Below are 54,393 nucleotides of genomic sequence, written 5' to 3' on the forward strand. Positions count from 1 at the left end.
CGGCAGGCTCTTGGAGAGCTTGCCGAGGTCGGGGACGCGGCTGCGCCGCCCGCCGGGGAGATGCTTCGTGATCTGTCCGATGGGCGCCCGGCCCATCAGGCTTCCGCGTGCCATGGTTCCTCTACCTCACTTGGGGGTCGTGACGATCTCGCCGCCGCGGATCTCGCCTCGCCAGCCCTCGACCTCGTCGGGGCGGGTGAGCGCCTGTGTCATCACGTGGCGGCGGAAGTGCTTCAGTTCGAGGCGGGCCCGGCGGCCCTGGGCGCGCCAGAGGTTGCCGGTCCGCTCGAAGAGTCCCGCGGGGTGGTATTCCAGGACGAGCAGGACGCGGGTCAGGCCGGGCGTCAGCTCGTGGAAGCTGACGGCCCCGTCCACGTGGCCCTTCGGTCCCTTCGAGCGCCACACGATGTGCTCGTCGGGGACCTGCTCGACGATCGTCGACTCCCACGTCCGGCTGGACCAGAAGATCTTCGCCTTCCAGTTCAGCTTCGCGTCGGACGCCTGGTCGACGCTCACGACCTTCTTCATGAAGGACGGGTAGTCCTGGAACCGCGTCCACTGGTCGTAGACGAGGCGGCGCGGCGCACCCACGTCGATCTGTTCGACGATGTTGGTCGGTCTCCCCCTTCGTCCACGCCCGAAGATGCGGGCGAGGGTCTCTTTCAGCGCCGTCCAGCCGAAGCTCAGCAGCGCGCGGAACGGGGACTTGCCGTCCCGCAGCGCGGTGATCCCGGCCAGCGCGGCCCTGCCGAGCGGGCCCGCCTGCTCGGCCTTCGCGACGAGACTCCGCGTCTCGCGCTCCAGCCGCCGCTCGGCACGGTGCAGGACGCGGCGGCCGAGGCGCCGGGCCGAGAGGGCCGCGACGACCCCGCCGGCGCCCGCGGCCGTGCCGAGCGCCGTGCCGGCGGCGGCGCCGGTCCGGAATTTCATGTCCTGTCCACCTCGTCGTCCACTCGGATACGGCGCCGCTTTACCCGGTCAAGACGGGGCAAAACAGACCGCAGGCCAGCGGCGAGGCCGCGGAGCGGGTCGCGGGGGCCGCGGGACGGACGTGGCCGCATCAGGACGGAAACGCGCGGCGCCCACCGGACCACCCCAGCCTGCGAACCGGACCAGAACGGCACCCCCGTACCGCCTGGTAACGGTTGCGAGTCTTGATTAATAAGGCTCTTGAACTGGTACGGACCAGTGTTTATCTTCGACCCCACCACGCGCGATTGTGCTCGGTGATCTGTGACACCGAGCATTATTTTGCACGCGCGAAAGCCGGGAGAGGCGGGGACAGATGAAACGGCACCTCATGGGAGTCGTCGCCGCGGGCCTGACCGTGGCCCTGGGCGTCAGCGGATGCGGCAAGGGAAGCTCATCGAGCGGAGGCTCCGACGGCAAGACCATCAAGTTCGTCGCCGCGATCTACGACGACAACACCAAGCCCTACTGGGACGCCCTGATCAAGGACTTCGAGGCGAAGAACTCGGGCTACAAGGTCAACCTGGAGATGGTCGACTGGACTCAGATGGACGCCAAGGTCAAGACCTACGTCCAGACCAAGCAGGTCCCCGACGTCCTGAACTACAACGCGTTCTCCGACTTCGCCAGGGACGGGCTCATCTACAAGGCGTCCGAAGTCGTGTCGCCCGCCACGCTCAGCGACTTCACCCCGACGTTCGTCGAGCAGGCCCAGTACAACGGCGCCCAGTACGGCCTGCCGTTCATCTCCAGCGCCCGCCTCCTCTTCTACAACAAGGACCTGTTCGAGAAGGCCGGCATCACCGACCCGCCCGCGTCCTGGGCCGAGGTGAAGACCGACGCCGAGAAGATCAAGAAGACCGGCGCGATCGGCTACGGGCTGCCGCTCGGCCCCGAGGAGTCGCAGGCCGAGTTCTACTCCTGGGCGATGAACAACGGCGGCGGCTGGGTCGACGCGTCCGGGAAGTGGGCCATCAACCAGCAGGCCAACATCGACACGCTCTCCTTCCTCCGCGACCTCAACACGTCCAAGCTGACGCAGCCGAACCCGGAGAGCACCGACCGCAAGACGGTGTTCAACCAGTTCGCGCAGGGCAAGGTCGGCATGGCGATCGGCGGCCCGTTCACCAAGGCCGGATTCATCGACCCGGTGAACAAGGACCTGAACTTCGGCGTCGCTCCGCTGCCGAGCAAGAGCGGGTCCGAGCACAACACGCTCGGCGTCATGGACGTCCTCGCCGCGTTCAAGAAGGACGGCGGCAAGAACAAGGAGGCCATCAAGAAGTTCCTCGACTTCTTCTACCAGAAGGACAACACGTCCAAGTTCCTCACCACCGAGGGCTTCCTCCCGGTGACGAAGTCGGCGGGTGACGCGCTCAGCGCCGACCCGTACATGAAGCAGTTCGTGGACGCGCTCCCGACGTGCAAGTTCGCTCCCACGTCCAACCCGGCGTGGTCGGCGGTCGCCGGCGCGGTGAAGCAGGACCTCGGCACCGCCGTCGCCAACGAGGACCCGAAGAAGGTCCTGGACAAGATCCAGGAAACCGCCGAGAAGGCCGGCTGAGTGCAGGACCTCAAGGCCAAGGAGCGGGGGGCCGACACCTCCCCGGCCCCCCGCTCCTCCCTCACCGAGCGGATCGGGCGCGCGCTGACGCCGCTGCTGTGGCTCGGCCCGTCCATCGCGCTGATCGCGTTCGTGGTGCTGTGGCCCGTCGTCGAGATGATCCGCACGTCGCTGCAGGACATCACCTCGACGGGCGTCGCGGTCGGCTACCGCGGCGGCGGCAACTACACCGACCTGTTCGCCGAGGACGACCTGGTCCCCGTCGTGCTCCGGACGCTCTTCTGGGTCGGCGGCATCGTCATCGTCACGATGACGCTGTCGCTGGCCCTCGGCCAGCTGCTGAACGCCCGCTTCCCGGGCCGCCGCGTCGTCCGCTGGGCCGTCATCGTCCCGTGGGCGGCGTCGGTGCTGATGACGGCGCTGATCTGGAAGTGGATGCTGGACAACTACTCCGGGCTCGTCAACCGCGTCCTGCTCGACCTGCACGTCATCGACAAGCCGGTGAACTGGCTGGGCGACCCCACCCACGCGATGCTCTGGATGATGTGGGTCGCGGTGTTCGTATCGCTGCCGTTCACCTCGTTCGTCATCCTCGCGGGCCTCCAGACGATCCCGGCCGACATCTACGAGGCCGCGCGCGTGGACGGCGCCGGCGCGTTCCGCACCTACTTCGGCATCACCCTGCCGCTGCTGCGCCCGGCCATTCTCATCGCCTCGATCATCAACGTCATCAACGTTTTCAACAGCTTTCCGATCATCTGGGCGATGACGTTCGGCGGGCCCGGCCACAAGACCGACACGACCACGACGTTCATGTACAAGCTCGCCTTCTGGGACCAGCACGTCGGCGAGTCCGGCGCCATGGCGGTCGTCAACTTCGCCCTGATCCTGGTGATGGTCCTGCTGTACCTGCGGGCCGCCCGCTGGCGTGAGGAGATCCGATGACGCGCCGTATCGTCCTCGCGGGAATCGGCTGGCTGGTGGCGCTGGCCTTCCTGGTGCCGTACCTGCAGATGTTCTTCACCGCGCTGAAACCCGAGCGCGAACTGACGGAATCGCCCGGCACCTACCTGCCGTCCCATTGGACGTGGTCGAACTTCGTCGACGTATGGTCGGCCGCCCCCGTCTGGACATACCTGCGGGTCTCTCTCACGGTCGCGGCCGTCGCCACCCTGGTCACCCTGGCCTGCGCGCTACCGGCGGCGTACTACACGGCGCGGAACCGCTTCAGGGGCCGCGGAGCATTCCTGCTCCTCGTCCTGATCACGCAGATGTTCGCCCCGACCGCCCTGGTCATCGGCATCTACCGGGAAATGGTCGCGCTGAACCTGACCGACACCCTGATGTCGCTGATCCTGGTGAACGCGGCGTTCAACCTGCCGTTCTGCGTCTGGATCCTGCACGGCTACTTCTCCAGCATCCCGAAGGAACTCGAAGAGGCCGCCTTCCTGGACGGCGCCGGCCGCGTCGGCGCCCTCACCCGCGTCACCCTGCCCATTTCCATGCCCGGCGTCGTCACCGCTGTCGTCTACACGTTCATCGCGGCGTGGAACGAGTACATCGTGGCTTTGACGGTCACCGCGTCCCCGGACCGCCGCCCGCTGACGGTCGGCATCCCGTCCTTCGTGACGCAGTACCAGGCGCACTGGCAGTACCTTTTCGCGGCGTCGCTGATCGCGATCGTCCCGGTCGTCATCCTGTTCATCTTCGTCGAGCGCTACCTGATCGGCGGCCTGACGGCGGGCTCGGTCAAATGACCCTGATCGGCCTCGACGTGGGCGGCACCTCGATGAAGGCCGCGCTGACGCGGGACTCCGACACACTCCTCACCGAGTCATGGCCCACCGACAGGGAAGACCCGGTGGGCGGCATTCTCGACTTCGCCGCCCACCTCTCCTCCCGCGCCGCGGCGTTAGGCTCCCCCGCCGAGGCGGCGGGCATAGCCGTACCGGGCATCGTGGACGAGTCGACGGGAACGGCCGTCCATTCGGCGAACCTGGGCTGGCGGGACGTCCCCATGCTCCACTTGGCCCGCGAACGCCTCGGAATCCCCGTCGCCATCGGCCACGACGTCCGCACGGGCGGCCTGGCGGAAGCTGTCCTGGGCGCCGGCCGCGACGCGGGCGACTTCGTCTTCATGGCCATAGGCACCGGAATAGCCGCCGCCCTGATCCTGAACGGCGCCCCCTACGCCGGAACGGTCGGCTGGAGCGGGGAGATAGGCCACGTGGTCGTCCGCCCGAACGGCGAGGACTGCGCCTGCGGCAACAGGGGCTGTTTGGAGACCTACGCCTCGGCCGCCGCGATCTCCCGCCGCCACGGCGCATCCGTCCCCGCCGAGGAAGTGATAACCCGAGCCGAGCAGAACGACGAAAAGGCCGCGAAGGTCTGGGCCGAAGCGCTGGACTGCCTCGCGGACGGCCTGGCCGCCGCGACGCTCCTCCTCGACCCGTCCCTTCTCATCATCGGTGGGGGCCTGGCAAAAGCAGGGGAATCACTCCTAACTCCCTTGACCACCCGCCTGGTAGACCGCCTAACTTTCCGCGACGCACCCCGCCTGACCCTCTCCGAACTGGACGACCAGGCGGCCGTGAAAGGCGCGACAATTCTCGCCGCCCGCCTCCTTGAGGCTCACCCACCGAAGAAGTAACGCACCCGCTGACCCGCGTCCGGAACGACCGCGACCAGGACGTCCATCAGCTCGTCAGCGGACGGGGCCGAGATGACCACGCGTCCCCCGGCCCGCCAGGAAGGGCCGTCCCGCGTGATCGACCACTCCGGAAAGATCTGCCGTAGGAACAGCAGCAGGACTCCGTCGCTCACGCGGGCACCGGCTCGATCTCGGCCCAGACGACCTTGCCGCCCTCACTCAGCGGCCGAGTCCCCCACCGCCGGACGAGGGACTCCATGAGCAGCAGCCCACGCCCGCTCTCGGCGGCGTAATTGACGGGTCGCACGATGGGCGCCGCGTCCGACCGGTCCCACGCCTCGACCACCGCGAGCCCGTCGTCCCGCCGATAGGCGCGCACGACCACCAGGTCGCCTTCCCGCGACCCGTGCATGACCGCGTTGGTCGCCAGCTCACTGACCACCGTCCGCGCGACGCAGTCCTCAAGCCCCCAACTCCCGAAGACCATCCCGACGAACTCCCGAGCCTCCCTCACGGCCCCCGCATCCGCCTTGATCACAACCGTCGCCGGCTCACCCACCATGATCACCTCACAGACTGTCGACTCCTGGTGACACAGTGCGTTCTCTGACCTACGGTTGTCCTCAGTCCATGCAACTCCTGAAAAACTATTGATCTTGAAGGCTGGGGCACCATGACAAATCAACCTCCCGACCCGCGGTCGAGCATGTGGGCTTGGATAGCCCATCAGCTGCGGTTTCAGCGCATTGAGCGAGGCCTCAGCGGGGACGCCGTGGCCAAGATTCTCAGCTGTTCCCGCTCCACGATTTCCAGACTCGAGAGCGGCGAGGCCCGATTGACGGACAAGCAGGCCGCAAAGCTCGACAAAGCATGGCGGACTGGCGGATTCTTCACCTACGCATTGTGGTATGCCCGGCTCGCTCCGGACCCGCAGTGGCTGGCGAGCTACACTGCGTTCGAATGCCGCGCGTCCCTCATCCATATGTTCAGCGGCCAAGTCATCCCCGTGCTTCTTCAAACTCCCGACTACGCCCGCGCTCTACTGCTGGCCGGACGCAACGCGGACGTCGAAGGTGACCTTGCGAAGCGTCTCGCTCGCCAGAAGCTCCTTACCAGGCCAAACCCTCCGGAGCTGTGGATTCTCTTGACGGAGAACGTCTTGACGTGGCCGGTAGGCGGAGGAGAAACCATGCGCCGCCAACTCGACCACCTGCGCGAGTTGGCTGCCCGATCCGACGTCATCCTGCGCATCGTGCCGCGTAGATCCGGCGAGTCCGAGGCGCTGGACGGCTCCTTCAAGGTCATCACTGTGGGGGAAGGCGAGGTCGGCTACATCGAAGCCCCTACCGGCGGCCGCCTCGTCCTGGACACGGACGGCGCACGTGACCTGCGGATGCGTTTCGACCGTATCGGGGCAAAGGCCGCGCCCGTAGACTCCACTGCGGAGATGATCGAGCGAGCGATGGAGGCTTTGCAGTGAGGACCCCCCTGTGGCGCAAGTCCAGTCATTCCGCTGAGGGCACGTCCGGCCAGTGCGTGGAGGTTGCGGCCCTCTCGGGTTCGGTAAGGCTCCGCGACAGCAAGAACCCAGATGCCGGGCACCTCATTCTCACACCCCACGCCTTCCGAACACTCTTGATCAACCTCAAGCGCTAACCCGCACACCCGCTATAGACGACTTCCACAATTTCCCACGGAAGGCGGTCGTTCGGTGGATATGATCACGTGGCGGAAGGCTCGGAAGAGCAGCGACCAAGGTGACGCGTGCGTGGAAGTGGCACGCTTCCCCGAAGCCGTGGCCGTCCGCGACTCCAAAAACCCTGACGGCCCCAAACTCCTCCTCACCCCCCACACCTTCCAAACCATCCTCAACAACCTCAAGCACTAGCCACCGCCACGCTCCGGGGCCCTTGTTCGCGCGAACGGCTTGCAAGGTGTGACAGACAGTTTCGCGCGCATGAGTGCTCCGCCCCGCAGGGGCGGCTGGGGGCCGCGAGGTCCCCGCTTCGGGCACGTCCAATCGTCTAACGCTGCGGGTTCGCGTCCGGCAGCGGGGGTGTTCACCGGCCTTGCTCAGAACCTGGCCCGCGCCAGATCAGCGACTGCGAACGCCAGCCGACAAGCCGCCGCTGGCCGCCAGGAGCCCCCTTGACGGCACCGAGTCGCCGTAGCCAACGCAGATACCACTCACGGAAGTCGGGGCCGGGAGTGAGAGCACCACCATCGAACTGCAACTCCTCACGCCACACCTGCCCGCTGGCCGACCCCGTCACGACCAGACGTTCGAAGGCCCCGCAGCCGATCTCGGCGATGATCATCGACCCGGTCAGCAGATCGCTGTAGTCCATGTGCGGGTCGTCCATCTCGTCGTCCAGGGAATTGGTGGTGACGCGTTGGGTGTACGGAAACGGTGTGGCCAGATACCCGGGCCCATAGGGCGGCCCGGGGTCCACCCACTGGACGGACCGGTGAAGCGGCCATAGACCGTGGTGCGGACCGGCCCCGCCGTCACCGACCTCAAGGACGAAGCTGCGATACGACTCAGGCAAGCGCACCCCCAACCCCCGTTCGAGAGCGAGAACGGCCTCCAACCGCACCGGCGGCCGCAACCCATAGCCCTCGCGCGGTAGCGGGCCGCTTTCCGCCAGCGAAGCGAGCCCGTTGAGGATTTCGTCGCGATTCCACAACTTCCCCATGCCGCGTCCATCCCATTCGTGCCGAAACTCGCGCCACTGACCGCCAAGCCCAAGCGAACCACGGCCGCCGATTCCATGTCACGGGTGTTCACTCGCCTGGCCTCGACGCTCAGTACTTTGAGACACGCCCTAACTCCGTGCGTCGCCGAGGTCATCGGTCAGGCGGAGACGTCCGGAGGCAACAACGGCACTGGTGCACCCCGCCCGTCCTCGACGCGACTGTGCGCTGCGTAGAGCTTGACCGCGTGGCAGGCCCTCCCACCATGGACCGCATCGAGTGGGAGAGCCTCGCGAGGCCGCCGTGAAGCCGCACGTCCAGGCGGTCACCCCCGCTCTGGTGTGCGGCCTCCAAGCCGACGGGTGGCGACTGCTGGGCTTCGAGCGTGTGGGCGGGCGCCGCGTGGACCACACGCCCGGCTCCCAGGACCTGCCCGCCGCGCTCGATGCCCTCGTGGCGGTGGACGGCCTGAAGGTTCCCCTCGACGTGGACGTGCGGTGGTTCGAGGGCCCGTGGTCCGATTACGTCGCGGTCCCCGAGCGGCTACCTCGGATCGCTGGGACGGCGCTGCTGCACTCCGACCTGAGCGCCAGGAACGTCCTGATGACCGCGCGGGCGCACGGCTGGTCGACCGAGGCATGGCGTCCCGCGGGGCGCCGCTGGTGAACCCGGCCGACCTGGTGGTCAACCTCATCGCGTGCGGCCACACCCCTAAGGACGCCGAGGCCGTCGTGTGCGGTTCTGGACGCCCACCCACCCATGGGCGCGGGCGGTCGTCCGGTGGGCGATGTACCGACGCGACCGACACTGAGCACATCAAGGAACGCCCCTCGTCCACCTACAGGCGGACGAGGGGCGTCCGTGTGCCGACTGGGCGTTTCGTCGGGCGCCACGGTGTGCCTTTGTCGGTCAGGGGACGGCGTCTGTTGCGCTGGGTTTCGAGGCCGTCTGGGATGGGGCGGCGGCCAGGAGCAGGACGGCGAGGACGAGGGGTGCGGCCGTCTGGTAGCCGATCCACAGTTCGCCTCCGGCGTCGCCGCTCCCCCAGACGGACGCGAGGGCGGCGAGCGTCGCCAGCGTCCAGCCGGCGTCGTAGCCGATCATGAGGCGGAGGTAGGTGCGCGCCGGACGGCTGCGCAGGTACTTGATCTCGAGTCCGCCGCAGATCAGCAGGGCCGCGCCCGAGGCTGCCATGAGCCAGGTCGGCACGCCGAACTGGCGGCCGAGCGGGGCTGCGCCGAGGAGGAAGACGCAGGCCAGGAGCACCTTGACGGCGCTGTCGGCGATGATCCCGATTCGCTGGCGTGCGTCCGGCGGCGTCGTGGTCTGGGCCATGGGAGGTTCCTCCTAGCTCGTTTCCGTAACCAGATTACTGTAATAATGAGACTATGCGAATGACGAGAGCCGAGGCCAAGGAGCGCAACCGCCGGGCCTTGCTGGATGCCGCGTTCGAGATCGTCGCCCGGGACGGGTACCGGGCCAAGCTCGACGAGATCGCCGAGCGGGCCGGACTGACCACCGGCGCCGTCTACTCCCTGTTCGGCAGCAAGAACGGCCTGGTGCTCGCCCTCGTCACCGACTACCTGCGGCCGCACTACGAGGAGATCGAGCAGGCCGTCCCGGCCGAACTGGACCTGCTCGACGCGGTCGAGGTCTTCGCCCGGTTCTACCGTCGCAGCTTCGACTCGCCGGACGCGCTGTCCGTCCTGTCACTCCAGATCACCCTGCTGGACATGGCCCTCCACGACCGTGAGCTGGGGGCGCAGCTCGCCGCGTCCATCCGGGGCCAGGAGGAGCAGCTGATCGCGGTGTTCACCGGGCGGACGCATGGCGGAGGCGCCGTGACGGCCGACCAGGCGGAGCGCCTGGTCACGGCACTGCGAGCACTGTTCGTCGGCCTCAACCAGGGCGTCCTCCTCGGCCTCGCCCCCGGCGCGGACGAGCAGTTCTTCGTCGATGCCGCCCGGTCGCTCGTCTCCGGCACCTCCCTTCTCGGACGGAGTTCGGACGCTCCGTAGCCGCCCACGCCCCAGAAAACGCCATGCGTGCTGCGGACGGGGCGTCATGGTTGAGACATGCGGACCACCAGCCATGACGGAGTGCGCATCACCTTCGAAGTCGTCGGGCGCGGACGCCCGCTGGTCCTGCTGCACGGCTTCTACGGCGACCGCACCACCTGGCACCAGAGCGGCCACGTCGCGGCCCTGGCCGACGACCATCGACTCGTGCTGATCGACGCACACGGCCATGGTGAAAGCGACGCACCCCACGACACCGACCACCTGGCCGCGCGCCGCACCTCACGGCTTACGGCCCTGATAGCAGGCGGTGCCCACGCGGGGGCGGTCGCCGCCGATCCCGACGAGGTGGCGCAGGAGGCCGAACTCTTCCGCACCCAGGGCACCGCGCCGTTCATCGCCTGGCTGGAACGATCAGGGCCGCTGCCGCCGTGGTTCCGCACCACCATGCAGGCCGCCGACCCCGGCGACCGCGAGCCCCGACTCCCCTCGCTCCGACTCCGACGCGTGGAGTTCGCGCGCACCCACGTGGCCAGCTGTCCTGGCACAAGTTGGAACAATTCGTTGAGCTTGCATCGAGCAAAATGCATGCCGAGCTCGCGATAGCGCCTCAGTCATCTGCGCCTAGCCCACCCAGGCCCCGTTAGTTCGGCTCGGTTCGTGGGTCGTGGCGGTTGGCGGACGTCCAGTTCTCCGCGTGGAGAGTATCGGTGATGGCGTTCTGCCAGCTAGCAAGGAAGGTCGGGTACGTCTCGGCGAATTGGCGCAGGTGTACGGCGGCGGTGTCGGTGAGGGCGGTCAACTCGTAGGTGACGGTCACTTCGGTGTGCGCGCCGGCCTCGTCCAGAGTCACTGTGACCGTTCCGGCGCTGGTGCGCGGGGTGACTCGGGCGTAGCGGATGTGTCGCGGCGGGGCGCTGTCGACGACGGTCCATGTCGTGGTTTCGCCGCGGGCGGTCGTTTCGAAGACCGTTCCGGGGTCGGCGTCGTCCGCGACGGCTGCGGGAAAACGCGGCTCCCAATGCGGGGCCCAGCGTTGTTCGCCGCGCGCGGTGAACAGGCGGAATGCCTCGTCGGCGGGTAGCGGGACGGTCAGGTGGCCGGTGAGGTTGTACCGGGCGCTCATCGGTCGTCCAAAGTGTGGGCGTCCGCGGCGGTCAGGGTCAGGCCGTAGATGTCCTTGAGCTGCTCGATCTTGGCGAGCGTCTCTGCGGAGAAGGGGGCCTTGCCCTCGAAGGCGTGGAGGGCGATGCCTTCGACCAGGTCGCCCAGGGACACGTCGAGGTACTCGGCCAGCGCTTTGAGGACCTTGAGCACGTTGCGCTCGACGCGCAAGCCGGTCTGCACACGGTCGACTGTTACCATGGTAACATGGTAACATGGTAACATGGTAACATGTGCGCGCGGAGGTCGGTCTAGGGCTCTGCCACCTGGGTGATGATGAAGCGGCTGCTGGGGATCGCCGGGGCCCGCCAGGGGCGGATGCCGAGGTCCTGGGCCGGGACGAAATAGGTCATCCAGCGGGTCAGCGCCGTTACCGCGACCTTCATCACGTCCTTGGTGATCCATTCCCCGGCGCAGCGGTGGCCTTCGTAATGGTCGCCTCCGCCTTGCGGAATGAGGGTGTAGGCGTCCGGTTCGCGGCCGATGAAGCGTTCCGGCCTGAACTGTTCCGGACGGTCCCACAGACGCGGGTCATGGTCGGTGCCGTGCAGATCGAGCAGCACGCGCCGACCCTTTGGAAAACGGTGGCCGCGCCATTCGAAATCACGAGCCGTGCGCGCCGCCACCAGCGGGAAGAAGGGATAGAAGCGCCGGACTTCCTGGACGAACGCTTCGAGGAGCTCCGGATCGTCGTCCGTTGCGAGCTTGTTCCGCCATTCCGGCGCACCGTGCAGCGCCATGGCCGCGAACACCACGAACCGCGCCACCGCCACGGTCGGCCGCAGAACGTTCAGCAATTCCACCGCCGCCACGTCCACCGGCAGGAGAGTGCCATCGGTGTCGCGGTAGGCGGCGATCTCGTCCAGAGCCGAACCGCGCTCGTCCCTCTCTCGGGCGCGGGTCACATGGGCGGCGGCCCAGCGGTCGGCGAGCTTGCGGGCGGCGCGTCCGCGCAGGTAGCGGGGGCCGACGGCGGCCGGCGCCTCGATCAGCGCGACCAGCAGCCGGGTGATCTCCGGGACCTGCCGCGCGGCGAGCGGCACCCCCGTCCACGCGCACACCGCCCGGCACAGCAGCTCGCTGACCTCGTCGAACAGCTCGACCTGGCGCGCCGCCCGCCAGTCCCGGATGCGCTCCCGCCAGAACCGCGCGACGAGACCGCGCAGCTCGTCGCGAGCCTCGGGCGTCATCAGCGACATGAACATCTGCTTGCGCGCGGCGTGGCGCCGGCCGTCCAGGCCCTGCACGCCGCGCTCGCCGAAGAGCGTGACGCGCAGCCGCCGGGGCGCGGCGCCCTCCCGGACGAAACGGTCCGGATCGTAGAAGACGCGGGCCGCGTCCGCGCCGGTCATGCACGTGGTCTTCCGCAGGAGCATCCGCGTGTCGTAGACATCGGCGTCGAGGTGGCGGGCGCGGGCCGACAGCAGTCCGTACGGCCGCGCCAGCAGCGGCAGCGTCTCGTCCGGGACGGTCATGTGCATGCTGCTCCTCCGGGAAGGCGTTCCATCGCGTCCGACGCGACCGCACGTACCCGGGCGCGGCCGCGTCATCCTCACGGCGTGATGACGAGCTTTCCGCGCGTGTGCCCGCCGCGGCTGGCGTCGAAGGCGGCACCCGTCTCCTCCAGCGGGAACGTCCCGGCCACCTCGACCCTGAGCGCGCCGCGGTCGGCGAGGCGGGCCAGGTCGGCGAGCTTCGCGCCGTTCGGACGGACCCAGATCCACGCGCCGCCGTGCTCGTCCACGGTGTTGTCGGCGATGGACACGTGCCGCCCGCCCGGGGCGAGGACCGCGAGGGTCGTGTCCAGTTGGCCGCCCACGAAGTCGGCGACGGCGGTGACCCCGCCGGGCGCCAGTTCCCGGACGCGCTCGGCCGGCCCGTCCCCGTAGGCGACCGGTTCGGCGCCGAGTTCCCGCAGGTAGTCGTGGTTCTTCTCGGACGCCGTGCCGATGACGCGGGCACCCCGGTCGCGTCCGATCTGCACCGCGAAGCCCCCCACGCCGCCGGACGCCGCGTGAATGAGGAGCACGTCGTCCTGCCCGACCTTCAGCCGGTCCAGCGCGCGCTGCGCGGTCATCCCGGCCAGCGGCAGCCCGCCCGCCTGGGGCCAGTCGAACGACCGGGGCTTGTGCGCCACATGGTCCGCCGCGACGGCGACGTACTGCGCGAACGTGCCGTGGCCCACGACGTCCTTGCGCGCGTAGGACATGACCTCGTCGCCCACCGCGAACTCGGGCGTGTCGGGGCCGAACGCGCGGACGACCCCGGCGACGTCCCAGCCGGGGATGACGGGGAACACCGCGTCCATCATGCCGTCGAGGCCGCCGGCCATGACCTTCCAGTCCACGGGGTTGACCCCGGCGGCGCGCACCTCGATCAGCACCTGGCCTGGGCCGACCTTCGGGTCCGGGACGTCCCCGACCTTCAGCCGCGAGTTGTCGGACGCGAACGAGTCATAGGTGGCGGCACGCATTCCTCCAGCCTGCCTCCGCACCCGTCCCCTAAACGCGCGGCCACCCCGGCCGCAAAGATACGTAGGGAGATTCCTACGCTTGACACGTAGGAAGCTTCCTACCTATCGTCGATCGCATGAACATCACGCATGTGCGCCTGCTGACCGTCCCCGTCTCCGACCTGGACGCGGCCAAGGACTTCTACACCGGCAAGCTCGGCTTCGACGTCGTCATGGACCAGCAGAACGGCCCGGTCCGCTGGCTCCAACTCGCTCCCAAGGGGGCGGAGACCAGCGTCGTCCTCGCGAGCCACACCCCGGCGGCGCCCGGAAGCCTGCAGGGGCTGATCCTGGAGACGTCCGCCCTCGACGCCGACTGCGAGGCGCTGCGCCAGGCCGGGACGGACGTCGACGGCCCGCAGGACCTCCCCTGGGGACGGCAGGCCGTGATCAGCGACCCCGACGGCAACGGCATCGTGCTGGCCGAACGGTGACCGCCGACCTCTTCGCGGCGCTGGCCAGCCCCGTCCGCCGCGAGATCACGTCCCTCCTGCTGGACGGCCCGCGCCCGGTCAACGACCTCGCCGCGCACTTCTCGATGAGCCGTCCGAGCGTGTCGGAGCACCTGAAGGTGCTGCGGGACGCGGGCCTCGTCAGCGAGCGCCGCCACGGCCGGCAGCGCCTCTACCGGCTGGAGGCCGCACCGCTGCGCGAACTGTCGGAGTGGCTGTCCCCCTACGAGCGGTTCTGGCGTGAGAAGCTCGCCGACCTGCGCGAACTCCTGGACGAGGAGGACCTGTGACCTGCGAAGCCCGCACCGCCGAGACCGCCCACCACGGTCTCCGACCGCGCCCCGTAGGCACCGAGAGGGGGACGGCATGAGCGATGAACGCGCGTCGATCGAGGTGGACGAGTTCCTGCCGCACCCGCCGGCCAAGGTGTGGCGGGTGCTCACCGAGCCCGACCTGCTGGCCCGCTGGCTGATGCCGAACGACTTCAAGCCCGTCACCGGGCACCGCTTCACGTTCGCCGCCGACCCCATCCCGAACATCGGCTTCGACGGGACGATCGAATGCCGCGTCCTCGACATCGACGAGGAGCGCCTGCTGCGGATCAGCTGGAACGGCGGCGGCCTCGACACGACGGTGACCTGGCGCCTCGTCCCCGAGGGCCACGGCACCCGCCTGTTCATCGAGCACGCGGGCTTCGACCTGGACGACCCCGTCAACGCCTACGCCTTCCGCGGCATGGGCAGCGGCTGGCGCACCCGCGTCCTCCGCAACCTCCACCAAACCCTCACCGCCCAAACCTGACCCACCCAAAAACACCCCCGTCCACCCACCCAACGGACGCGCGCCCACCGGCTCGGTTGGTTCGGTTCGGCGCGGCGGTGCGGTTCGGCGCGGCGGTGCGGTTCGGCGCGGCGGTGCGGGCCGCGCTGGGCATGTTGGCAGGAGGCGGTTGGCCTGCCGGACGGTGGGTGGGCGTGGGCGGTGTTCTGCGGGTGGCGGGTCAGGCGGGTGGGTCGGCGTAGATGCCTTCCAGCATGCCGGTGGCCTGGCCCACTTCGATCAAGTGGCCGTCAGGGTCGTGCATGTAGCAGCGCAGTTCGGCCTTGCGGTCGATCGGTTCGGTCAGGAAGCGGGCACCGCGTGCGGTCGCGTACGCGTAGAACGCGGCGATGTCGGCCACCCGCACGTTCATGAAGGCCGACACGGGGTCGCCGGGCTCCGGCGGCGACAGGGTGATGTCGGGTTTGTCGGGGGTCGGCCCGCCGCCGGGGTTCATGATGATCCACGTGTTGGCGACCTTCACGATGGCGGGGTTCTCCTCCAGCACGACCTCGCCGCCGAAGATGTCGGCGTAGAACGCGCGGGAGCGTGCGACGTCCCGCACGGTGAGGAAGTGCGTCAGCACCAGTCCGTGTTCGGGCGCCGGCCACTGATCTCGATCCACCATGTCCGTGTCCCCCCAGGTTGGCGGCGGCACCGACGAGCCGCCCCGCCCCGTCCAGCGCTGGACGAGGTGGGGCGGGCGGCGACGCCGGCGACTGCGTTCACGCAGTTGTGCCCGCACTCCTCACCCCGAACCCCACAGCGGCGAGCCGCGGTGGCGGACTGCGGTGGGGTGCGTGGTGGGCGCCCGCGGGGGCTAGAGGACGGGTTCTAGGGGTGGTGTGTTGGCGAATTGGGTGTTGTGCAGGTCGGCGTAGCGGCCGGCGGCGGCCAGGAGGGTTTCGTGGGTTCCGCGTTCGATGATGCGGCCCTCTTCCAGGACGAGGATCTGGTCGGCGGCGCGGATGGTGCTCAGCCGGTGGGCGATGACGATGGCGGTGCGGCCGTCGAGGGCCTCGGCCAGGGCCTCCTGGACGGCGGCCTCGGACGTCGAGTCGAGGTGGGCGGTGGCCTCGTCCAGGATGACGACGCGCTGGCGGGCGAGGAGGAGGCGGGCGATCGTGAGGCGCTGGCGTTCGCCGCCGGAGAGGCGGTAGCCGCGTTCGCCGACGATGGTGTCGAGGCCGTCGGGCAGGCCCTGGATGAGCGTCTCGAGGCGGGCGCGGCGCAGGACGTCCCAGAGCTCGTCGTCGGTGGCCTCGGGACGGGCGAGCAGGAGGTTCGCGCGGATCGACTCGTGGAAGAGGTGGCCGTCCTGCGTGACCATGCCGAGCGTTTCGCGGATGGCCTCGAAGGACATGTCGCGGACGTCCACGCCACCGAGCCGGACGGCTCCGGAGTCGACGTCGTACAGGCGCGGGAGCAGCTGGGCGATCGTCGACTTGCCGGCGCCGGAGCTGCCGACCAGCGCGATCATCTGACCCGGTTCGGCGCGGAACGAGACGTCGTGCAGGACGTCCACGCCGCCGCGGGTGTCGAGGGTGGCGACCTCTTCGAGGGAGGCCAGGGAGACCTTGTCGGCGGACGGGTAGGCGAACGTCACGCTGTCGAACTCGACCGAGACCGGGCCGGACGGGGCGGGACGCGCGTCGGGCTTCTCGGCGACCAGGGGCTCCAGGTCGAGGACCTCGAAGACGCGCTCGAAGCTGACGAGGGCGCTCATCACCTCGACGCGGGAGCTGGCGAGGGCGGTCAGCGGCGCGTAGAGGCGGGTGAGCAGGAGGGCGAGGGCGACGACGGCGCCGGCGTCGAGGTGGTCGCGCAGGGACAGGAACCCGCCGAGGCCGTAGACGAGGGCGAGGGCCAGGGCGGAGACCATGGTGAGCGCCGTGATGAAGACGTGCTGCACCATCGCGGTGCGGACGCCGATGTCGCGGACGCGGCGGGCGCGGGCGGCGAACTCGGCCGACTCGCGGGCGGGGCGCCCGAACAGCTTCACCAGCGTCGCGCCGGGGGCGGAGAAGCGCTCGGTCATCTGCGTGCTCATCGCGGCGTCGTGCGCGGCGGCCTCGCGTTCGAGGCGGGCCAGGCGGGCGCCCATGCGGCGGGCCGGGAGGACGAAGACGGGCAGCAGGAGCAGCGCGAGCAGGGTGATCTGCCAGGAGATGCGGACCATCACGGCGAAGGTGAGCAGCACCGTGACGATGTTGCTGACCACGCCGGAGAGGGTGTCGCTGAAGGCGCGCTGGGCGCCGATCACGTCGTTGTTGAGCCGGCTGACCAGGGCGCCGGTGCGGGTCCGGGTGAAGAAGGCGACGGGCATGCGCTGGACGTGGTCGAACACGGCGGTGCGCAGGTCGAGGATCAGCCCCTCGCCGATGCGGGCCGAGAGCCACCGGTTGGCGAGGCCGAGGCCGCCCTCGGCAACGGCGAGGACGGCGATGACCACGGCCAGCCAGACGACGGTGGACGTCGCGGCGTGGTCGACGATCGCGTTGACGACCCACCCGGCGAGCACGGGCGTCGCGACGGCGATGACCGCCATCACCACGCTGAGCAGGAGGAACGCGGCCAGCGGGCGCCGGTGCGGGCGGGCGAACGCGCCGATGCGGCGGAGGGTCGCCCTGGAGAAGGGTCTGCTGTCCCTCGCGTTCATGGCGTGGTGCAGCGACATCCACGCCGTGACTTCCATGTCCATGAGGTCCCCTGGTGATCGTTAGCCTGGACTGGCAAGCATGAGACCTCAAGAATGGTTGAGGTCAAGTCGTCGGCACGTGACCAGCCTGGCGCACGGGTACGACATTTCCCGGAGGGACGGGCACCTGTGGATATCGAGAGGCTCCGGAGCGACACCCCCGGCTGCGCGACGGTGGCCCATCTCAACAACGCGGGCGCGGCACTGCCGCCCCGTCCGGTCATCGACGCCGTCAACGGGCATTTCGCACTGGAGTCGACGATCGGCGCGTACGAGGCGGCTGAGCAGAGCGACGCGGCCGTCCAGCACTTCTATGACGCGATGGCAAGGCTCATCGGCGCGCGCGCAGACGAGATCGCCTACGTGGAGAACGCCACCCGTGCATGGGACATGGCGTTCTACTCGATCCCCTTCGCGGACGGCGACCGCATCCTGACGACGACCAGCGAGTACTCCAGCAACACGATCGCCTACCACCAGGTGGCGGAGGCCAAGGGCGCGAAGGTGGACGTCGTCCCGGACTGGGCCGACGGCACCCTCTCACTGGAGGCACTGGAGGCCGAACTCGTCAAGGGCGATGTCCGCCTGGTGTCGCTCAACCACATCCCCACCCAGAACGGGCTCGTGAACCCGGCGGCGGAGGTCGGGCAACTGTGCCGTGAGCACGGGGTCCTCTATCTCTTGGACGCATGCCAGTCGGTCGGCCAACTGGCCATCGACGTCAACGAGATCGGCTGCGACATGCTGTCGGCGACCGGTCGCAAGTACCTGCGCGGCCCGCGCGGCACCGGGTTCCTGTACGTCCGCCGCGAGATCGTGCGGACGCTCGTCCCGCCGTTCCTCGACCTGCAGGCCGCCACCTGGAAGGCGCCGGGCGGATTCGAGATGCGCGACACCGCCCAGCGCTTCGAGACATGGGAGCGGTATGTCGCCGGCCAGATCGGCCTGGGCGTCGCCGCCGACTACGCGGCGGACCTGGGGATGGCTGGCATCGAGACACGCGTGACCGAACTCGCCGCCAAGCTGCGCGAGGAATTGTCCGCCCGCCCTGGCGTCACCGTCCTCGACAAGGGCACGCGGCCGTCCGGGCTCGTCACGTTCACTGTGGACGGCCACGACCCCACCGCCATCAAGCACGCCGCAAGGGAGCACGGCGTCAACATCAACGTCACGAACCCCGCCTCACACGGATACGACCCGCACGTCCATCCGGCGGCCGTGCGGGCCTCCGTGCACTACTACAACACCGAAGGGGAAGTGGAGCGGCTGCTGTCCGCGCTGCCGCGCACGTGAGCGCGCCCGGGGCCGGAGGAGGATGGGCACCGGTGGCGGCCTCCGGACGCGCCCACGGGTTCCCCGCCGGGACCTCAGGCGTTGGGACGCGCGGCGCTGATGTCCGCGAGCGCCGACTCCGAGTCCTTCTCGATCGCGAGGTCGCCGATGGACACGATGCCCACCGGACGGCCGTCCTCCATGACCGGGAGCCGCCGCACCGCCCGCTCGCGCATGATCTGCGCGGCCTTGTCGAGGGTGTCGTCCGGGCCGACGGTCGCGGTCACGCTGCTGGCGATGCCGCCGATCTTCGCCTGGGTCGGGTCGCCGCCGGCGGCGAGCCCGCGGATGACCAGGTCGCGGTCGGTGACGACGCCCTTCAGGTCGTCGCCGTCCGCGACCAGCACGGCGCCGATGTCCTCGTCCCGCATCGCCCGCGCCACCGTGACGATGTCGAGTTCCGGCGACACCGACGTCGGCGAGCCGGTCATGATTTCGCGGATCTTCATGGCCATGTGATGCTCACTCCTTGAGCCTCGTGAACCGTTCCTGTGGCCCGGGATGATTCCGCCCCTACCCGACCGGAACGGGATCACTCACGGCGTCTTGAACGCGGCGAACATCCGGTCCGCCCCGGGCGAATCCCACTCCAGGCGGTTCGGATCCTGCCGCGCGGGACGCACCGGAACCGTGTCGAGCTCGACCGATCCGCCCTTCCCGAAGGCGCTGACGAGCGTCCGCATCTCGCCGGCGTCCATCCTCGGGGTGGCCTCGACCGACCCCGCCGCCACGGCGAGGAACTTCGCGAGCCACACGGGATTCCCGTCCATCCGCGCCTTGACCTGGCGCATGAACGCCGCCAGGAACTGCTGCTGCCGCTTGACGCGCGCCAGGTCGGAGCCGTCCCCGAGCCCGTGCCGGAGCCGGACGTAGGCGAGCGCCTGCCGCCCGTCCAGCCGGTGCTTGCCCGCCGAGAGCCTCAACCCGGACTTCGGGTCGGCGACCGGCGCGGGCAGCCGCACCGGGACACCGCCGACCGCGTCCACCATCCGCTGGAACCCGGCGAAGTCGATCACCACGGTCCGGTCGATCCGGACATCGGTCAGCGTCTCCAGGGTCTTCACCACGCAGGAGACGCCCGCGGCCGGGAACACCGAGTTGATCAACCCCACCCGCGCCGGGAGCGTCTTCCCCTCGACCCGGCACGCGGGGATCGGCACGATCGAGTCGCGCGGGATGCTCACCGCGTGGACGCGCTGCCGGTCGGCCGGCACGTGCACCAGGATCATCGTGTCCGACCGCGGCGGATAACCGTCGATCCGCGCGTCCGACCCGAGGAGCAGCACGTTGAAGGCCGCCCCCGGCGCGGGCGCGGTCGTGCCCGTCGCCACCGGCGCCGCGTCCCGCCCGTGGAAGATCGTCGCCGGGACGAGGATCGCCGCCGCCGTCACGGCCGCGACCACGCCGAGCAGCGTCCACCGCCCCGGGCCGCGGCGGCGCCGCCGGGCCGCGTCCAGCAGCCGGTTCCGCTGCCGGCCGAGCGAGGGGGGCGGCGGGTGCTCCAGGCCGCGGCCGAGGTCACGGATCAGGTCCAGGTCGTCCACGCTCACGCCTCCTCACGCGTCGGGTCGGTGTCGCCCAGCGCCGCGCGCACCTTGCGCCGGGCGCGGTTCAGGCGGGAGCGGACGGTGCCGACCGGTATGCCGAGCGCCCGCGCCACCTCCTCGTAGGCCAGATCGCCCCATGCCACCAGGAGCAGGACGTCGCGGTCCCGCCGCGGCAGCCCCGACAGCGCCTCCGCCAGGGCGGGGCGCGTCGCCGATGCGGTCACGTCCGCCGCGACCCGGTCGGCCGGCCCCTCCACCGGACCGTCCACGGGGCTGCGCCGCAGCGCCCGGTAGCGCGCGGCCTCGGCCCGGTGGTGCCGCGCGACCAGCTTCGTGGCGATGCCGAACAGCCACGGCCGCGCGTCCCGCTGCGCCAGGTCGTAGCGGTGCCGCTTGCTGAACGCGACGAGGAACGTCTCCCCCACGACGTCCTCCGCGGCCTCCGGTCCAAGCCTGCGCGACACGTAGCGGTACAGCATCGCGGAATAGCGGTCGAACAGGGCGGCGAACGCCTCGGGATCGGCGAGCGAGCGCTCGATGAGCGAGGCGTCGCCGTCCTGAGTCGTCGGAGGTACGGTCATCGCGGCCACCATGGCATGCGCACCGAGCCTTCCCGTGGGGGGACGTTGTCGGCTCTGTATCTCCGCATCGGCCCGTCCGGGTTCACGCCCGTCCCGGGACACGTCGTCCGCGCATGCGGATCGGCGCGAACCTTCTCGATAAACTGCGCATCCTTCACTATGCACGGGGTTGTCGGGGGGACCGCTCCGCCTGCCTGTCCAGGGTCGAGTCGAGGAGGGTCGGGACGTGGACGACGAAGCCGAGCGGGAATCGGACACGTCCGGCACCGAGGACGACCACGATGCCTCTCGCACGGCGACCGCCGAGTTCCGCGTCCCCGCGAAGGTCGACCTGACCCGCCCGGACATCGCGATCCGCCGCCCCGCGGACGACGAGCCGCCCGTCCCGAAGACCACCTGGTACGTCCAGTTCACCCCGCCGCCCACCACCGACGAGGACGAGCCGGCACAGGACGAGCCAGCGCAGCCAGAGGCACCCCAGGCCGAGCCGCCGCAGGACGAGTCGGAGCCCGCGGACGCCCAGCAGCACCCGAGCACCCGGGCGACGCAGCCCACCCCGCGCCCTGACCGGCCAGAGGAGCCCGAGCCGTCCGGGAGCGCCCCGCCCTCGCCCCGCCCCGCCCCGCCGGCGCAGCAGGCACCTGCGGCAGAGCCGCCACCCCCTGCGGAACAGGACGGGCGGCAAAGCCGTCCGCCACGCGATTCGGGGCAGCACCGCTCACCGGGCAGGCACGCGAAGCAGCCGTCCGCGACGCCCGCCGAGGCCGCGACCGAGACGCCGGAACAGAGCCGCCCCCAGCAGGCCGCACCGTCCCAGAACACGGCCGAGCAACCGCAAGAGACCCCGCCGCGCGAACGAGCCGGACGAGACTCGGGCGAAACACCCGTGCCGGAACGGCCGCCGGGCGCCGCGCGAGGTGAACCGCAGCAGCCCACGCCGGCGCAGGACACGGCTGCCACGCCCGTCCAGGAGCACCCCGAACAGCCCGCACCCCGCGAAGCCCGACCCGCACGACAGTCGGGCGGAACACCAGTGCACGGACGCCCGCCAGAAGCCGCACCACCGCAGGGCGCCGCCGACACGCCGACGCGCGAGCACCCCCGGCAGCCCGCACCCCGCGAAGCCCGACCCGGGGATGCCTCAGGCGAGACGCCGGTTCGGGAAGGGCCGCACGACGCCGCGCGACGTGAACCGTGGCGTGCCGCGTCGGAGCAACCGCCCCGGGTGGCGCCGCCATCGCAGCAGTCGGGCGGAACACCAGGTCAAGGACGTCCGCGAGAGGGTGGGCCACGTGAGCCGTGGCCACCCGCGCCGCCGCAGGACCCGTCCGGCGAGCCCGTGCGCGAGCATCCCCGGCAGGCCGCCCCGCGCGACGCGCGACCCGCGCGAGAGTCCGGCGAGACGCCCGTGCGCGGACGGCCCCCAGAGCCATGGCGGGACGCGCCGCCGCAGGAGGCGTCCGGCACGCCGACGCGGGAGCAGCCACGACCGGCCCCGCCGCGTGAAGCCCGGTCCCCGCGCGACTCCGGCGGGACGCCGGTGCGGGGACGCCCGCAGGACGTCGTCCGGCGTGAGCCGTGGCCACCCGCGCCGCCGCAGGACCCGCCCGGCGAGCCCGTGCGCGAGCATCCCCGGCAGGCCGCCCCGCGCGACGCGCGACCCGCGCGAGAATCCGGCGAGACGCCCGTGCGCGGACGGCCCCCAGAGCCATGGCGGGGCGCGCCGCCGCGAGACGCGGCCGGGGCTCCGACGCGGGAGCGGCCGCACCGGGCCGCACCGCGTGAAGCCCGGCCGCAGGACGGTGCTCGGCGGGCCGCGTCAGCTCAGGAGGCAGCCGCGGCACCGGTGAGGGAGCGGCCGCAGGGCCCCGCGCCGCGGGAGGCGTGGGCCGGGCAGGAGGCCTCGGTCACTCGGGTCGAGCGGCTGCCCGGTGCGTCCGGGGAGTATCCGGCGTCCCGCTCGTCGGGGCAGTGGAGTGTGCCCTGGGACGGGGGTGCGCAGCAGGCTCCCCCGCGCCCGCCGGCGGAGCCGGTGGAGGCCGGGGAGCCGCCCGCGCGGAAGAAGGGCAGGCGGCGCTGGCTCATCGTGGTGGTGGCGGCGCTCGTGCTGGTCGGCGGGGTCGTCACCGGGCAGTTGATCAGGCCCGTGCCTACGCCGACGATCGAGTTGGCCCTGGCGTCCGGTCACGCGTTCCCGGGGCAGGCGCCGGCGTTGCCGTGGCCTGCGGCGGGGCAGTCCGCCGTGTACGTGGAGGGCCTCGGGATGATGGGGTCGTCCGGCGGGGCGGCGCCGACTCCCACGGCGAGCGTCGCGAAGGTGATGACGGCGTACGTGTATCTGCGCGACCATCCGCTGAAGCCGGGCGAGCCGGGGCCGGTGCTGACGGTGTCGCCGGAGGCGGCGGCGCAGATCCCGATGCGCCGGAAGCGGGAGGAGTCGCTGCTCGGCGTCACCGCGAACCAGCGGCTGACGCAGCGCAAGGCGCTGGAGGCGCTGCTGATCATCTCGGCGAACGACGTCGCGCACGAGCTGGCGCGCTGGGACGCCGGGGACGAGCAGGCGTTCGTGGCGAAGATGAACGCGACGGCGGCGGAGCTCGGCATGACCAGCACGCACTACACCGACCCGAGCGGCTACGACTCCGGCACCGTCAGCACGGCGGAGGACCAGGTCAAGCTGCTGCGGGCGGCGATGAAGGTGCCGGCGTTCACCGAGGTCGTCAACAACCGGGCGTACGTGCCCGACAACGGCGGCGCGGCCCGGGAGGGCGGCAACTTCCTGCTGGGGCAGCACGGCGTCGTCGGCGGCAAGACCGGGTACACCGACGCGGCCGGCGGCAACTTCGTGTTCGCGGCGCGCAAGTCCGTCGCGGGCGTCCCGACGCTGATCGTCGGGGCGGTGATGGGGCAGAAGTCGCCGAGCGCGGCGGGTGCCGTGAGCGCGGCGGGACGGCTCGTCACCGCGGCCGAGGGCGCGCTGACCGCGGTGACGCTGGCGCCGAAGGGCGCGCTGGTGGCGCGGGTCGACGACGGGCTCGGCGGGACGACCCCGCTGCGGGCCGCGGCGCCGGTGACGGTGGTCGGCTGGTCCGGGCTGACCGTGCCGGTGAGCGTCACGGGCGACCCGCCGCACCGGGCCGGGGCCGGGGAGCGGGTCGGTGCCGTGACGACCGGTGCGGCGAGCGTCCCGCTCCAGCTCGGCCGGACGCTGGACGAGCCGTCCTACCTGAAGCGCCTCATCCGGCTCAACTGATCAGCTGTAGAGGGCCGAGAGGAAGCGGATCAGCAGGGCCTCGCGGGTGGCGGGCGGCAGCGCGTCCAGGATGGCGTTGACCACGGCCATCCCGGGTTCGCCGCCCCCGCCGAGGTCCACGCCGACGGAGGCGAGGAGCCCGGCGAAGCCCGCGTCGTCCAGGCTGTCGAGGTCCAGGTCGGCGAGCGCGTCGACCAGCTCGGACGGGACGTCGGCGGGCCCCGCGGCCCGTGCGGCCTCGGTGGCGGCGGCGAGCGCGTCCAGGAGCGCGTCGACGTCGGACACGCCGGTCAGCGTGAAGTGCAGGTTCGGCGGGATGCCCTGGTAGGAGAGCTGCGGCTGGAAGAACCAGCCGCGCCGCCGCGCCTCGTCGGCGATCACGAACACGTCGAGCGACGGGTCGGACGACGCGACGGCGACGAGCGGGGCGACCGGTTCGCCGACGACCCGCAGCCCCGGGATGGACGCGACGCCCGCGATCAGGCGCTCCGCCGACTTCATCGCGTTCTCGGCGAGGTCGCGGTAGCCCTGCGCGCCGACGGCGTTGAGGGTCGCCCAGGCGGCGCCGAGCGGCCCGGCGCTCTTGCTGCTCTGCACGGTCGCGTTGATGACGGTGTATCCGGGCCATTCGGCGGACGCGAAGTAGGCGGCCCGGCGGTGCGACTCGTCCGCGAACAGGACGACCGACGCGCCCTTCGGCGAGTACCCGTACTTGTGCAGGTCGCAGGAGATCGACGTCACGCCGGGCACGGACAGGTCGAACGGCGGGACGTCGCGTCCCGCGTCCCGCAGCCAGGGCAGGACCCAGCCGCCGACGCACGCGTCCACATGGCACGGCACCCCGGCGGAGGCGGCGAGCGCGGCGATCTCCGGGATCGGGTCCATGACCCCGTGCGGGTAGGACGGCGCCGAGGCGACGACGAGCGCGGTGCGGGGCGTCATCGCGGCGGCGGTCGCGGCCGGGTCGGCGCGGTACTCCGCGTCGACCGGCACGTGCACGACCTCAAGCCCCAGGTAGTGGGCCGCCTTGTGGAACGCGGGGTGCGCGGTCGTCGGCAGGACGATCTGGGGCCGCCCCTCGACCGGGTGGGCGTCCCGCGCGGCCTTCACCGCCAGCATGATCGACTCGGTGCCGCCGCTGCTGAAGATGCCGGAGCCGCCGCCGAGCTTGTCCGCGACGAACCCGACGAGCGCCCGCTCCAGCGCGACGATGCTGGGGAACGCGGTCGGGTCGAGGCAGTTCACCTCCAGCATCTCGTGGAAGGCGGTGGCGGCGAGGTCGTGCACGGCCGCGCGCCCGGTGTCGTAGACGTAGGCGGTGACCTGGCCGCCGCGGACGGGGAGGTCGGCGTCCCGCAGCCGGGCGAGTTCGGCCAGCAGGTCGGCGGCGGGGCGGCCCGTTTCGGGCAGGGGGTCAAACGGCATGTTCGCGTGTTTCCTCGGTTGGGCGGTGGACGGCGGCGAGCCGCCGGTAGGCCAGCAGCAGCGGGACGCTGACCAGCAGGAGCAGCGCCGGGACGAGCGTGAACCCGGCGGACATCCCGGTCAGCGCCGACCCCGGCTGGACGACCGGGGTGTCGAAATCGGACGAGTTGAACGACGAGACGGCGAGGATCAGCGCGAACACCCCCGGTCCGAGCGCCATCGCGCCCGTCTCGGCGGCCGTCCACAGCCCGGTGAAGGCCCCGGACTGCGCGTGCCCGGTCCGCCCGGTGTCGGCGTGGACGGTCTCCGGCAGCAGCGACAGCGGCAGCAGTTGGACGGCCGCGTAGCAGACGCCGATCAGCGCGCTGAACGCCAGCACCCCGGCCGTGGAGGTGATCAGCGGGAACAGCGCGGCGGCGGTCGCGGCGAACAGCACCAGTGCCGCCGCGTAGCAGCCGACCGGCCCGAACCTGCGCGACAGCCACCGCCACACCGGCACCGCGAACGCGCTCGGCCCGACCATCGCCACGAACATCGCGGAGGTGAGGCCGTAGTCGTCCAGCCGGTAGGTGGCGACGTAGGGGGCGCCCGCCAGCATGATCGCGACGGCGAGGGTGTGCGAGACGTAGGCGCCGAGCAGCATGAAGAACGGCCGGTTGCCGCGCGCGGTGCGCAGCGCGGCGGCCAGCCCGAGCGGGCGCGGCCCGGGACGCGACGGGATCCACCGGGTCGCCAGCGTGCTCGCCACCATCGCGGCGCCCATCGCGAGCCCGATCACGATGCCCATCAGCGCGTATCCGCCGCGCCCGCCGCCGGCGGCGTCGGTCAGCGCGGGGGCGGCGCCGCCCGCGACGAGGATGCCGAGCGTCAGGCAGACGACCCGCCACGCCATCGCGCGGCCCCGCTCGGACGGCTCGGCGGAGATCTCGGCGGGCAGCGCCACGTACGGCACCTGGAAGCACGCGAACGCGCTCGCGGCCAGCAGGAACGCGAACCCGGCCCACGCGGCGGCGATGCCCGGCGAGTCGGCCGGTACGGCGAACATGGCGGCGAACAGGAACGGCAGGGCGACGGCGCCGGCCAGCAGCAGCCGGGTGCGGCGGCCGGTGCGGACGGCCTCCCGGTCGCTCGCGGCGCCGACGATCGGGTTGAGCAGCACGTCCCACGCCTTGGGGACGACGAGGACGGCCCCCGCGACCGCCGCGGAGACGCCGAGGACGTCGGTCAGGTAGTACAGGAGCAGCAGGCCGGGGACGGCGGAGAACACGCCGGTGCCGACCGAGCCGACACCGTAGCCGAGCAGCCGCCGGCGGGGCAGCGGCCCGGAGGGCGCCGCCGCGGCGGGCGGCGTCGTCACGCGGGGATCCCGATCGCCTGGGCGACGGTGCGGCGCATGTGGCGGCGGAACCGGGTGACGGCCTGCGGGTCGTCGACGCCGCGGCGGTTGCCGTCGGCGTCCAGGACACCGCCCGCCCCGAACCCGTGGGTGCACCAGACGACCGTCCACACCACGTACTCGACGTCGACGTCATCGGGGACGATCTTGCGGGCGGCGTCGGCGACCATCACCATCAGCGGCCGGACGTACTGCTCCTCCAGATGGGCGACGTCGGCGGCGTCCGACAGCCAGCGGTGCATCCACAGCGCCGGTATCTCCGGACGCGACAGGCAGAAGTCGACATAGCGGTCGAGGAGGGTGAGGATGCCCTCCGCGTCCGGGGTGATCTCTTCGAGCGCCTGCGACAGGGCGGCGCGTTCGGTCTCGTGGGCACGTTCCATCACGGCGAGGTACAGGTCGCGCTTGCCGCCGACGTGGTAGGCGACGGTCGCGACGTTGAGCCCGGCCGCCTCGGCGATCATCCGGGTGGACGTCCCGTCGTAGCCGAGCGCGGCGAACAGCCGCGTGGCGGCGTCCAGGATCCGCTCCCGACCGGAGTCGCTACTGGTCATAGGCCCCAAAGTAGGTGCTTCCACCCGCGCCGGTCAATCGATTGATTGATCGCCCGGCGGATCGGTGAGCCAGACGGTCAGGACCATCTCCATCTCCAGCCGTCCGTCCGGGTCGTACAGCCGCTCGCCGAACAGCTCCTCCAACTGGTGCAGCCGGTACCGGACGGTCTGCGGGTGGACGTGCAGCCGGTTCGCCACCTCGGTCGCGTTGAACCCGTTCTGCAGGCACGACAGCAGCGTCCGCATGAGCCGCTCGCGGTGCCGGGGCCGGACGCTCTTCAGCGGCGCGAGCCGCAGGTCGGCGACGGCCCGCACCAGCTCCTCGTCCTTGAACACGACGAGCGCGGGCATGTGGTCGGCGCAGCGGATCAGCCGCTCGGACGGCAGGACGCCGCGCCGCGCGAGCGGCAGCGCCTCGCGGGCCCAGCGCAGCGACTTCGCCGCGTCCTCGGTGCGGACGGTCGGGCCGAGCGCGGCGACCCAGTCGCGCAGCGCCCCCTCCAGCATCGTGCCGCGCCCCGGACCCTCCGGGTCGGGGACGAGCAGGCACGGCTCGCGCCGGTTGACGTCGGCGAGCACGTCGGGTGGCAGCGACGGGTGCGAGAACGGCTGCCGGCCCCGCTCGTACAGGACGACCGCGGCGACCGTGCGCGGGACGCGCCACTGCGCGAGCCGGGCGAGGTCGGCGACGGCCTGGTGGGCGGCGGGCGGCTCGGCGAGCAGCATGTCCAGCAGCCGGCGGCGGCGGTGCTCCAGCTCGCCGGCCTCCTGCGCGCGGGCCTTGGTGTAGCCCTCGGTGGCGGCGCGGGCGATCTCGTCCAGGAACGCGAAGATCGCCTCGGCGATGCTGGCGAGGGTGCGGCGGGAGATGTTGTACCGCTCGGACTCCGCCGCGAGCCGCCGCCAGGCGACGCGGGCGCCGAGGCGCAGCGAGGTCTGCAGGATGTCCAGGCTGCGGCCCTCGCGGGCCTCGGCCCAGCCGATCTCCCGGTAGACGGCGGCGACCGGCTCCCACGAGCTGTCCGGGTCCATGATCAGGTCGACGAACTGGCGGAGCGCGCCCTCGACGGCGAGCCGGACGAGCCGCGCGTACTCCTCGTCCTGCGGGCGCGAGTACTCGGGGATGCCGGCGAGGATCTCCTCGATCATCTCCTCGGCGAGGGCGTCCAGATGGGGGCGGAACATCGCGGAGAGCTCGCTCGGCACGCCGGCCCAGGGCTTCAGCGGCGAGCGCTCCTCAAGGGTCGTGGTCACCGTCAGCACCTCCCGCCAGGGAAGCTACAGGCGCCCGGCCAGGCGGGCTGCACGACCGGTTACGCATTGCGGGACGCCGCTTGTAAGCGCACTGACAATGCGGCCGCGGCGGGCGGGCGGAGAACCGCCCCGGTCAGGTGGGCGTGGCGGCGGAGAGCGCCCCGGCGAGGACCAGCCGACCGGACGTGCGGACCATCGTGGCGACGTCCTCGACCGGCTGCCGCAGCGAGGCCAGGCTGATCAGCGCGGCGAGCAGGATGTGCCCGAGGACGAGCTCGACGTCCTCGCGCTGGGGCACCGGGTCGCCGATCGCCGCGGAGAGCCGGTCGCGCAGGTACTGGAACAGCACGGTGCGGGCGTCGTCGACGCTGGAGTCGTCCGAGGTCACCGCCTGGATGATCGCGGACGTCAGGGTCGGCTCCTGCGCCGCCACGTAGACGATGCGCTCCAGCAGCGCGGTGAGCCGCTCCAACTGCGTGTCGCCGACGGCGAGCGCGTCGATGTCGTCGGTGACGTGGTGCGCCCAGGACGCCGCGACCTCGGTGAGCAGGTGGTCCTTGGTGGCGAAGTAGCGGTAGACGGTCGCGCGGGCGACGCCGGCCCGGTCCGCCACGTCGTGCATGGTCACGGCCGGGTAGCCGCCCGCAAGCGCGAGCTCCCTCGCCGAGTCGATCAGCCGCTCACGCCGGGCCTGCTGGTCCTTGCTCAGCGTCCGCGTCACGGTGAACCGCGCATCGCCGCTCAAAACGCCTCCTCGCTGTGGCCGTCCCCATTCTTTCGCACATTGACCCCGAACGCGTGCACCCCGGGTCCCGCTTCCCCTTTACGGCCCGCCGGGCGCCGGGCCAACATGGACCTAGCACTTGCTTGGGTGAGGCGGTGGACGCCTGCCGGGAGCCCCTGTCCGACGCACTACACGCCGGAGTGAGCCATGGACATCGACCTTCTCGACGGCGAGATGTACGCCACCGACCCCTGGTCCGTCTACGCGCGGCTGCGCGCCGAGGCGCCCGTCTACCACGACGAGGAGAACGGGCTGTGGGGCGTGTCCCGGCACGCCGACGTGTTCGCCGCCGAACGCAACCCGCGCGTCTGGACGAACTCGGGCGGGTACCGTCCGCAGCTTCCGTCCGACCCGTCCATGATCGGGCAGGACGATCCGGAGCACGCGCACCGGCGCCGCATGGTCTACCAGCGCTTCACTCCGCGCGGCGTGTCCCGCTACGCCGACCGGATCCGCGCCACCGCCGTCGACTGCGTCACCACGGCCCTGGAGGCGGGCACCGTCGACGCCGTCCCCGCGCTGGCCGCGCCGCTCCCCGCGCGCGTCATCGGCTGGCTGCTCGGCTTCCCCGAGGACGCGTGGCCGCAGCTCGTCCACTGGTCGGCGACCGCCGTCTACGCGGGCGGGGGGCAGCGCTACATCACCGACGACGCGACGATCGCCGCCGGCGAGTACGCGCTGGCCGTGCTGGAGATGGCCAAGGAGCGCCGCGCCAGCCCGACCGACGACCTGCTCTCCATCTGGTCGAACGCCGGCCCCGACCAGCCCGCCTACGACGACGAGCACCTGGCCCACGAGGCGCTGCTCCTGCTGGTCGGCGGCGCCGAGACGACGCGCACCGTGATCGCCACCGCCCTGAGCGCCCTGATCGAGCACCCGGGCGAATGGCGGAGGCTGCGGGACGACCCGTCCCTCATCCCGGACGCCGTCGAGGAGTTCGTCCGCTGGACGACCCCGATCCTGAACATGTGCCGGGTCGCCGCGACCGACGCCGAGATCGCGGGCGTGAAGATCCCGGCCGGTGAGCAGATCCTGCTCATGTACGGTTCCGCCAACCGCGACGAATCCGTCTTCGACTCCCCCGACGTCTTCGACGTGACGCGCCGCCCCGGCGACCACATCGCGTTCGGCCTCGGCCCGCACTTCTGCCTGGGGGCCTCCCTCGCCCGCCTGGAACTCCAGATCTTCTTCGAGGAGTTCATCGCCCGCGTGGCGACCGCCGAATGGGCCGACGCCGAAGGCCCGCGAATTCTCCGCAACGCCTTCGTCCGGGGCGTCACCGAGTTCCCCGTCACCCTCACTCCGCGCTGACTCCACGCCGCCCGGTGGCCTCGCACAGGAGAGCGATCCGGACGATCAGCCGGTTGCCATCGCGGGGCCGGCGGGTCAGGGGGTCCGGGGGGTCACCAGGCCGGATTCGTAGGCGAGGACGACGAGCTGCGCGCGGTCGCGGGCCTGGAGCTTGACCATGGCCCGGTTGAGGTGGGTCTTCGCGGTCACCGGGCTGATCACCATGCGGCCGGCGATCTCGTCGTTGGACAGGCCGTGCGCGGCGAGGGCGACGGCCTCGCGCTCGCGGTTGGTCAGCTCCTTCAGCGCCGTGCCGGCGTGCGGGTTGAGCGGCTGCTCCACGTACCGGCTGATCAGCATCCGGGTGATGGACGGCGCGAGCAGCGCGTCCCCGCGCGCGGCGACGCGCACCGAGTGCAGCAGGTCGTCGGGCTCGATGTCCTTGACCAGGAACCCGGCGGCGCCGGCGCGCAGCGCGTTGAACACGTACTCGTGGAAGCCGTAGTTGGTCAGGATGACGACGCGCACGCCCGCCAGGGCGGGGTCGGCGGCGATGCGGCGGGTCGTCTCGATGCCGTCCATGACCGGCATCTGGACGTCGATGAGCGCGATGTCGGGCAGGTGCTCCCTGATCAGCGGCAGGGCCTCCGCGCCGTTGGCGGCCTCGGCGACCACCTCGATGTCGTCCTCCGCGTCGAGCAGCGCCCGGAAGCCGCCGCGCAGGAGCGACTGGTCGTCCACCAGCAGGACGCGGATCACGACGGCCGGCCCACGGGGAACTCGGCCTGGACGCTGAAGCCGCCCTCGCTGCGCGGTTCGGCGCGCAGCCGGCCGCCGAGGGCGGTGACGCGTTCGCGCATCCCGAGCAGGCCGGTGCCGGGCACCGGGGCGGTGCCGGGCTCGGCCTTGCCGTCGTCGTCGACGCGCACGGCGAGGGTGCCCGGACGGTAGTCGATCCGGATCGCCGCCGTCTCGGCGGCGGCGTGGCGGGCGGTGTTGGTGAGCGCCTCCTGGACGATCCGGTACGCGGTCCGGTCGACGGCGGTCGGTACGGGGTGCCGCTGCCCGGCGATCGTCAGCGTCGTGTTCAGGCCCGTCCCGCGGGCGCGTTCCACCAGGTCGGGGACGCGGTCGAGGCCGTGCGGCGGGGTCTTGGCCTCGTCCCGCAGCGTGTCCAGGGTGGCGCGCAGCTCCCGGTTGGCCTCCCGGGCGGCGTCCCGGATCGCCAGCAGCGACTCGGGGACGTGCTCGCCGCGCTTGCGGGCCAGGTGGACGGCGACCCCGGACTGCACCTTGATGATCGAGATCTGGTGGGTGAGCGAGTCGTGCAGTTCCCGCGCGATGTGCAGCCGCTCCTCGGTCGCGCGCAGCCGGGCGGCCTCCTCCCGGGTGCGCTCGGCCTCGTCCGCCCGCCGCTCGGCCTGCCGCAGCGCCTCCCCGGCGGCGCCGGCGGCGATCAGCCACGCCAGCTCCAGGACGCCCCGGGCCCGGGTGAACGCGTCGGCGACCGAGCCGTCCACCGGGGACGCCATGATCGCGAACGGGAGCGCCACCAGCAGGGCCGCGCTCGCCGCGACCGTGACGAGCCGGTACCCGGCCCGGAAGGCGCCGTACACCGCGAACAGGTACGCGACGGCGGGCACGTCGAACCCGATCGCCTGGTAGCCGATCGCGCACAGCGCGGTGGCGGCCAGGACGAGGAGCGGGAGCGACCGTCCGACCGCCAGCACGAGCCCGCTCGCCGCGACGAGCACGTAGCCGAGCCCGGCGTAGTCCGTGGCGGGGTGGTCCTCGGCCAGCGCGGTGGCGAGCAGCACCGCCGCCACGCAGACCGCGATCACCCGGTCGCCGCCCCTGGCCCAGAGACGCCGCAGTCCTGTCCTCATATGCGCACTTTAACCAGGACTTTCCGCGGGCGGCTCCTGCTCGCAGACGAGCCGCCGGCTACTGCGCGCGCAGTACCTCCGCGGCGCCTGCCGTTTTCGCGGCACCGGGGTGCGGCATCTGCGGTAGCGCGAATTGCCTGCGTTCAGCGGACGACCGGGATCGCGTCCGGCGGCAATGATCGGGCCACATTCCCCGACCCGTTTCGCCGACTCAAAAGGACACGGGAAAAAATGAAGACGACCGAGACCCCCCGTGCGGGCGGAGCCCTGGCGGGGCTGGCCGGGTTCTGCTATCAGCGCCGCCGCCTGGTCCTCCTGGCCTGGATCGCCGGCGTGCTCGCCGTCGCGTTCACCGGCTTCACCTACGGCGCCGCCCCCGACAACGACTTCTCCGGCGGAGACTCCGGCTCCGCCAAGGCCCAGGCACTGATCGAGAAGCATTTCCCCGAAAGGCAGGGGGACACGCTCACGCTCGCCGTCAAGGCGGAGAAGGGAATCGACGACCCCGCCGCCCGGCGGACGATCGAGAAGACCATCGCCGCGCTCGCCGACTCGCCCGTCACCGGCCCGGTCGTTTCGCCGTACCAGGACCCGAACCTGGTGACGAAGGACCGCCGCATCGCCCGGACGACCATCCCGCTGAGCGACGCGGATGTGGAGAAGGCCGACGTCAAGCCCCTGGTGGACGCGGTCAAGGACGCCTCCGGCGACGGCGTCACGCTCGGGCTGGGCGGCTACATGGCGGAGAAGGCCGAGACTCCCCCGCAGGGCCCGGCCGAAAGCGTGGGCATCCTCGCGGCGGCGGTGATCCTGTTCATCGCCTTCGGATCACTGGTGGCGATGGGCCTGCCGATCGTGACCGCGCTCCTGGCGATCGCGGGCGGCCTGGCGCTGACGAAGCTGGTCGGGCACCTGGCCCCCGCACCGGACTTCACGCTGATCTTCGGCGCGATGATCGGGCTCGGCGTCGGCATCGACTACGCGCTGTTCATCGTGACGCGCTACAAGGACGAGCTCCGGGGCGGCGCCGACCCGGAGAGCGCCACGGTCGGAGCCGTGACCACCGCGGGCCGCGCGGTCCTGTTCGCCGGCACGACCGTCGTGATCGCGCTGATGGGGCTGCTCGTCATGGGGCAGCGGCTGATGACGGGGGTGGCCATCGCCACCTCGATCACGGTCCTGATCACGATGATCGCCGCGGTGACGCTGCTGCCCGCCTTCCTGGGCTTCACCGGGCACCGGATCACCTCGCTGCGGCTGCCGCGCCGCACGTCCCGCCGGGACCGGCGCGGCGGAGCCCCGGCCGGGGAGCACCGGACCCTCGCCGAGCGCTGGGCGGGCGTGGTGCAGCGCAGGCCGCTGGTCTCCGCCGTGCTCGCCGGCGCGGTTCTGCTGGTGCTGGCCGTGCCGATGCTGTCGATGCGGCTGAGCCAGCCGGACGCCAGCGTCCAGCCCCGCGACAGGAGCAGCTACATCTCGCACGAGATCCTCGCCGAGGGCTTCGGCCCCGGCTACGGGGCTCCGCTGATCTTCGCCGCCGAGGTCGAGTCCGGGGACGCCGACCTGCGTCCCGTCGTCGACGCCGTCGGCAGGACCGAGGGCATCGCCCAGGTCACGCCGCCCCGGGTCAGCGAGGACGGGCGGGCCGCCACCTTCATGGCCTTCCCCACGACCGGTTTCCAGGACGAGGCGACCGCGGACCTGGTGCACAGGCTCCGCGACGACGTGCTGCCCGGCGCGTCCGGCGGCGGAGGCGTCCTCGTCGGCGGGCCGAACGCCGGCACCATCGACGCCGCCGAGGAGCTCGGCTCGCGGCTGCCCTTGATGATCGGGGCCGTCATCGCGATGTCCATCGTGCTGCTGGTCGTGCTGGTCCGGTCGGTCACGATCGCCCTGCAGGCCGCCGTCGTGAACCTGCTGTCCATCGCCGCCGCCTACGGCGTGGTGGTCGCGGTCGTGCAGTGGGGATGGCTCGGCCCGGCGCTCGGCTTCCCCGCCGCCATGCCGGTCACGACGTGGGTGCCGATGATGATGTTCCCGGTCCTGTTCGGCCTGTCGATGGACTACCAGGTCTTCCTGATCTCGCGGGTCCGCGAGGAGTACGAGCGGACCGGCGAGACCCGCGCCGCCGTCGCCCGCGGGCTGGCGCGCACCGCCAAGGTCATCACGGCCGCGGCGGCCATCATGATCGCCGTGTTCACCACGTCCCTGCTCGGCCCGGACATCGCGGTCAAGCAGGGCGGGCTGGGCATGGCGGTCGCCGTCCTCATCGACGCCACCATCGTCCGGATGGTCCTCGTCCCCGCGGTGATGGAACTGTGCGGCAAGGCCAACTGGTGGCTCCCCGGACGCCCGAAGAAGGCCGCACCCCCACGGCTCGGAGTCGACGAGGGCGTCAAGGTCTGACTCGGCCGGGCGGGCCGTCCTCGGGACCACGGCCCGCCCGGCGCCGCGTCACCGGCCGGACGGGCCGCCACCGCCCTGGTAGATGCTCGGGTGCTGACCGGTGACACGCCGGAACGCATCCGCGAAGGCGCCCGGTTTGCGGTATCCGACGGCTCTGGCCGTGGCGCCGACGGACGTCCCGCGAGCGAGATGGGTGAGCGCGGCCCTCATCCGGACGAGGGTGCGCCACTGCGCGAACGTCATGCCGGTCTCCCGGACGAACAACCGGGTGATCGTCCGGACGCCGGTGCTGGTCGCATGCGCCCAGGCGGCGAGGTCGCGCCGGTCGGCGGGGTCGGCGACGAGGGCCTCGGCGATGGCCCGGATGCGGTCGTCCGCGGGCATCGGCACCTGGAAGGCGGTGCTCGGCACGGGTTCGAGCAGCGCGAGCAGGAGCGACTCGGCGTCCGGCCGCGCCCGTCCCGCACCGCCGTCGAGATGAACGATCAGCTCCCGGATCAGCGGCGTGATCAGGATGCCCACGGGCTCCGCCCAGGTGATCGGGCAGCGGTCGGGCCGCAGCAGGACGGCGTAGCCGCGCCCCGGGCGGAACACCTCGACGCTGTGCGGGCAGCCGGCGGGGATCCAGAGCGCGTGGGTCGGCGGCACCAGCCAGTCGCGCCCGCCGGTGCGCAGCGAGACGGTGACCGAGGAGGACCACGAGATCAGGTGCTCGGCGTGCTGATGCTGCTCCGCGAGCACACCCCGGCCGGCATGCTCCCCGCCGATGACCAGCAGCGGTGGAACCGCTTCGTCCGCCACCTCGCCCCCTCCACTGATTGGCCGGTTCACGGCCATGGTTGGCCACATGCCGCGCCTCGGCCACATTAGCTTGGCGCCCATGCACACGGTGACGACGGTGGAGGCCGTCGAAACGCTTATCGGAAGAACACCCCGACTGATCCTGCTGAAGGCGGTCGACACCATTGACGACGGATGCCGGGACGTCCTGGCCCGTTCGCCCGTCGCCGGCGTCGGCTACCGCGACGGCGCGGGAGCGGCGCACACGACCCTCGTCGGCGGAAGCCCCGGCTTCGCGCACGCGGAAACGGCCGCGCACCTCTCTTTCGCGATTCCGGCGGATGAACCGCAGCCGGCCCAGGGCACCGGCCTGTCGATGATCTTCCTCCTGCCGGGAATCGGCGAGACACTCCGCCTCAACGGCTCGGCATCGGACGTATCCGGTGGCCGCGTCACCGTCGCCCTGCACGAGGCATGGGTCCATTGCGCGAGATGCGTCCTCCGCTCGGGCCTGTGGAAAGAGCGGCGCGACAACGCGGCACCGGCACAGGCCGGCACCGCACAAGGCCCCCTGGCCCATTCGGCGGTCGCCGAGTTCCTGTCGAGGACGCCGTTTCTCCTGATCTCCTCGCGTGATGGGAACGACCACGGCGATACGAGCCCCAAGGGCGACCCGCCCGGCTTCGTCCACGTCCTGGACGGCCACACGCTGGCCATACCGGACAGGAGGGGGAACAAGCGAGCCGACACCTTCCGCAATCTCATGGCCTGCGGCGAGGTCTCGCTCGCCGCCCTGGTCCCCGGCCGCGACGACGTCCTGCACCTGAGCGGCACCGCCCGCGTGACCGACGACCCGGCGCTCCTGTCGACCATGGCCCTCAAGGACAAGCCCCCGCACGCGGCCACAGTGGTCCGCGTCCACCGCGCCCAGGTCACGCCCAACGAAGCAGTGCGGCTGTCGCGGATGTGGGACCGGTCGGTGCACGTCAACCGATCCGGAGCATTCGACATGACGAGCGTGGCGGCGCGGCACCTGGCGCACAACAAGGGCCGCGGCGCGTCGGCCTCGATGGCGCGGATTCTCTCGAAGGGCCTGGGCGCGTCCCCCGGACTGGCCCGCCGAGCCATGGACGCCGCCTACCGGAGAGAACTCAAGGACGAGGGCTATTGACCGGTCCCGGTCCCGGTCCCGGTCCCGGTCCCGGTGCCGCGGGCGCGCCGGGCGGCGCCCGCGGTCCCCGGGCGTGCGGTCAGGCGAACTGGCCGGGCTGGTAGTCGCCGGCCGGCTGCTGGGTCATGACGTTCCCGCGGTTGAAGGCGTTGATGATCGCGATCACGGCGACCAGGGCGGCGAGCTGCTCGTCGTCGTAGTGCTTGGCGGCGTTCGCCCAGACCTCGTCCGGGACGCCGCCGGCCGCGTCGGCGATCCGGGTGCCCTGCTCGGCGAGCTCCAGCGCGGCGCGCTCGGCCTCGGTGAACACCGTGGCCTCCCGCCAGGTCGCGACCAGGTTGAGGCGGGTGGCGGTCTCCCCGGCGTGCGCGGCCTCCTTGGTGTGCATGTCGACGCAGAAGGCGCAGCCGTTGATCTGGCTGGCGCGGAGCCGCACCAGCTCCTGCGTCGCGAGCGGCAGCGTCGAGTCCGGGATCGCGTGGCCGGCCGCGACGAGGTGCTTCAACACCTTGGCCATGACCGGGCTCGCGAAGAGGTTCAGGCGCGCTTCCATCATGTTCTCCTTCGCCGTGGACGGTTACACCCTCAAGACGGGACGGCCCGTCGGCCTGTGACACGACCCGAGTGTGACCTGCGCCTCGCGGCCCCCGATGTCACAGTCGGCCGGCGCGTTCCGTCGCACGTAGTGACAGATGGACTCTGAACAGGAGGGTGACGGCCATGCGGGTCTTCGTGGCAGGCGGGAGCGGAGTGCTGGGACGGCTGCTGGTGCCTCGCCTGGTGGAGCGCGGCCACCAGGTGACGGCCACCGCGACGAGCGCGGCCAAGCTCGACGTGCTGGAGCGGCTGGGTGCGGAGGGCGCCGTGATGGACGGCCTCGACGCGGCGTCGGTCGGGGACGCGGTGGCGGCCGCGCGGCCGGACGTGATCGTCCACCAGATGACCGCGATCTCGGAGGCGCACGCCGGCAAGGCGGACATGAAGCACATGGACCGGTGGTTCGCCGGCACCAACCGGCTGCGCACCGAGGGGACCGACCACCTGCTCGCCGCCGCCGAGGCCAACGGCGTCGCCCATGTCGTCGCGCAGAGCTACGGCGCGTGGAACGGGATCCGGCGGGGCGGCTGGGTGAAGACCGAGGAGGACCCGGTGGACCCGATGACGGGCACGCCCGCGGAACCGGGGATGGCGGCGATCCGGCACGTCGAGGACGCGGTCGGCAGGGCCGGCGGCGCGGTGCTGCGCTACGGCTGGTTCTACGGGCCGGGGGCCATGGACGTCCTGGTCGAGCCCGTCCGCAAGCGGCAGTTCCCGGTCGTCGGCGGCGGCGCCGGGCACTGCTCGTGGGTGCATCTGGACGACGCGGCGGCCGCGACCGTCCTGGCCGTGGAGCAGCAGGCGCGGGGCGTGTTCGCCATCGTCGACGACGAACCGGCGCCGGCCGCCGAATGGCTGCCCTACCTGGCGGAGTGCGCGGGAGCGAAGCGTCCGATGCGGGTCCCCGCCTGGCTGGCCCGGCCCCTGGCCGGGGACGCGGCGGTGATGATGATGACCGAGGGCCGCGGCTTCTCCAACGCCAAGGCCAAGCGGGAACTCGGCTGGGAGCTGCGCTACCCGTCCTGGCGCCAGGGCTTCAAGGAGGAACTGGCCTGATCAGCCGCGCCCCGGACCCGTCGGAACGCGGCGGTTGGAGGCGGTGCGGGCGGCCAGCCAGGCGGTGTAGAGGGCGGTGCCGACGAGGCCGGCCTTGCGGGTCTTGTCGACGGTCAGGGCCACGCCGAGCGCCAGTTCGGTGGCGCCGTTCCGCTTGATCCAGGCGCCGGTGTCGTGCGGGAAGGCGAGCCGGGAGATCGGCTCGAAGACCTTGGGGGCGGCGAAATGCGCCACGCCGGTGGCGGCGAGGGCGATGCCCGCGGTGCGGAGAAGGGCCATGAGGGGTTTCCTTTCAACCGGTGAATTCGTAGTCGTCGAGGTCGAACGTCCGGCTGCGGCGCAGCACGGAGAAGCCGGACTCCGGGCGGACGTACGGGGCGTCGCCGTGCCGGTCGAAGTAATAGGAACGGGAGCGGGCGCAGCTCGGCTGGGCGAGGATCGTGCCCTTCATGCGGTCGCGCATCCGGGCGGTGAAGTCGTCGTGCGGGCGGCGCCGGACCACCATGCGGGCCGCCCGGCGCCGGCGCGCCTCGGCGATGCAGCGCACGATGTGCGTGCTGCCCGCCTCGATGATCGAGAACCAGGAGGCGCCGGTGACCGTGTACGGGCCGTTCATGAGCCAGAAATTGGGCGCGAGCGGCGAGGCGACGCCCTCGTAGGTCTGGTAGCGGTGCTCGTCCCAGTAGGCGCCGAGTTCGACGCCGTCCAGGCCGACGACCGGGAACGCGGGCATCGCGCCGATTTCGAGGGTCTTGAATCCCGTGGCCAGGACGAGGGTGTCGATGTCGCGCTCGCGCCCGTCCCGCGTCACGATGGCGTGCGCGGTGATGCGTTCGATGCCGTCGGTGACCAGTTCGACGTCGTCGCGCATGAACGTGGGGAAATAGCGGTTGGAGAACGAGGGCCGCTTGCAGCCGAACCCGTAGCGCGGGGTGAGCGCGCGCCGGAGGCGGCGGTCGGGCACCTGGCGGCGCAGATGGGCCCGGCAGACCATCTCGGTCGCCCGCACCAGGAACGGCGCCTTGCTGTAGTGGACGATGCCCAGCACCATGATCACCTCGGACGCGACCGCGGTGACCAGCCGGGCGAGCGACTGGACCGGCGGCACCGCCCGGAAGAGCGCGCGCACCCCGCGCGGGACGGTGAAGTCGGCCTTCGGGAACACCCAGATCGGCGTGCGCTGGTAGACGTCCAGATGCGCCGCGACGGGCGCGATCTCCGGGATGACCTGCAGGCCGGACGCGCCCGTGCCGATCACCGCGACCCGCTCGCCGCGCAGGTCGTGGCCGTGGTTCCAGCGGGCGGTGTGGATCACCGTCCCGGCGAACGTCTCGATGCCGGGGATGTCCGGGTTCTTCGGCTGGTCGAGCGGCCCGACGGCGGCCACCAGGAACCGCGCGGTGAGCTCGCCCCGGCCGGTGCGGACGCGCCAGACGTCGGCGTCCTCGTCGAAGACCGCCCGCTCGACCTTGGTGCCGAGGCGCAGGTGCGGCCGCAGCCGGTACTTGTCGGCGCAGTGCTCGGCGTAGGCGCGGACCTCGGCGCCGGGCGCGAACGCCCGCGTCCAGGACGGGTTGGGCTCGAACGAGTAGCAGTAGGTCGTGGACGGGATGTCGACGGCGACGCCCGGATAGGTGTTGTGCCGCCACACGCCGCCGACGCCGTCCGCCGCGTCCAGGATGACGAAGTCGCGCACGCCCTGCCGGCGCAGCCGCATGCCGACGCAGAGCCCGGAGAACCCGGCGCCGACGACGACCACCTCATGATCGGGCTTCATCCGGCGTCCCTCCCCCCACCCTGAGATACCGAAGGTATTTAGAAGTTGGACGAGGTGTCAATATGCCCGCGGTCCCCCAGTTCGGCAGCGCGGATACCGCCGGTATCGGGATTCCCGCGCCCTACGATGGCGGAATGGCACGACTGTCCAGGGCGGAGAGCCAGGCGCGCACCCGCGAACTGCTGCTCGCCACGGCCCGGCGGCTGTTCCTGCGTGACGGGTATCACGCCACCTCGCTGGAGAAGGTCGCCGAGGCCGCGTCCTTCTCCAAGGGCGCCGTCTACTCGAACTTCGCCACGAAGGACGAGCTGTGCCGGACGGTCATCGAGGCCATCCGCGCCGAGCAGGTGCAGGCCATCATGGACGCCTTCCTCGGCGAGGGCTCCGACGAGGACCGCCTCGCCGTCTTCGAGGCATGGGCCGAGCGCACGATCGGCGACCCCGGCTGGACGCTGCTGGAGGCCGAGTTCGCCATCCACGCCACCCGCCGCGACCCCGCGCTCCGCGCCGAGGTCGCCTCCGGCGGTCGGAGCTGGGCCGGCGCCCTCCGCCTCCTCCTGGAGGACGAGGCCCGCCGCCGCGACCGCCCGCTCCCCCTGCCCGCCGCCGAACTGGCCGACGCCCTCCTCAGCCTCGGCATCGGCCTCGGCCTGCGCCGCGCGGTCGACCCGGCCCTCTCCCCACACGCCCTGACGAACACGATCCGCCTGCTGCTCGCCCACCCCGCCTAGCCGTGCGCTACCTCGCCCGCGCGTCATGGACGAGGGGCTTCGGGGGTCCCGTGCCGGCCGTGTCGCGACGAAAGTCATGCCCCGCTGACGTCCATCAGCGGGGCATGACCTTGGCTCTTGTGTTCCGTCGCCGCCGCGACGCCGGCGAGACGGGCCGATCAGGCGGCTCTGCGGCCTTGAGAAGGCCTTGTGGAACGGGTTACGGCTGGACCGGCGGCGCGGCCTGGTCCTGCGGGGCCGCCGGCTGCGCAGCCGCGTCCTGCGGTGCGGCCTGGTTCTGCTCCGGCGCCTGCGGGGCCTTCGGGGCGGCGTTCTGCTGCTCCGGCTCGGCCTGCTCCAGCGGCGCGGCCTCAGCGTGCTCGGCAGCCTCCGGCTTGGCGGCCTCCGCCTGCTCCGGGGCCTCCGGCTTGGCGGCCTCCGGCTTGGCGGCCTCCGCCTGCTCCGGGGCCTCGGGCTTGGCGGCCTCCGGCTTGGCGGTGGCCTCCAGCGCGTCGGCCTTCTCCGCGCCCGCGCCCTCCACCTTCACGGCGTCCTGCTCCGGGCCCTCGACCTCGATGACCACGGGGCCGGTCTTCTTGCCGTGGACGTTCGCCTTGATGTCGCCGGTCTTGACGGGCTTGTTCCCGTTCTCCAGCGAGGCGTGCGGCGACTTCTCGATCTCGGCGTTGTTCAGGTCGCCGGGACCGTTCTCCACGATGTAGCGCGGATTGATGTAGATGTGGACCATCTGCGGCTGCGGCGACGGCCCGATTTTCGCCGAAGCCGCGGGAACGGCCAGCAGGCTGCCCCCGACGGCCAGCGCGAGGACTGTCGCCGCACGAGCTATGCGTTTCATTCCATTTCCCCTTCTTGTGCACTTGGTTCGCGTACCGCGAACGCTTGTTGATCATAACAAGGCGATTACGCGGAACTGAATACGAGCGGCCGGCACCTCTCGGCCGACCGTCATCCGCAAAACCGACTTTCCGTCAGTTTGCAGATCGGCCGTAATGACGGACTTTCATGTCACCGGGCCCGATGTCGGGCAGCGGGACGCCCCGCGGGCCATGCTTCCGGCGGGGTCCGGGTCGTCCGGCGCGGCGGAGGACGGGCCGCTGCGCGGGCCGCCCCGCGGTGGCCTCGCCGATGCGCGCGGGCGTGCGGGACGAGTGCTCAGGTCTCGTGCCGGCGCCCCGGGGCCGTGCCATGCACCCGATCTCGCAAGTGCTGCCCGCAGCTTGGCTCTGCGCAGGTCAACGCCCTGCAAGGGCCTGACCGCGGCCTGGTTCGGCGCGCTCAGGCAGCCGAGGGGGTCTGCCGGTCGCGCGGGCGGGGCCTGGCCGGGGACGGTGCCGAACACCCCCGTCCACATGTCGAGGAGACCTCCCCAGGGGATCACCACCGTGTAGCCGGCGGCGACCTTGAACTCGGTGCCCAGGCTCCAGGACCGCCGGGTCACCGGCGCCCCGGCATGCCCTTGGACGCGTCCCCCGGTCAGCGATATGGGCCTTGACTTGAATCGGGTACGGAAGTGGCCCGTCTTGGCGTCCACATAGCCCCGCACCACGCCATTCCGGGAGAGCGTGAGGCCGAAGTCGGGCGGCCTGAGGACGTGCAGCCTGCCACTCATGGAGGCTCGCGCCTCGAAAGCGAGACCTGCGTCGGGTTGCCCCACTGCCGAACCTACGGAAAAGGATCCGCCCACACCGGCTCCGCCTTCAAAGGTGAAAGCCAGACCGTCTCGCGTGAATGAACTCGCCACGCCTCCGCCAAGGCCGCGGTAAAGGCTGGCCTTGAGAACGAAGCCGTCCCCGTCCAGGTACCGGACGTCGGCGTCCCGGCCCTGCGTCGCCGGCCGCCTACCGGCGAACGCAGCCCTCTCCGGCCCGGGGCCGTCCGTCATCCAGGCGCACGACGAGTCGGCGTCACAGCCGCAGGCGCCGCCGGGCCCCGCTCGCGCCCCCAGGACGATCGCCATCGCCGCGGCCGCCAGGACCACCGCGGACACCGTGACGATCCGGACATGCCCGCTCCGCCATGCCTGCTCCATGATTCCTCAGCCCACACCTGATTCACCCGCACAGAACAGAAGCATCATAACGGTGTGTAGGCAAATGAATACATAAAGTGACTATTGCCATCTTTAAGCAGCCATGGCGGCGTCCACCGGGACATACCGGCGGGCGCCGCCGTGGCCGCCGGTCCCGCCGGCCGGGCCCTCCGGCGGAAGGAGGAGGGCCCGGCCGGCGGGGCGGCGGGTCAGGCCACGTCGAGTTCGCGGCGGCGTTCGGCCCACTGGAGGGAATGGCGGATGGCGTCCTCGATGGTGTACTCGGGCTTCCAGGCCAGGAGGTCCCACGCCTTGGCCGGGTCGACGAACGCGCCGACCACGTCGCCGGGGCGGGCCGGGGCGTCCTCCGCGACGAAGGCGTCGCCGACGACCTCGCGGAAGGCGGCGACCAGCTCGCGGACGGTGGTGCCGTCGCCCGTGCCGAGGTTGATCACCTCGTAGCGGGGGTGGTCGCCGACCGGGGGGACGATCGCGTCGAAGCGGTCGGCGGCCTCGTAGAAGGCGCGCGCGATGTCCCACACGTGGATGTAGTCGCGGATCGCGGTGCCGTCCCGGGTCTCCCAGTCCACGCCGGTGATCTTGAAGGGCGCGCCCAGGGTGTAGCACTCGATCATCTTGCCGAGGGCGTGCGTCGGCTTGCTGTTCTGCAGGCCGGTGCGCAGCCGGGGGTCGGCGCCGATCGGGTTCAGGTAGCGCAGCGAGATGACGCGGAAGTCGTAGGCCTTGCAGAAGTCCTGCAGGAGGAGCTCCGCCATCATCTTCGAGCGGGTGTAGGGGTTCTGCGGTTCGAGGAACGACGACTCGGTGACCGAAAGGTCGGGTTCGGGACGGTACATCCCGGCGGTGGACGCGAAGATCATCCGGTCGCAGCCGTTGCGGACGAGGTGGCCGGCGAGGTCCAGGGTCTTGGACAGGTTGACCCGGTAGTAGCGCAGCGGGTCGGCCATCGAGTCGGGCACCACGATCAGCGCGGCGCAGTGGACGGTCGCCGCGATGTCGGGGTGCTCGCGGAAGATCGCGTCCACCAGGTCCCCGTCCCCGATGTCGCCCTGGTAGAAGATCTTGCCGGCGGCGAACTCGGACCGGCCCGTGACCAGGCTGTCGAGCACGACGGGCGTGACGCCGCGCTCGGCGAAGGCGGAGGCGATCGTGCTGCCGATGAACCCGGCTCCCCCGGTGATCAGGACTTTCATGTGGCATCCCCTGCAGGCCAGTGCGTCCCCTTGAATGACACGCACAGGATCCGCAGGCGGTCGCGGACGGTCAATGTCCCGCACGGAAGGTGACCGGGTCCGGACGCCGGTGAACCGGCGGGCACCGGGTGGCGTCCGCGCACGTGTCTCCCCCGGCGGCGGAGCCCGGACGAAGTACAGCGTTTGCAGGATCCGCCGGACGCGCGCAGCGGTCATCGTCGGTGGATGCAACCGATCCGCGTCCTCATCGTGGACGATCACGCACTGTTCGCCGAGGCCCTCGCGGCGCGGCTGGGGCGCGAGCCCGACCTGGTGATCCTGCCGATCGCCTCAGACGTGCGGCGCGCGCTCGCGCTGACCGCCACCGAGCGCCCGCGGGTGCTCGTCCTCGACCTGATGCTGGGCGCGGAGAGCGGGCTGGACGTCCTGGACCGGGTCCGCGCCGACCACCCGGACGTCCGGGTCGTGGTGCTGACCGCGATGAGCGACCTGGACGCGATGGTGCAGGCCGTCCGGCGGGGCGCGGTCGGGTGGCTGGAGAAGACCGAGAGCGCCGAACTGGTCGCGCGGGTGATCCGGTCGGCGGCGCGGCAGGGCGGGTGGATCCCGCCGGACGTGCTGGGCGACGTGCTGCGCAGGCTCGTCCGGGACGGCGGCGAGGCCGGCGGCGACGCGCTGCTGGCCGAACTGACGCCGCGCGAGCGCGAGGTCCTGCAGTGCATGGTGGACGGGCTCGGGCGCGCCGAGATCGCCGAGCGGCTCGGGCTGTCGGCGAACACCGTCCGGACGCACACGCAGAACCTGCTGGCGAAGCTCGGGCTGCACTCGGCGCTGGAGGCGATCACGCTCGCGATGCGGGCCGGCATGCGGCCGTCCGGCTGATGCACCACTCCCCGCTTGCGGGGCCGGGGGGCCAGGGGGGGTCGTCCCCCCTGATGCAAAAGGCGTAGCCGGGGGTCGTCTTTTGGGCGATTGCTCCGCCGGAGCCCCTTCTTACGCTCGCCGTGACGAGCCGGAGGGGAAGATCGTGGAGATCGACGAGGTCGCGGCGCGGGTGGTTCGCAGCTACTGGGCGCTTCTGCTGGTCATGACGGTGGTCCCGCTCGTGCTGGTGGGGCTGGTGATGAGCGGCCAGGAGCCGCCGGCGGTCGCGCAGTCGCGGCTGCAGGCGAGCAGCCGCGCGACGGACGCGGCGCCCGGCGACGCGGGCGTGTCCATCGTGGTCAGCCAGGTGAAGGCGTTCGCGACCAGCGAGAACCTGTTGAGCGGGGTGCTGCGCGCGCAGCGGGTGGAGCGGTCGACGGTGAAGGTCGCCAAGGCGATCGAGGTGACCGGGCTCGGGACGTCCACGATCGTCCAGCTGTCGGTGAAGGACCGCGACCCGGACGTGGCGCGGCGGCTGGCGGACGCGATCGGCGCCGCGGTCGTCAAGGAGATCAACACCTCCAACCAGGGCTCGATCACGCAGCAGATGGAGCAGATCGACAAGCGCGTCCGGGAGCTGGAGAAGAAGCTCGGGCCGCTGTCGCGGCGGGCGGGCGCGCAGCCGAACCCCGACATCGGCGCCGCGAACGAGCGGGAGCGGGTGCAGGCGGAGCTGACCGACCTGCGGTCGAACCGCTCGGACCTGCAGACGCAGCTGTCGACGGCCGGGACGGCCTCGGTGGTGCAGCCGGCGGTGCTGGCGCCGCGCACGAACCCGGTGGTCATGATGGCGTCGATCGCGGGCCTGGTCGGGCTGATCGGCGGGATCCTGATCGCGGTGGTGACGGAGATGGTCCGGCCCACGATCCCCGGGCAGCGGCGGGTGGCGCGGCGGCTCGGGGTGCCGCTGCTCGGCTGGGCCGACCGGGGGCCGGTGCGGCTCGCCGACCTCGGGCGGCGGATCCGGCTGGCCGCGAAGAAGGAGGGCGTCGGGCGGATCACGCTGGTCGGCGCGCCCGGACCGCTGCCCGCCGACCTGGTGTCGTCGGTCGCGTCCGCCGTGTACGGGGACGACACGAAGGTCGTCACGGCCCGGCCCGGCAGCGACGACGGCGGCGGCGAGGGCGGCGAGGGCGGACCCGGCGACGACGGCGGGCCGTCGCTCAACAGCAGCGGGCCCGGCGGGAAGACGAGCACGTCGGTGGTCCGCGCCGGCGGCACCGCCGTGATGACGAAGAAGTCCGAGGTGTCGCCCTCGGAGGTCACCCAGCCGGTTCCGGTGCGCCGGCTCTGCCATGTGCACGCGTTCGAGGACATCGATCCGGGTTCGGACGAGGTGGTCGGCGTGGTCGTGGTGGTCGGGCCGGTGACGCGGGTGGCGGGGCTGGAGACGGTCCGCGATCTGGTCGCCGCGTCGGGCTGGCCGCTGCTCGGCGTCGTCGCCGTGTCCCGCAAGATCTCCACTTCCACACGAGCAGGGGGTAGCAGATGAGTTCGTCCGTTCCGTTCACGATCCCGTCGGTGTCCGGCGAGGTGTCCGACGCGGTCGTGAAGGTGCTCGACTCGGGCTGGATCACGACGGGTCCGCAGACGGCGGCGTTCGAGCAGGAGTTCGCCGACTACCTGGGCGCCGCGCACGTCGTGGCGGTCGCCTCGTGCACGACCGCGCTGGAGCTGTGCCTGCGCGCGCTGGACCTGCCGCCCGGGTCGGCGGTGCTGACGCCGAGCCTCACGTTCTGCGGCGCGATCAACGCGATCCTGCACGCCGGGCACCGGCCGGTGCTGGTCGACATCGACGAGGACACGCTCGTGCCGAGCCCGGAGACCGTGAAGGCGGCGGCCGACCGGTGCCGGCCCGCGGCGATGATCGTCCAGAACCAGGGCGGCTACCCGGTGGACGTGGCGGCGCTGGCGGACGCGGCCGGCCTCGACCGGACGAGGGTCGTCGAGGACGCGGCGCACGGCCCGGGCGCGGGCCGCGGCGGCGGGAACGTCGGGTCGGAGTCGTTCGCGGCGTGCTTCTCCTTCTACGCGACGAAGAACATGCCGATCGGCGAGGGCGGCGCGGTGGCGTCCAGCGACCAGGAGTTCGCCGACCGGGTCCGCGCGATGCGCATGCACGGGATGAGCAAGGACTCCTGGAAGCGCTACCTGCCCGGCGGCAGCTGGCGCTACGACGTGAGGACGGTCGGGCTGAAGGCGAACATGACCGACGTCCAGGCGGCGATCGGACGCGCGCAGCTCGCGGCGCTCCCCGGCTGGCAGGAGCGGCGCGCCGAGATCGTCCGGCGGTACGACGCGGCGCTGCGCGACCTGCCGGGCCTGGTCCTCCCCCAGCGGAACCTCGACGGGATCCAGCACGCCTGGCATCTCTACCAGGTCCGCGTGCCGGACCGCGACGCGGTCAGCGCCGAGCTGGAGGCGGCGGGCGTCGCGACGTCCGTGCACTTCATCCCGGCGAACCAGATGACCGCCTACCAGGCGATCCTGGGCGCCGAGGAGTGCGCGCGGGTGCCGGTGACCGACCGGGTCGGCGAGGAGCTGCTGTCGCTCCCGCTGTATCCGGGGCTGTCGGACGACGGCGTCGACCGCGTCGCCGCCGCGCTCGCCGAGGCCCTGCGGACCCGGAGCTGACCGTGCGGAGGTTCATGCCGCGCCGCCGTCCCGGGACCACCGCGCCGGTCCCGGCGGCCTCCGGCGCCGCCAGCCCGCTCGCCCTGCTGATGGGGCGGGACGAGGTGGTCATGGCGCGGCATCGGGGGCGGCGGCTGGTCCGCGGCCGGCGCGTGCTGGTCACCGGCGCGTGCGGGACGGTCGGCCGCGCCCTCTGCCACCAGGTCGGACGGCTCGAACCGGCCGCGCTGACCCTGCTCGACCGCGACGGCGACGGCCTGCGGCGCCTGGAGAGCGAGCTGGACGCCGAGCTGGACGGCGTCGCGCTCGCCGAGGCCGACGTCCGCGACGAGCGGCGCGTCGACGCGGCCATCGCGGCGGCCCGCCCCGACCTGCTGTTCCACACGGCGGGCCGCAACGAGCTGGCGGCGGTCGAGCGCGATCCGTGCCGGGGCGCCGCGCACAACGTCCTCGGCACCCGGCACGTGATCGACGCGGCGGTGCGGCACGGCGTGGAGCGGGTCGTGTTCGTCTCGTCCGACAAGGCCGCCGACCCGACGTCGGTGTTCGGCGCGACGATGCGGCTCGGGGAGCTGCTGCTGCGGACGGCGACGCCCGGCCCGACCTGCTTCGCCGCCGTCCGGGTCGGCAACGTGATCGGCGAGGCGGGCCCGCTGCTGAGCCTGCTCGCGCACCGCATCTCCTCCGGCGAGGTCGTCACGATCACCCACCCCGAGGTGGCGCGCCACTTCATGACCGTGCAGGAGGCGGCGGGGCTGCTGATCGAGGCGGCGGCGATGGCGGAGGAGGCGGAGACGTTCGTCCTCGACATGGGCCGCCCCGTCCCGGTCGTCGACCTCGTCCACCGGTACGCCGAGCAGCTGCGGCTGCCCGAGGTGACGATCCGGTTCAGCGGGCTCGGGCCCGGCGAGAAGCTCGCGGAGAAGGCGTTCGCCGACTCCGAGCGGCGGATCCGCACCGCGCACCCGAAGATCTGGGCGACCCGTCCCGCCGCGCCGCCCGCCGGGCTCCCGCAGCTGCTGGACGAGCTGGAGACCGCGGCCGGCGCGGGCGACGGCGACGCGGTGCGGCTGCTGCTGCGCCGGCTGCTCCCCGAGTACCACCCGGTCCGGCGGCCCGGCCCCGCCGAGCCCCCGCCGCCCGAACCGCCCCGGCTCTGCGGCACGGGGTGCAGCCCCGACCCGCCCGGCCTGTGAGGTGTGCCAGTTGAGTACCACGAGGAAGCTCAGAGTCGCCACGGTGATCACCCGCTTCAACGGCGGGGCCGGGCAGGTCGCGCTGAACGGCGCGCTGGCCCTCCCGGACGGCGACTACGAGCGCGCGATCGTCACCGGCGGCGTCGGCATGGACAGCACGGCAGCGTCCACGAGAAACAGCGTCCTCTATGGGGACGATGCCGTCGCGAACGCCGCCGCCGGTGACCTCACTCCGCGGGCGCACGCGGCCGGGATGGAGATCGTCCAGGTGGGGCCGCTGGTGCCGCAGATCTCGCCGCGCGACGACCTGGCCGCGCTGCGCACGCTGACGCGGGTCCTGGCCGACGGGCGGTACGACGTCGTCCACACCCACAGCGCGAAGGGCGGCGTGATCGGCCGGGTCGCGGCGGCCCGCGCCGGGGTGCCGCGCATCGTGCACACCTGGCACGGGTTCCCGTTCAACGAGTTCCAGTCGTTCGCGCGGCGGCGCGTATATATAGGTCTCGAACGGATCGCCGCCAAGCGCACCGACGCGTTCCTCGCGATCGGGTCGGAGACGGTGACGACGGCGCTGCGGCTCGGGCTGACGACGCCGGAGCGGGTGCGGCTGTCGTGGCCGGCCGTGGACGTCGACGCCTACGCGACCGCGCCCGGCTCCCGCGCGCAGGCCCGCCGCCGCCTCGACCTGCCGCTCGGCGTGAAGGTCGTCGGGTCGATCGGGCGGCTGACGTTCCAGAAGGGCCCGGAGGTCTTCGCGAAGGCCGTCGCGCGGCTGCCGGACGACGTGTTCGGCCTGTGGGTCGGCGGCGGCCCGATGGCGGACGAGCTGGAGAAGCTCACCGCCAAGCTCGGCATCGCCGAGCGGATGCGCTGGCTCGGGCACCGCGACGACGTCGCCGACGTGCTGCCCGCGTTCGACGTGATGGCGATGGCGAGCCGGTGGGAGGGGCTCCCGTGCGTGCTGGTCGAGGCGATCGGGGCGGGGATCCCGCTGGTCGCGACGGCCGTCCCGTCCAACCAGGACCTCGTGCTCGCCGGTGAGACGGGCATGCTCGTCCGGCCGGAGGACCCGGAGGGGCTCGCCGCGGCGGTGTCGGCGCTGCTGGACGACCCGGCCGCCGCCGCCCGGATGGCCGAGCGCGCCCGCGCCCGCGTCGGCGCGTGGTTCTCGCCCGCGCACCTCGGGACCGTCCTCGACGAGACCTACCGGGGGAGCTCCGCACGCCCATGACCGCGACCCTGACCGCATCCGGCGAGGCCCCGCACGCGCCGGCGCCCCTGAAGCGGCGGACGCGGCTGCCCGCCGTGGTGATCGTCGCCGGCATCGCCTCGCTGCCGATGCTGATGCCGGCCGGGCTGGCGCCGGGACCGGGCAACACCGCGCTGCCCGACGTCGCGCTCGTCGGCGTCACCGCGGCGATGCTGCTGTGGGCGGGGACCCGGCGGCTGCCGGTCCGGTGGCCGTTCCTCATCCCGACGCTGCTGACGATCATCGCGGGCGGCATCGCGGCCGTCGTCAACGACGCGGGCGCGCTCACCCTCGTCAAGGACCTGTTCGTGCTCCTGTGGGCGGTGGGCATCGCGAACTTCGGCCGCGACCCGTCCCTGCTGAAGGTCGCGCTCCGGGCGTTCGTGTGGATCGGGACGTTCTACGCCATCGTCATGATCGTCGGCTTCGTGCTGGGGATCGAGGCGCTGTCGGGCAAGCAGATCGACGGCGAGCGCGCGATGTTCACGTTCGGCGACGCGAACTACGCGTCCAACTGGTTCATCTGCGTCTTCTTCATCGCGCGCGCGAGCCGCTTCCCCGATACGGCCTGGAAGAGGTGGGCGGTCTGCGGGGTCCTGCTGGCCGCCGAGGTCCTGACCGGGTCGAACGGCGGACTGCTCGCGCTGTGCGTCGCGATCCTGCTCGGCTACCTGTTCCGGCTGTTCCGCGAGGGCAAGGCGCACCACGCCATCGCGGTCGGCGCGCTCGCCGTGTTCGTGGGCGGCGGCGCCGTCGCGGTCGTCTCGGCGGTGAACGTCCAGCCGTTCCTGGACCGGGCCAGCGAGGCGTCCCCGATCCTGCGCGACTCCATCGGGCGGACGACCGGGGAGAGCACCAACTCGCGCAGCACCGTCCTCGCCACCACCCTCCAGATGATCGACGACCAGACGCACCCGTGGGGCATCGGACCCGGCCAGACCGAGGGGCAGATGCTGGTGCGGCAGGAGACCTATGTCCGCGAGGCCCACAACGACTACGTGGCGTCCGTTCTCGAACGCGGCTTCCTCGGGGGCGTCGCGCTCATCACGCTGGTGTTCGTCCTGCTGCTGAAGTGCGTGCGGATCGCCCGCCGGGGCGTCCTGACCGGCGAGTACGCGCGGCTCGTCCCGCGGCCCGAGCTGTTCGGCGCCCTCGTCGCCGTCTTCCTCGTCTCCGGGCTCTTCTACGAGACCCTCCACTACCGCCACGGCTGGGCGTTCTTCGGGCTCATCGCCGCCCTCGACCTGTTCGGACGGAAGGAGGCGGCATGACCGGCACGCAGTCCCCGGCCGCGGTCGCGCCCGCGCAGGAGTCCCGGCTCCGGCGCCGGCTGCTCGCGCTCGTCGCGGGCAACATGGCCGGACGGATCGGAGCGCTCGGCTCGCTCGGCATCGCCACGATCCTCGTCGCGCGGATCGGCGGGCCGAAGCTCGTCGGCGCGTTCACGCTCGTCCGGATCCTGCCGGGGCTGCTGTGCCAGCTGTCCAGCGCGGGCCTGCCCGGCGCCGCGCCGTTCTTCCTCGCCCGCTCGTCCGACTACGACCAGAGCCGGGTGCGGCCCACCCTCGCCTGGCTCACCGTGATCGGCGCGACGATCTCCGGGATCGCCTGGCTGGCCCTCACCCCCCTCTTCTACATGGTGTTCTTCAAGTCGTTCGGGATCTGGGTCACGATCGCCGCCGCCGCGCCGTCCTTCACCCAGGGCTTCGTGTCGGTCGGCAAGGGCCTCCTCCAGGGGACCGACGACCAGCCGGGCGCGAGCCTCGCCATCGCCGTCGAGGAGTTCGTGTTCCTGCCGATCTACCTGGTGATCCTGACCGGCTGGTACGGGCCCGGCGCGCTCATCACCGGGCTCGTGCTCGCCGACGTCGCCGCCGCCGCGTGGATCGCGCGGCGGCTCGCCCGCCGCGGGTTCTTCGCCGGCTGGGGCCGCGCCGACCGGCGGCTCGGCCGCTCCATCGCCGGGTACGGGTTCCGCGGCTACCTCGGCCAGCTCATCGACCTGCTGCAGCTCCGCTTCGACATGGCGCTGCTCGGCGCGCTCGCCGGCCCGAAGGTGCTCGGCGTCTACACGGTCGCGAGCAAGTTCGCCGAGCTGGTGCAGCTGCCGGGTCTCGCGGTCAACTACGTCCTGTACCCCGACTTCGCGAAGGAGGACCGGGAGACCGCGACGAAGCGGACGTCCCGCCTGATCCTGCCCGCGCTGGCCGTCTCGGCGCTGGCCGCGCTGCCGCTCGCGCTCATCGCCGGGACCGCGCTGCCGTGGATCTTCGGGGACGTGTTCGACGACGCGGTCGTGCCCACCTACATCCGGCTCGCCGGCGTCGTCACGTTCGGCGTGACCGGGCTCGTCATGGCCTACCTCTACGGGGTCGGGCGGCCCGGCGCCGCGTCCACCGGGCAGGGCATCGGCCTGGTGGTCGTCGTCGTGCTCGGCGCCGTCCTCATCCCGGCGCACGGCGCGATCGGCGCGGCCGTCGCCACGTCCCTCTCGTTCGTCGCGACCACGGCCGCGCTGCTGGTCTGGTTCCAGCGCGTCAAGAACACCGCACCCGAACCCCCCGCACTCCACGGCAAGGAGTGACCATGTCCGAGCTCGCGAACCGTCCCGTCGACCCGTCCGACGGCGTCCCCCCGTCCCGGCCGCGCCGCGTGCTGGACGTCGCCGGGGCGCTCACCGGGCTGCTGCTCCTCAGCGTCCCGCTGGTGCTCATCTACGTGCTGGTGCGGCTGTCCAGCCCCGGCCCCGGCGTGTTCCGGCAGCGGCGGGTCGGGCAGGGCGGGCGGCCGTTCACCATGTACAAGTTCCGGACGATGCGGCAGGGCGTCGGCGGCCTCACCGTCACCGCCAACTGCGACCCGCGCCTCACCAAGGTCGGCAAGCTGCTGCGCCAGTGGTCGCTGGACGAGCTGCCGCAGCTGGTGAACGTGCTGCGCGGCCAGATGACCCTCGTCGGGCCGCGCCCGGAGACCTACGACCTCGCCGAGCACTACGCGGCGGACTGCCGGTGGATCTTCGACCACCGGCCCGGCCTGACCGGGGTCTCCGAGGTCCGGTTCCGCGACTTCGACGTCCTCGGCCCCGGCGAGGAGGTCGACCTCGTCAACTACATCGAGCGGATCGTCCCCGCCCGCGTCGCCGTCGACGCCGTCTACCTGCGCGATCCGTCGATGCGCGCCACGTTCGGCGCGCTCTGGGACACCGTCAAGCACATCCTCGGCATCCCGATCCCGCCGCTGCGGATCTCCGGGGAGGCGCCGGCGCGCCCCGCCGAGGAGCCCGGCTCCGCCGCCTGACCCGCCCGCCATCGGGGAGCAGACCATGGACATCCGGGACGCCCGGTTCAAGCTGTCGGCGGTCGCGGCCGCGGTCGTCCTGGTGGCCGGATTCCTCCTCTACCTGCAGCACAGGACGTCCGGCTACCAGCCGTACCAGGGGCCGCTCGCGACACCGGGCTCGCCCGCCGCCGAACCCCACAAGACCCGGCGCATCGCGCTCAACACCCAGCCCGCCGACTACCCGCGGCTCAAGGCCCTCGGCTACGACCTGGTGGACGTCAAACCGGACGCCGCCCTCGTCGCCGGCGTGCCCGCCGGGATGCAGGCGCTCCTGTGGGTCGGCAACTTCACCTGCGGCGACTTCGAACTCGACTGGGACGCGTTCCAGCGGGCCGTCCGGCAGTTCGGGCACGACCCGAGGGTCTACGGCTGGTACCTGTCGGACGAGCCGAACACCGGCGACTGCCCCGGGGTCGCGGGCGAGATCCGCCGCCGCGCCGCCTACATC

58 protein-coding genes (2 of these 58 cut by a window edge) are annotated in these 54,393 nt (G+C 71.9%); 29 read left to right on the forward strand and 29 right to left on the reverse strand.

Translation table 11 applies throughout. From position 1 onward, the window contains the following. Window positions 1-114, reverse strand: partial view of an SRPBCC family protein gene (locus ABFX46_RS02980; RefSeq protein WP_346039773.1) — the 5' end (the start) only. The gene continues 954 nt to the left of window position 1, outside the view; the window shows 114 of its 1,068 coding nt (coding positions 1-114); it begins with the start codon at window positions 112-114; its stop codon lies off the left edge, out of view. A gap of 12 nt (window positions 115-126) precedes the next feature. Next, entirely contained in the window at window positions 127-930 is an 804-nt protein-coding gene (locus ABFX46_RS02985) for an SRPBCC family protein (protein WP_346039774.1), read from the reverse strand. Window positions 931-1,285: 355 nt separating this feature from the next. On the opposite strand from ABFX46_RS02985, the gene ABFX46_RS02990 reads away from it, so the two are divergent. From ABFX46_RS02990 to ABFX46_RS03005, 4 genes are read left to right on the forward strand one after another with little or no spacing between them, the layout of a single operon-like run. Then, entirely contained in the window at window positions 1,286-2,533 is a 1,248-nt protein-coding gene (locus ABFX46_RS02990; protein WP_346039775.1) for an extracellular solute-binding protein, read from the forward strand. Then, window positions 2,534-3,478, forward strand: coding sequence for a carbohydrate ABC transporter permease (locus ABFX46_RS02995; protein WP_346039776.1), 945 nt, complete (start codon window positions 2,534-2,536; stop codon window positions 3,476-3,478). Then, window positions 3,475-4,290: a carbohydrate ABC transporter permease gene (locus tag ABFX46_RS03000; RefSeq protein ID WP_346039777.1), complete on the forward strand. Its 816-nt coding sequence runs from the start codon at window positions 3,475-3,477 to the stop codon at window positions 4,288-4,290. The genes ABFX46_RS02995 and ABFX46_RS03000 overlap by 4 nt, the downstream gene beginning before the upstream one ends. After that, entirely contained in the window at window positions 4,287-5,183 is an 897-nt protein-coding gene (locus tag ABFX46_RS03005; RefSeq protein WP_346039778.1) for an ROK family protein, read from the forward strand. The genes ABFX46_RS03000 and ABFX46_RS03005 overlap by 4 nt, the downstream gene beginning before the upstream one ends. Here the strand turns inward: ABFX46_RS03005 and ABFX46_RS03010 are convergent. Next, window positions 5,165-5,356: a hypothetical protein gene (locus ABFX46_RS03010; protein WP_346039779.1), complete on the reverse strand. Its 192-nt coding sequence runs from the start codon at window positions 5,354-5,356 to the stop codon at window positions 5,165-5,167. The genes ABFX46_RS03005 and ABFX46_RS03010 overlap by 19 nt on opposite strands. Then, window positions 5,353-5,910, reverse strand: a complete 558-nt coding sequence (locus ABFX46_RS03015; RefSeq protein WP_346039780.1) for an ATP-binding protein — start codon at window positions 5,908-5,910, stop codon at window positions 5,353-5,355. The genes ABFX46_RS03010 and ABFX46_RS03015 overlap by 4 nt, the downstream gene beginning before the upstream one ends. Between ABFX46_RS03015 and ABFX46_RS03020 the strand changes: the two genes are divergently transcribed. From ABFX46_RS03020 to ABFX46_RS03030, 3 genes are all read left to right on the forward strand, one after another. Continuing rightward, window positions 5,890-6,663, forward strand: a complete 774-nt coding sequence (locus tag ABFX46_RS03020; protein ID WP_346039781.1) for a helix-turn-helix domain-containing protein — start codon at window positions 5,890-5,892, stop codon at window positions 6,661-6,663. The genes ABFX46_RS03015 and ABFX46_RS03020 overlap by 21 nt on opposite strands. Then, window positions 6,660-6,839, forward strand: coding sequence for a DUF397 domain-containing protein (locus tag ABFX46_RS03025; protein WP_346039782.1), 180 nt, complete (start codon window positions 6,660-6,662; stop codon window positions 6,837-6,839). Before ABFX46_RS03020 ends, ABFX46_RS03025 begins: the two co-directional genes overlap by 4 nt. Before the next feature lie 61 nt (window positions 6,840-6,900). Then, window positions 6,901-7,071: a DUF397 domain-containing protein gene (locus tag ABFX46_RS03030; protein WP_346039993.1), complete on the forward strand. Its 171-nt coding sequence runs from the start codon at window positions 6,901-6,903 to the stop codon at window positions 7,069-7,071. A gap of 172 nt (window positions 7,072-7,243) precedes the next feature. Here the strand turns inward: ABFX46_RS03030 and ABFX46_RS03035 are convergent, their stop codons facing one another. After that, window positions 7,244-7,879, reverse strand: coding sequence for an SMI1/KNR4 family protein (locus ABFX46_RS03035; RefSeq protein WP_346039783.1), 636 nt, complete (start codon window positions 7,877-7,879; stop codon window positions 7,244-7,246). A 277-nt stretch (window positions 7,880-8,156) separates the two neighbouring features. On the opposite strand from ABFX46_RS03035, the gene ABFX46_RS03040 reads away from it, so the two are divergent. Next, window positions 8,157-8,543 carry a hypothetical protein gene (locus ABFX46_RS03040; protein WP_346039784.1) on the forward strand — a complete coding sequence of 129 codons (387 nt, stop codon included), beginning with the start codon at window positions 8,157-8,159 and terminating at the stop codon, window positions 8,541-8,543. A 243-nt stretch (window positions 8,544-8,786) separates the two neighbouring features. Here ABFX46_RS03040 and ABFX46_RS03045 read toward each other — a convergent pair whose 3' ends face one another. Then, window positions 8,787-9,212, reverse strand: coding sequence for a hypothetical protein (locus ABFX46_RS03045; protein ID WP_346039785.1), 426 nt, complete (start codon window positions 9,210-9,212; stop codon window positions 8,787-8,789). A gap of 59 nt (window positions 9,213-9,271) precedes the next feature. Here ABFX46_RS03045 and ABFX46_RS03050 point away from each other — a divergent pair, with 59 nt between their 5' ends. Next, window positions 9,272-9,895, forward strand: coding sequence for a TetR/AcrR family transcriptional regulator (locus ABFX46_RS03050; RefSeq protein ID WP_346039786.1), 624 nt, complete (start codon window positions 9,272-9,274; stop codon window positions 9,893-9,895). Between the two features lie 57 nt (window positions 9,896-9,952). Next, complete coding sequence (locus ABFX46_RS03055) at window positions 9,953-10,501, forward strand: alpha/beta fold hydrolase (RefSeq protein ID WP_346039787.1); 549 nt, start codon at window positions 9,953-9,955, stop codon at window positions 10,499-10,501. Between the two features lie 37 nt (window positions 10,502-10,538). On the opposite strand, the gene ABFX46_RS03060 is transcribed toward ABFX46_RS03055, so the two are convergent. From ABFX46_RS03060 to ABFX46_RS03075, 4 genes are all read right to left on the reverse strand, one after another. Continuing rightward, a complete protein-coding gene (locus ABFX46_RS03060) occupies window positions 10,539-11,021 on the reverse strand; it encodes an SRPBCC family protein (protein ID WP_346039788.1) in 483 nt (160 codons plus the stop codon). Beyond that, window positions 11,018-11,260, reverse strand: coding sequence for a hypothetical protein (locus ABFX46_RS03065; RefSeq protein WP_346039789.1), 243 nt, complete (start codon window positions 11,258-11,260; stop codon window positions 11,018-11,020). Before ABFX46_RS03065 ends, ABFX46_RS03060 begins: the two co-directional genes overlap by 4 nt. A 50-nt stretch (window positions 11,261-11,310) precedes the next feature. Continuing rightward, the gene (locus ABFX46_RS03070) at window positions 11,311-12,540 is read right to left on the reverse strand and encodes a cytochrome P450 (RefSeq protein ID WP_346039790.1); all 1,230 of its coding nucleotides are present in this window, start codon (window positions 12,538-12,540) and stop codon (window positions 11,311-11,313) included. 71 nt (window positions 12,541-12,611) lie between these two features. Then, the gene (locus ABFX46_RS03075) at window positions 12,612-13,532 is read right to left on the reverse strand and encodes an NADP-dependent oxidoreductase (protein ID WP_346039791.1); all 921 of its coding nucleotides are present in this window, start codon (window positions 13,530-13,532) and stop codon (window positions 12,612-12,614) included. A gap of 116 nt (window positions 13,533-13,648) precedes the next feature. On the opposite strand from ABFX46_RS03075, the gene ABFX46_RS03080 reads away from it, so the two are divergent. The 3 genes from ABFX46_RS03080 (at window position 13,649) to ABFX46_RS03090 (ending at window position 14,824) form a co-directional block, all read left to right on the forward strand. Continuing rightward, window positions 13,649-14,005, forward strand: a complete 357-nt coding sequence (locus tag ABFX46_RS03080) for a VOC family protein (RefSeq protein WP_346039792.1) — start codon at window positions 13,649-13,651, stop codon at window positions 14,003-14,005. Next, on the forward strand, window positions 14,002-14,313 hold the full coding sequence (locus tag ABFX46_RS03085; protein ID WP_163061853.1) for a metalloregulator ArsR/SmtB family transcription factor: 312 nt from the start codon (window positions 14,002-14,004) through the stop codon (window positions 14,311-14,313). The genes ABFX46_RS03080 and ABFX46_RS03085 overlap by 4 nt, the downstream gene beginning before the upstream one ends. Window positions 14,314-14,389: 76 nt before the next feature. Next, window positions 14,390-14,824 (forward strand): SRPBCC family protein, encoded by a 435-nt coding sequence (locus tag ABFX46_RS03090; RefSeq protein WP_346039793.1) that lies wholly within the window; start codon window positions 14,390-14,392, stop codon window positions 14,822-14,824. Between the two features lie 199 nt (window positions 14,825-15,023). Here ABFX46_RS03090 and ABFX46_RS03095 read toward each other — a convergent pair whose 3' ends face one another. Continuing rightward, on the reverse strand, window positions 15,024-15,470 hold the full coding sequence (locus ABFX46_RS03095) for a VOC family protein (protein ID WP_163061857.1): 447 nt from the start codon (window positions 15,468-15,470) through the stop codon (window positions 15,024-15,026). Window positions 15,471-15,662: 192 nt separating this feature from the next. After that, window positions 15,663-17,543, reverse strand: a complete 1,881-nt coding sequence (locus ABFX46_RS03100) for an ABC transporter ATP-binding protein (RefSeq protein ID WP_346039794.1) — start codon at window positions 17,541-17,543, stop codon at window positions 15,663-15,665. A 126-nt stretch (window positions 17,544-17,669) separates the two neighbouring features. Here ABFX46_RS03100 and ABFX46_RS03105 point away from each other — a divergent pair, with 126 nt between their 5' ends. Beyond that, entirely contained in the window at window positions 17,670-18,833 is a 1,164-nt protein-coding gene (locus tag ABFX46_RS03105) for an aminotransferase class V-fold PLP-dependent enzyme (protein WP_346039795.1), read from the forward strand. Window positions 18,834-18,907: 74 nt separating this feature from the next. On the opposite strand, the gene ABFX46_RS03110 is transcribed toward ABFX46_RS03105, so the two are convergent. The 4 genes from ABFX46_RS03110 to ABFX46_RS03125 all read right to left on the reverse strand — a co-directional run bounded on the left by ABFX46_RS03110 (window position 18,908) and on the right by ABFX46_RS03125 (window position 21,529). Continuing rightward, window positions 18,908-19,327 (reverse strand): CBS domain-containing protein, encoded by a 420-nt coding sequence (locus ABFX46_RS03110; protein ID WP_163061863.1) that lies wholly within the window; start codon window positions 19,325-19,327, stop codon window positions 18,908-18,910. Between the two features lie 81 nt (window positions 19,328-19,408). Then, entirely contained in the window at window positions 19,409-20,422 is a 1,014-nt protein-coding gene (locus ABFX46_RS03115) for an LCP family protein (protein WP_346039796.1), read from the reverse strand. Beyond that, window positions 20,419-21,000 (reverse strand): RNA polymerase sigma factor, encoded by a 582-nt coding sequence (locus ABFX46_RS03120; protein WP_346039797.1) that lies wholly within the window; start codon window positions 20,998-21,000, stop codon window positions 20,419-20,421. Before ABFX46_RS03120 ends, ABFX46_RS03115 begins: the two co-directional genes overlap by 4 nt. A 157-nt stretch (window positions 21,001-21,157) precedes the next feature. Next, window positions 21,158-21,529: a hypothetical protein gene (locus tag ABFX46_RS03125; RefSeq protein WP_346039798.1), complete on the reverse strand. Its 372-nt coding sequence runs from the start codon at window positions 21,527-21,529 to the stop codon at window positions 21,158-21,160. Between the two features lie 1,317 nt (window positions 21,530-22,846). Here ABFX46_RS03125 and ABFX46_RS03130 point away from each other — a divergent pair. After that, window positions 22,847-24,253 (forward strand): D-alanyl-D-alanine carboxypeptidase family protein, encoded by a 1,407-nt coding sequence (locus tag ABFX46_RS03130; protein ID WP_346039799.1) that lies wholly within the window; start codon window positions 22,847-22,849, stop codon window positions 24,251-24,253. On the opposite strand, the gene ABFX46_RS03135 is transcribed toward ABFX46_RS03130, so the two are convergent. The 5 genes from ABFX46_RS03135 to ABFX46_RS03155 all read right to left on the reverse strand — a co-directional run bounded on the left by ABFX46_RS03135 (window position 24,254) and on the right by ABFX46_RS03155 (window position 29,627). Next, window positions 24,254-25,678 (reverse strand): pyridoxal phosphate-dependent decarboxylase family protein, encoded by a 1,425-nt coding sequence (locus tag ABFX46_RS03135; RefSeq protein ID WP_346039800.1) that lies wholly within the window; start codon window positions 25,676-25,678, stop codon window positions 24,254-24,256. Then, a complete protein-coding gene (locus ABFX46_RS03140) occupies window positions 25,668-27,035 on the reverse strand; it encodes an MFS transporter (protein WP_346039801.1) in 1,368 nt (455 codons plus the stop codon). The genes ABFX46_RS03135 and ABFX46_RS03140 overlap by 11 nt, the downstream gene beginning before the upstream one ends. Next, the gene (locus ABFX46_RS03145; protein ID WP_163061875.1) at window positions 27,032-27,628 is read right to left on the reverse strand and encodes a TetR/AcrR family transcriptional regulator; all 597 of its coding nucleotides are present in this window, start codon (window positions 27,626-27,628) and stop codon (window positions 27,032-27,034) included. Before ABFX46_RS03145 ends, ABFX46_RS03140 begins: the two co-directional genes overlap by 4 nt. Before the next feature lie 33 nt (window positions 27,629-27,661). Beyond that, window positions 27,662-28,882 carry a PucR family transcriptional regulator gene (locus ABFX46_RS03150; protein WP_346039802.1) on the reverse strand — a complete coding sequence of 407 codons (1,221 nt, stop codon included), beginning with the start codon at window positions 28,880-28,882 and terminating at the stop codon, window positions 27,662-27,664. A gap of 133 nt (window positions 28,883-29,015) precedes the next feature. After that, the gene (locus tag ABFX46_RS03155; protein ID WP_131939810.1) at window positions 29,016-29,627 is read right to left on the reverse strand and encodes a TetR/AcrR family transcriptional regulator; all 612 of its coding nucleotides are present in this window, start codon (window positions 29,625-29,627) and stop codon (window positions 29,016-29,018) included. A 186-nt stretch (window positions 29,628-29,813) separates the two neighbouring features. Between ABFX46_RS03155 and ABFX46_RS03160 the strand changes: the two genes are divergently transcribed. Then, window positions 29,814-30,977, forward strand: a complete 1,164-nt coding sequence (locus ABFX46_RS03160) for a cytochrome P450 (RefSeq protein WP_346039803.1) — start codon at window positions 29,814-29,816, stop codon at window positions 30,975-30,977. Between the two features lie 75 nt (window positions 30,978-31,052). Here the strand turns inward: ABFX46_RS03160 and ABFX46_RS03165 are convergent, their stop codons facing one another. Further along, a complete protein-coding gene (locus ABFX46_RS03165; RefSeq protein WP_346039804.1) occupies window positions 31,053-31,715 on the reverse strand; it encodes a response regulator in 663 nt (220 codons plus the stop codon). Further along, complete coding sequence (locus tag ABFX46_RS03170) at window positions 31,712-32,842, reverse strand: sensor histidine kinase (RefSeq protein WP_346039805.1); 1,131 nt, start codon at window positions 32,840-32,842, stop codon at window positions 31,712-31,714. The genes ABFX46_RS03165 and ABFX46_RS03170 overlap by 4 nt, the downstream gene beginning before the upstream one ends. Window positions 32,843-33,073: 231 nt before the next feature. On the opposite strand from ABFX46_RS03170, the gene ABFX46_RS03175 reads away from it, so the two are divergent. Beyond that, window positions 33,074-35,248, forward strand: coding sequence for an MMPL family transporter (locus ABFX46_RS03175; protein ID WP_346039806.1), 2,175 nt, complete (start codon window positions 33,074-33,076; stop codon window positions 35,246-35,248). A gap of 48 nt (window positions 35,249-35,296) precedes the next feature. Here ABFX46_RS03175 and ABFX46_RS03180 read toward each other — a convergent pair whose 3' ends face one another. Further along, on the reverse strand, window positions 35,297-36,049 hold the full coding sequence (locus tag ABFX46_RS03180; RefSeq protein WP_346039807.1) for a helix-turn-helix domain-containing protein: 753 nt from the start codon (window positions 36,047-36,049) through the stop codon (window positions 35,297-35,299). 46 nt (window positions 36,050-36,095) lie between these two features. Here ABFX46_RS03180 and ABFX46_RS03185 point away from each other — a divergent pair, with 46 nt between their 5' ends. After that, window positions 36,096-37,199: a pyridoxamine 5'-phosphate oxidase family protein gene (locus ABFX46_RS03185; RefSeq protein WP_346039808.1), complete on the forward strand. Its 1,104-nt coding sequence runs from the start codon at window positions 36,096-36,098 to the stop codon at window positions 37,197-37,199. Window positions 37,200-37,278: 79 nt separating this feature from the next. Here ABFX46_RS03185 and ABFX46_RS03190 read toward each other — a convergent pair whose 3' ends face one another. Then, window positions 37,279-37,752, reverse strand: a complete 474-nt coding sequence (locus ABFX46_RS03190; protein ID WP_346039994.1) for a carboxymuconolactone decarboxylase family protein — start codon at window positions 37,750-37,752, stop codon at window positions 37,279-37,281. 167 nt (window positions 37,753-37,919) lie between these two features. On the opposite strand from ABFX46_RS03190, the gene ABFX46_RS03195 reads away from it, so the two are divergent. Further along, window positions 37,920-38,852 (forward strand): NAD-dependent epimerase/dehydratase family protein, encoded by a 933-nt coding sequence (locus tag ABFX46_RS03195; RefSeq protein ID WP_346039809.1) that lies wholly within the window; start codon window positions 37,920-37,922, stop codon window positions 38,850-38,852. On the opposite strand, the gene ABFX46_RS03200 is transcribed toward ABFX46_RS03195, so the two are convergent. Next, a complete protein-coding gene (locus ABFX46_RS03200; protein ID WP_346039810.1) occupies window positions 38,853-39,131 on the reverse strand; it encodes a hypothetical protein in 279 nt (92 codons plus the stop codon). Window positions 39,132-39,144: 13 nt separating this feature from the next. Next, window positions 39,145-40,629, reverse strand: a complete 1,485-nt coding sequence (locus ABFX46_RS03205) for a flavin-containing monooxygenase (protein WP_346039811.1) — start codon at window positions 40,627-40,629, stop codon at window positions 39,145-39,147. 134 nt (window positions 40,630-40,763) lie between these two features. Between ABFX46_RS03205 and ABFX46_RS03210 the strand changes: the two genes are divergently transcribed. Beyond that, complete coding sequence (locus tag ABFX46_RS03210; protein WP_346039812.1) at window positions 40,764-41,360, forward strand: TetR/AcrR family transcriptional regulator; 597 nt, start codon at window positions 40,764-40,766, stop codon at window positions 41,358-41,360. A 199-nt stretch (window positions 41,361-41,559) separates the two neighbouring features. On the opposite strand, the gene ABFX46_RS03215 is transcribed toward ABFX46_RS03210, so the two are convergent. Further along, on the reverse strand, window positions 41,560-42,195 hold the full coding sequence (locus tag ABFX46_RS03215; protein WP_346039813.1) for a hypothetical protein: 636 nt from the start codon (window positions 42,193-42,195) through the stop codon (window positions 41,560-41,562). Between the two features lie 1,403 nt (window positions 42,196-43,598). Continuing rightward, a complete protein-coding gene (gene galE / locus ABFX46_RS03220) occupies window positions 43,599-44,603 on the reverse strand; it encodes a UDP-glucose 4-epimerase GalE (RefSeq protein WP_346039814.1) in 1,005 nt (334 codons plus the stop codon). Window positions 44,604-44,828: 225 nt separating this feature from the next. Between galE and ABFX46_RS03225 the strand changes: the two genes are divergently transcribed. The 9 genes from ABFX46_RS03225 to ABFX46_RS03265 form a co-directional block, all read left to right on the forward strand. Continuing rightward, window positions 44,829-45,485, forward strand: coding sequence for a response regulator (locus tag ABFX46_RS03225; protein WP_163053408.1), 657 nt, complete (start codon window positions 44,829-44,831; stop codon window positions 45,483-45,485). A gap of 145 nt (window positions 45,486-45,630) precedes the next feature. Beyond that, window positions 45,631-47,019: a YveK family protein gene (locus tag ABFX46_RS03230; protein WP_346039815.1), complete on the forward strand. Its 1,389-nt coding sequence runs from the start codon at window positions 45,631-45,633 to the stop codon at window positions 47,017-47,019. Continuing rightward, window positions 47,016-48,161, forward strand: a complete 1,146-nt coding sequence (locus ABFX46_RS03235; RefSeq protein ID WP_346039816.1) for a DegT/DnrJ/EryC1/StrS family aminotransferase — start codon at window positions 47,016-47,018, stop codon at window positions 48,159-48,161. Before ABFX46_RS03230 ends, ABFX46_RS03235 begins: the two co-directional genes overlap by 4 nt. 2 nt (window positions 48,162-48,163) lie before the next feature. Next, entirely contained in the window at window positions 48,164-49,357 is a 1,194-nt protein-coding gene (locus ABFX46_RS03240) for an SDR family NAD(P)-dependent oxidoreductase (protein WP_346039817.1), read from the forward strand. Window positions 49,358-49,367: 10 nt separating this feature from the next. Further along, window positions 49,368-50,588, forward strand: coding sequence for a glycosyltransferase (locus ABFX46_RS03245; RefSeq protein WP_346039818.1), 1,221 nt, complete (start codon window positions 49,368-49,370; stop codon window positions 50,586-50,588). Beyond that, window positions 50,585-51,877, forward strand: a complete 1,293-nt coding sequence (locus ABFX46_RS03250) for an O-antigen ligase family protein (protein ID WP_346039819.1) — start codon at window positions 50,585-50,587, stop codon at window positions 51,875-51,877. Before ABFX46_RS03245 ends, ABFX46_RS03250 begins: the two co-directional genes overlap by 4 nt. Further along, window positions 51,874-53,190 carry a lipopolysaccharide biosynthesis protein gene (locus tag ABFX46_RS03255; RefSeq protein ID WP_346039820.1) on the forward strand — a complete coding sequence of 439 codons (1,317 nt, stop codon included), beginning with the start codon at window positions 51,874-51,876 and terminating at the stop codon, window positions 53,188-53,190. The genes ABFX46_RS03250 and ABFX46_RS03255 overlap by 4 nt, the downstream gene beginning before the upstream one ends. 2 nt (window positions 53,191-53,192) lie before the next feature. Then, window positions 53,193-53,903, forward strand: coding sequence for a sugar transferase (locus tag ABFX46_RS03260; protein WP_346039821.1), 711 nt, complete (start codon window positions 53,193-53,195; stop codon window positions 53,901-53,903). Window positions 53,904-53,928: 25 nt separating this feature from the next. Further along, on the forward strand, window positions 53,929-54,393 hold the 5' portion of the coding sequence (locus ABFX46_RS03265; protein ID WP_346039822.1) for a hypothetical protein. It continues 456 nt past the right edge of the window; the window shows 465 of its 921 coding nt (coding positions 1-465); the start codon lies at window positions 53,929-53,931; the stop codon falls past the right edge of the window.

Source organism: Actinomadura chokoriensis (genome assembly GCF_039529475.1).
Lineage (GTDB): Bacteria > Actinomycetota > Actinomycetes > Streptosporangiales > Streptosporangiaceae > Spirillospora > Spirillospora bangladeshensis.

Excerpts from the sequence above, each read along its gene's own strand:
- galE (WP_346039814.1), bottom strand. The coding sequence starts at position 44,603 with ATGAAAGTCCTGATCACCGGGGGAGCCGGGTTCATCGGCAGCACGATC.
- ABFX46_RS03260 (WP_346039821.1), top strand. The coding sequence starts at position 53,193 with ATGTCCGAGCTCGCGAACCGTCCCGTCGACCCGTCCGACGGCGTCCCC.
- ABFX46_RS03110 (WP_163061863.1), bottom strand. The coding sequence starts at position 19,327 with ATGGCCATGAAGATCCGCGAAATCATGACCGGCTCGCCGACGTCGGTG.
- ABFX46_RS03100 (WP_346039794.1), bottom strand. The coding sequence starts at position 17,543 with ATGGACATGGAAGTCACGGCGTGGATGTCGCTGCACCACGCCATGAAC.
- ABFX46_RS02985 (WP_346039774.1), bottom strand. The coding sequence starts at position 930 with ATGAAATTCCGGACCGGCGCCGCCGCCGGCACGGCGCTCGGCACGGCC.
- ABFX46_RS03195 (WP_346039809.1), top strand. The coding sequence starts at position 37,920 with ATGCGGGTCTTCGTGGCAGGCGGGAGCGGAGTGCTGGGACGGCTGCTG.
- ABFX46_RS03255 (WP_346039820.1), top strand. The coding sequence starts at position 51,874 with ATGACCGGCACGCAGTCCCCGGCCGCGGTCGCGCCCGCGCAGGAGTCC.
- ABFX46_RS03090 (WP_346039793.1), top strand. The coding sequence starts at position 14,390 with ATGAGCGATGAACGCGCGTCGATCGAGGTGGACGAGTTCCTGCCGCAC.
- ABFX46_RS03060 (WP_346039788.1), bottom strand. The coding sequence starts at position 11,021 with ATGAGCGCCCGGTACAACCTCACCGGCCACCTGACCGTCCCGCTACCC.
- ABFX46_RS03185 (WP_346039808.1), top strand. The coding sequence starts at position 36,096 with ATGCCGCGCCTCGGCCACATTAGCTTGGCGCCCATGCACACGGTGACG.
- ABFX46_RS03175 (WP_346039806.1), top strand. The coding sequence starts at position 33,074 with ATGAAGACGACCGAGACCCCCCGTGCGGGCGGAGCCCTGGCGGGGCTG.
- ABFX46_RS03050 (WP_346039786.1), top strand. The coding sequence starts at position 9,272 with ATGACGAGAGCCGAGGCCAAGGAGCGCAACCGCCGGGCCTTGCTGGAT.
- ABFX46_RS03065 (WP_346039789.1), bottom strand. The coding sequence starts at position 11,260 with ATGGTAACAGTCGACCGTGTGCAGACCGGCTTGCGCGTCGAGCGCAAC.
- ABFX46_RS03235 (WP_346039816.1), top strand. The coding sequence starts at position 47,016 with ATGAGTTCGTCCGTTCCGTTCACGATCCCGTCGGTGTCCGGCGAGGTG.
- ABFX46_RS03030 (WP_346039993.1), top strand. The coding sequence starts at position 6,901 with ATGATCACGTGGCGGAAGGCTCGGAAGAGCAGCGACCAAGGTGACGCG.
- ABFX46_RS03135 (WP_346039800.1), bottom strand. The coding sequence starts at position 25,678 with ATGCCGTTTGACCCCCTGCCCGAAACGGGCCGCCCCGCCGCCGACCTG.
- ABFX46_RS03035 (WP_346039783.1), bottom strand. The coding sequence starts at position 7,879 with ATGGGGAAGTTGTGGAATCGCGACGAAATCCTCAACGGGCTCGCTTCG.
- ABFX46_RS03005 (WP_346039778.1), top strand. The coding sequence starts at position 4,287 with ATGACCCTGATCGGCCTCGACGTGGGCGGCACCTCGATGAAGGCCGCG.
- ABFX46_RS03170 (WP_346039805.1), bottom strand. The coding sequence starts at position 32,842 with ATGAGGACAGGACTGCGGCGTCTCTGGGCCAGGGGCGGCGACCGGGTG.
- ABFX46_RS03145 (WP_163061875.1), bottom strand. The coding sequence starts at position 27,628 with ATGACCAGTAGCGACTCCGGTCGGGAGCGGATCCTGGACGCCGCCACG.
- ABFX46_RS03045 (WP_346039785.1), bottom strand. The coding sequence starts at position 9,212 with ATGGCCCAGACCACGACGCCGCCGGACGCACGCCAGCGAATCGGGATC.
- ABFX46_RS03190 (WP_346039994.1), bottom strand. The coding sequence starts at position 37,752 with ATGGAAGCGCGCCTGAACCTCTTCGCGAGCCCGGTCATGGCCAAGGTG.
- ABFX46_RS03080 (WP_346039792.1), top strand. The coding sequence starts at position 13,649 with ATGAACATCACGCATGTGCGCCTGCTGACCGTCCCCGTCTCCGACCTG.
- ABFX46_RS02990 (WP_346039775.1), top strand. The coding sequence starts at position 1,286 with ATGAAACGGCACCTCATGGGAGTCGTCGCCGCGGGCCTGACCGTGGCC.
- ABFX46_RS03070 (WP_346039790.1), bottom strand. The coding sequence starts at position 12,540 with ATGCACATGACCGTCCCGGACGAGACGCTGCCGCTGCTGGCGCGGCCG.
- ABFX46_RS03075 (WP_346039791.1), bottom strand. The coding sequence starts at position 13,532 with ATGCGTGCCGCCACCTATGACTCGTTCGCGTCCGACAACTCGCGGCTG.
- ABFX46_RS03205 (WP_346039811.1), bottom strand. The coding sequence starts at position 40,629 with ATGAAGCCCGATCATGAGGTGGTCGTCGTCGGCGCCGGGTTCTCCGGG.
- ABFX46_RS03225 (WP_163053408.1), top strand. The coding sequence starts at position 44,829 with ATGCAACCGATCCGCGTCCTCATCGTGGACGATCACGCACTGTTCGCC.
- ABFX46_RS03215 (WP_346039813.1), bottom strand. The coding sequence starts at position 42,195 with ATGAAACGCATAGCTCGTGCGGCGACAGTCCTCGCGCTGGCCGTCGGG.
- ABFX46_RS03020 (WP_346039781.1), top strand. The coding sequence starts at position 5,890 with ATGTGGGCTTGGATAGCCCATCAGCTGCGGTTTCAGCGCATTGAGCGA.
- ABFX46_RS03210 (WP_346039812.1), top strand. The coding sequence starts at position 40,764 with ATGGCACGACTGTCCAGGGCGGAGAGCCAGGCGCGCACCCGCGAACTG.
- ABFX46_RS03015 (WP_346039780.1), bottom strand. The coding sequence starts at position 5,910 with ATGGGCTATCCAAGCCCACATGCTCGACCGCGGGTCGGGAGGTTGATT.
- ABFX46_RS03160 (WP_346039803.1), top strand. The coding sequence starts at position 29,814 with ATGGACATCGACCTTCTCGACGGCGAGATGTACGCCACCGACCCCTGG.
- ABFX46_RS03200 (WP_346039810.1), bottom strand. The coding sequence starts at position 39,131 with ATGGCCCTTCTCCGCACCGCGGGCATCGCCCTCGCCGCCACCGGCGTG.
- ABFX46_RS03055 (WP_346039787.1), top strand. The coding sequence starts at position 9,953 with ATGCGGACCACCAGCCATGACGGAGTGCGCATCACCTTCGAAGTCGTC.
- ABFX46_RS03095 (WP_163061857.1), bottom strand. The coding sequence starts at position 15,470 with ATGGTGGATCGAGATCAGTGGCCGGCGCCCGAACACGGACTGGTGCTG.
- ABFX46_RS03250 (WP_346039819.1), top strand. The coding sequence starts at position 50,585 with ATGACCGCGACCCTGACCGCATCCGGCGAGGCCCCGCACGCGCCGGCG.
- ABFX46_RS03120 (WP_346039797.1), bottom strand. The coding sequence starts at position 21,000 with ATGACCGTACCTCCGACGACTCAGGACGGCGACGCCTCGCTCATCGAG.
- ABFX46_RS03000 (WP_346039777.1), top strand. The coding sequence starts at position 3,475 with ATGACGCGCCGTATCGTCCTCGCGGGAATCGGCTGGCTGGTGGCGCTG.